Genomic DNA, 57,671 nt, shown 5'->3' with positions numbered 1-57,671 from the left:
TTCCATTCTCGTCCGCTATTCAGTTCGCCAACCATGGCGTACGACAGCACGTCTGATCGCCTCTATTATGCAAGCGCACCACAGCCGACGTCATACCATATTCAGGTCCCTAACGACGCTTACACGGCAGAAGAGCGTAAAAACTTAGATTTACACGCCAAAACCATCAGTGCATATCAGCTAGCTTATATGGATCCGACAACCGACAAGCATGTTGCCGGTCCGACTGTAAATAAGCAGATCCTGCGAATGGCTTTCGATCCAAGCACCGGTGATTTATACGCATCTGATACCCAAACCATTTTCAAAATCGATCGTGATACCGGCGCTACGACCCATATTGCTAATTTCGACAACAACCTCAAATACGGTGGATTTACTAGTTGGGGAGATTTCGTTTTCCAAGGCGGAGAACTCTTATTTGTCACCAATAATCGTACATTTGCCGTCAATACCACCTCTGGTGCGCTGACACTGAAAGCGTTCCACTTTATTGATTTTGTTGCTGCTGCCACTCTCGACCAAAATGGTCAGATGCTGGTCGCGGCCAAAAACCAGAACGTCTCAGGCAACATCAACAGTAACCACCTATATCGCCTTAAGCCTTCTACTGGCGAGAAAAAAGCGGTAGGCCTGTTCCCTAGTCGCATAAGCGCCATGGCCACCGTCACCTCTGAAGATCACACTTGTTATGATAAAACCGTGTTCCCGAGTGACCTGAAACCAACGGTCTCGGGCATCACGCTGGCTTCAAACTCAGTAGGAGAAGGCGCGACAGCCTATTTCACCGTTAACTTTGACAAAGCCACCAGCGATACAAACACCAAACTGCGCGTCGCCCTGAAAGACGGTACGGCGAAAGTGACCAGTGATTACACAAACACCGTTGCATTACTGTTCTCTGATAACTCAACCGGGTCGGCTACCCTTTCATCAACAGGTACTGACATCAGCCTGCCACAAGGCGTGACATCGGTGCGTATTGCGGTACCTACCGTCAATGATTCAGTGCACGAGACCAGTGAACAGTTCTCGATGGATGCATGGGTGAACACCAACAAGAGTGACCTGAGCTCAGCCAGTGTCACCATTACCGATAACGACCCTGCCGAGCTTAAGGCAAATACCCTATGCGCCAACGGCAGCTGGCTTTCTCGTCCATCCAATCTTGCATGGTGTAGCGATGGTGCAACTGAAACATGGGTTGGTGACTACAACAACTCTACACATTCTTCTGTTTGGCAAGGTAGCTTAGAAGGATTGGCAACCGGAGAAGCCAGCACGCTGCATTACACCATCTTGTCTACACAAAACATTGGTGGCCTTTCCAAGCTAAAAGTTGAGATGGATTATGGGGATGGCTGGGTTGTCGTGGGCAATTACCAATCAAGAGTTTATTCGCAACCGACCAAGGTTCAATATACCTTTGACTTCACACCGACATCTACCACAGCCAAGTTTAGGCTAAGTTGGAATATCACCATCGACTATCCGGATGGCGGTGACGATGTCTCTATGGGATTCAAGAAAATCACCTGGTAGAACGAAAAAGCCCCAACGCATAGCGTTGGGGCTTTTTGCTCATTAAAACGGCTGATTAATCATCACCCGAAATAAGCCTTCTTCACTTCCAAGAGCCATTTCTGAGCGTACCACGATGCCTTCCACCTGAAAGCGCATTGCAACCCCTGCACTCCATTTCATGTTTTCATGGAGGGTTTCTAGGTTGAAATCATCGGCCACACGGCCCACATCCGCAAACAACACCCACTGCCACCAAGGTACATCGTACCAATTGAACACGGGTACATCGCCAAGCGGCTGCCATTCCGGTATCACGCGATACTCCATGCTGTAGCTAAGTGCAGAGCGATCAGCGTAGCGTCCGGTTTGGAAACTGCGGAGGCGATATAAGCCACCTAGACGCACGCTAGCAAACTCAGGAGGTCTGTTATAGGCGGTTTGACCATTGATGTTAGAGGTTTCATTCCAGCTTGGCGTGTCAGCGGTATAGATGTTGAACGCAAACACCTGCTCTTTGGCCATCTCTTCCCAATCACCCAAACTCCAGTACCAGCTTTGGCTGGCTTCCCACTTCCACCAACTCGCGCGATTGTCTGAGCCCGGATCGACGGTCAGGATGAACTCACTCACACTGCCTTTAGTAGGATTGGTCGTGCTGTCGCGGTTGTCCCATTTGAATCGGGTTTCTAATCCCCAGACTTCAGAAGCATCAGAAAACTCGCTCACTTTGTCTGCCCCATCCCCCGTGAGATGTTGCGCTTTATAGAAAGGACGAAAATCGATAGACGACACGCCGCTGTTCCATGGCGCGTTGCCATCCACAGGGCGTTTTGGCGTTAACGCAGCGCGGATAGGTGATGACTCTGCAGCCCCCAAAGGCAAAATATAGCGAAAAGAGAGATGGTGCTGCGCTTCTCGACTGTCGAGCTTAATTCGGTCATCAAATGCAGAATCATTGGAGGCTGCGTTACCGAGGTAATAGTCAAATTGCTTATAGTCAGCTTCATAAAACTGTCCACCAAATAGCCAGCGACTGTCTGCAGCCAACGCATAGTTATTGGCAGCGATAAAGCTTAACCAGGTGCCAGTCGAGGAGCCTAGCCCTGCGGCAAACAATGATGCTTGAGGCTGCCCAGCACCTTTCCATAAACCGGCTAACCCCGCAGAAAAGCCCATCTGTTCGGTAGAGAAGGCAAACGGGACGACCTCAATATCAGGTACTGTAACCTCTTGTTTTTCCGCCATCGCGGCGGAAGACAAGCAAAAGAAAGCCGTAACCAGCGTTACGGCTTTTGATAATGATTTTTTCAAGACAACCTACAACATAATTCAGGTGTATACGAGTTCAACGCGAGAGGTCAGGTTGGTCACGAGTTCATAGCCAATCGTTCCAACGTGGCGCGCCACTTCTTCAACCGGGAGCTCTTTACCCCACAGCACGACTTCATCACCCACGCGATCCGTCGAGTCTGGTCCAAGATCCACAGTGAGCATATCCATAGACACACGGCCAACTAAAGGCACTCTACGTCCATTAACCAATAGCGGTGTACCATCTGGTGCAACGCGTGGATAACCGTCACCATAACCGATGGCAACCACGCCGAGTCGCGTATCACGATCGGCAAACCAGCGTGCGCCATATCCCACAGGCTCGCCTTCTTTCACGTCTCTTACTGCAATCAAACTCGATGTCATGGTCATGACAGGCTGCAGGCCAAAATCCGCCCCGCTGCGCTCTGACATCGGTGAGACACCATAAAGACTGATCCCAGGACGAACGCATTCGAAATGGCTGGCAGGCCAAAGCAAACTGCCAGACGAGGCAGCAATGGAGCGATCTCCCGCTTGGTCTCGCGTCAATTCAGAAAAAACATCAATTTGCTGTTGGGTGATAGGATTTTCTAGCTCATCCGCACAGCCAAAGTGACTCATGAAGTGCAGCGGCTCTGCGACATTAGGACAAGCGTCGAGGCGCGCAATATATTCTGCAACCTGCTCTGGCCTTACCCCTAGGCGCCCCATTCCGGTATCAATCTTCAACCAGACAGTCAACGGGCGTTCAAGGTTGGCACGCTCTAGAGCCTCTAATTGCTCAATGCTGTGCACTGCGGTTTGCAGGTTGCTGGCTACCAAAATCGGCAGATCAGCCGAGGAATAGAACCCTTCTAACAGAAGGATAGGTTTGACGATACCCGACGAGCGAAGCTGCAAAGCTTCGTCCAGTCGCGCAACCCCAAAGCCATCCGCTTGTGAGGACAGAGCTTTTGCCACAGGCAACAAGCCGTGACCATAGCCGTTGGCTTTGACCATGGCCCAAACTCGGCTGTTGGGTGCCATGGCTCGGATAATGTCGATATTGTGGTTTAACGCACCAGTATGGATAAGAGCGGTCGCCGCTTTCATAACACCTCAGGATTATTCTTCATCGAACGCAGGACCCGCGTAGTTATCGAAGCGAGAATACTGGCCTTGGAAGGTCAGACGAATAGAGCCGATTGGGCCGTTACGCTGCTTACCAAGGATAATTTCGGCGATGCCTTTCAATGGACTTTCTGGGTTATACACTTCATCGCGGTAGATGAACATGATCAAGTCAGCATCCTGCTCGATCGCACCTGATTCACGCAAGTCGGAGTTAACCGGGCGTTTATCGGCACGTTGTTCCAGCGAGCGGTTAAGCTGCGACAGGGCAACAACGGGCACGTTTAATTCTTTCGCCAATGCTTTTAGCGATCGGCTGATTTCGGCAATTTCAAGGGTACGGTTATCTTGCAGACCCGGCACGCGCATTAACTGAAGGTAGTCGACCATGATCATGGAAAGGCCACCGTGTTCACGCGCCACACGTCGCGCACGGGAGCGTACATCTGTCGGCGTCAGACCTGAGCTGTCATCGATGTACATATTGCGTTTTTGCATCAAGATGCCCATGGTCGACGAAATACGCGCCCAATCTTCGTCATCCAACTGACCGGTACGAATTTTTGTTTGGTCAACGCGAGAAAGCGACGCAAGCATACGCATCATCAGCTGTTCGGCTGGCATCTCTAGGGAGAAAATAAGAACCGGCTTCTCCTGATCCATCGCGGCGTTTTCACACAAGTTCATCGCGAACGTGGTTTTACCCATCGAAGGACGCGCTGCCACGATGATGAGATCTGAGCCTTGAAGACCCGCCGTTTTCTTATTCAAGTCGGTAAAGCCGGTCGACACACCTGTCACACCGTCTTGCGGCGATTTGAACAGGATTTCGATACGCTCTAGGGTTTTCGACAACACGTTGTCGATGTTTTGCGGCCCTTCCGTTTCAGATGTGCGGGATTCAGCAATGGCAAAAACTTTACTTTCCGCCATGTCCAGCAGGTCTTCAGACGTGCGACCATCCGGCTCGTAGCCTGCATCTGCAATTTCGTTCGCAACACCAATCAGGTTACGCACCATTGCACGTTCACGCACGATATCCGCATAAGCAACGATATTCGCCGCACTTGGCGTATTTTTAGCAAGCTCAGCAAGGTAAGCAAAGCCGCCAACATCTTCCAGCGAGCCATGTTTTTCCAAATGCTCGGAAAGCGTGATCAAATCCAGCGGATGACCATCGTCGAGCAATCGCTTGGTGCTTTCAAAAATCAAACGGTGCGGCCGACTGTAAAAGTCAGAAGCAATCACTTTTTCGGATACACTATCCCAACGCTCATTATCGAGCATCAGCCCACCTAGCACAGACTGCTCCGCTTCTAACGAATGCGGCGGCACCTTCAGCGCATCTACCTGACGGTCTTTGGGTTTATTGGAGTTAAATTGCTTGCTGCGTTGCTCTGCCATATTACTTATTACCTTGTCATTGCGCAGGCCATTATATACTCAAACAACCTCAAGATGCTCGACCCAGAGTACAGCCGATTTATTTTTCAGCCAATTTAACATCTTGCTGACGCACAAATGAAAGTTTCGGATAGAATGTTGCACCTCTTATAGTAATGGTAACCCATATGCCCTCCGCGCTGTCGAATGCATCTCTGATTTGTCTGGTTGCGCTACCTGCTTTTGCCAATGCCGATGTTCTCGATCCTTGGCAATCAGAAGTGGAACTTGGTTTTCAGGCCCTCACCGGAAACTCAGACTCGATGACGATCAATAGCCGACTGGCAACCGATTACATTTCAGGCCCCTACCGACATACGTCAGAAGCCCGATTTCTGCTGGTTGAAAAGGATGGAGAGGAAGATAAACGCAAAACAGAAGCGGAAAGCCAAGCCAACTACAAGTTTGACCCGAAACGCTATGTACTGGGCAATGTCAGTTACCTCGATGATAAATACGGTCCGTACTATACCGACTTAACGTTCGCGACGGGTGTGGGCTATCAAGCGATCTGGCGCGAAGATTTGTCACTGCTATTGGAGCTAGGTCCCGGTTACCGCTACCAACGCCCCAATGTTGATGAGATTGACGACGATGACGTCATCATGCCCTACAACGTCCAAGAATTTATCGTGCGTGCGCAGGCTGAGTTAGCTTGGGACATTAATGAAAATGCGGAATTTGAAGGGCGTATTACCATGATTTCTGGCTCAAGCAATACCAGCTTGGAAGCCCGTGCATCTATTGCCACCAGCCTAATAGCAGATCTTGGCATCAAGCTTTCCACGACGCAAAAGTACATCAACGACGTACCGCCTGGGCTGAAAAAACTCGACTCCATCTTTACCATCAATATGGTGTACGCGTTCTAAAAAAGGACGTCGACTGACGGATTCTGAAGGGAAACAGCAGACACAAAAAAACCGGCCCTTAGGCCGGTTTTTTCAAAGCGACGATGTGTCTGAATTACTCAGCAACAACGTTCAGCTTAACAGTAGCGAATACTTCAGAGTGCAGTTGCAGGCTGATTTCGTACTCACCAGTGTTACGCAGTGCACCTTCTGGCAGGCGAACTTCGCTCTTCGATACAGCAACGCCAGCTGCAGTTACAGCGTCAGCGATGTCACGAGTACCGATAGAACCGAACAGTTTACCTTCGTCACCAGCTTTAGAAGCGATAACTACCGCTTCCAGTGCAGCAACTTGCTCTGCGCGTGCTTCAGCAGCAGCCAGAGTTTCAGCAACTTTTGCTTCTAGGTCTGCACGACGAGCTTCGAAATGCTCAACGTTAGACTTAGTAGCCATTACTGCCTTACCTTGTGGGATAAGGAAGTTACGAGCGTAACCAGACTTAACAGTTACCTGATCACCCAGACCACCCAGGTTAGCGATTTTATCAAGCAGAATAACTTGCATTATCTATTCCTCTATTAACTTGGACAGTGCCGATTACTGATGTTTGTCAGTGTACGGCAGCAGAGCCAGGTAACGTGAACGCTTGATAGCGCGTGCCAGCTGACGCTGGTACTTAGCACGGGTACCAGTGATACGGCTAGGTACGATTTTACCAGCTTCGGTGATGTAGTTTTTCAGAGTCGCTACGTCTTTGTAATCGATCTCTTGTACGCCTTCTGCAGTGAAACGGCAGAATTTACGACGACGGAAGAAACGTGCCATGGGGCTATCTCCTGATCTAAATATCTATAATTTTTTCAGCATGTAACACTAATTTTCCCACACCATTTCGGCCGGTCTGATAAGCGAGAAACCCACTTACCTTAATGTTACTGCCTAAAGCTAAGTGCTGTGTGTTTAACTGAGACCCTTGCCCGCTCACTACAACCGGTAAACGGCAGTAGACTTGCCTTGGCAATCCAGCTTCCTGTTGATCCGAGCGATGCTCTAGCACAAAGTGACAGTGCGGTATCCCGGCAGGACTCTGTTTTCGAATCGGGCCTTGGGTGATAACACCGGCTAGCTCAATCCGATTGGTCATCAAATCAAATTACTCAGCTGCTGCTTCGTCTTCAGATTGTGCTTCTGCACGCTCTTCGCGACGTGGCGCGCGCTCTTCTTTAGCCTTCATCATGATAGATGGCTCAGTGATAGCGCCTTTGGTACGCATGACCATGTTACGGATCACAGCGTCGTTGAAGCGGAACGCAGTTTCCAGCTCATCAACAACAGCTTGGTCAGCTTCAACGTTCATCAGAACGTAGTGAGCTTTGTGCAGTTTGTTGATTGGGTAAGCCAGTTGACGACGACCCCAGTCTTCTAGACGGTGGATTTGACCACCTGACTCTTTGATAGAACCAGTGTAACGCTCGATCATGCCAGCAACTTGCTCGCTTTGATCAGGGTGCACCATGAATACGATTTCGTAATGACGCATTGGTTGCTCCTTACGGATTATTCAGCTTCCACGCTTGGCCCAGTCATCCAGCGGAAGCAAGGAACGAAAGTAAAAGACCGGGAATTTGGAGGCAGAATAGTACAGAGAATCGTCGATACTAGCAATCACTATTCGCATCTAAGAGGAAAACAACACCTAGCTGATTGTTCAAAGGCAACAATTTTCCAGCAAATGCGCTTTTTTGTGACCGCGCGCTGATTCCAGATCAGAAACTGGAAACGACTTCCAAGCCTTTTTCATCACGTTTTTCTGGGGGATTCCCCCTATTTTCTTTGCGCCCTTTCACATTTTCTTCCGGATTCCCCCTAATTTCCGCTTCGTTTCCAGTTTGAAGTGGAAAAAAAGCGTCTGCTCCAGCTCGCCCTTCCACTTTATCTTTCACTCAACGCAACAAAACGTCTGGAGAGACACCTTTGCAAACGGCAATAACCCTAACCCCAGATAGCACCGAAATCGTGGAACACGGTGCATCTGTTACTGAACGCGCGATTGTGCTGCTTGGCGAGAACGGCATCTACCCTGATGACCTGCAACAAAAAATGCTGGCAACACACATCAAAGCAATGGCGTGGCGCTCACACAGTGGCGAATCACTGCCAGAGCTAGAGCTGGAAATGTTCGAAGAAATCTCGTCGCTGTCACTGAAACTTGCTGAGCAAGTCTGCGGCCTGATGGACAACCTAGCTTACGAAGAAGCACACCTTTTATCTGTCCACTTTGAAGTGGCAAAAGAAAACGAATTAAGCACTGCCAAAGGAGAGTAACCATGTCTGTATTGAAACTTGTAATCGGCGACCGTATGGGTAAAGGCCAAAAAGTAGGTGCTGGCGCAGAAGCAGCTGGTGCAGAAGTGACTGTTATCCCAGGTATGGCTGCGGACATGAAACTGGGCGACATCATGAACCAGCAAGAAGCACAGATGGGTATCTCTTTCTGTGGTTCAGGTGGTGCAGGTGCGATCACTGCGCAAACCAAATACGGTTACAAGTGCCGCTACGGCATGCGCTCAATCGAAGAAGGTATTGCAGCAATCAACGATGGTTGTGTGGTACTGGGCTTCGGCTTCATGGACAAAGAAGAACTTGGCGAGAAACTGGTGAAAGCGTTTATCGCAAAACACGGTATCGGTGCATGAAACAACAGCTGACCACTGACGTCATCGTCAGTGGAAAAGGCGAAACAAGGCAGCAGGCATTTGCTGCTGCCTTTAGCCAGATTCAACCGACTTTGCTGAAAGAGAGTCAGAAAGTCTTACTCCGGATTGAGCCCCAAGACGTCAAGGTTCTGGAAGCCGAAGAGAAGATCACGATGGACAAGTTCCTGTTCTTCTTTTTACCCAAAGAACGACGCCAGTGCCGCGTCAAGCTGGAGGTTACCGTCAGCCTTACCTACATCGATGTGGAGCAAGTTGACTTCCAAATCTTACGTTAATCTCTAAGGAATCCATGACATGTTCACTGTCATTCTTTTTAAGTCTCTCATTATTGGTGGCTTAGTCGGCCTTGGTGTCGGCGTCGGTGCAGCGCGAATGTTCCACGCACCAACCGTACAGGGTATGGGCGCGTTCCGTACGTTGGGCGAACTGAACTCTTGTGAAGGTGACCCAGCATCACACTTCTCATTCGGCCTTGGCTTCTTCTTCAACGCATGGGCATCTACCGTTGCTGCCGGTGCGTTTACACAAGACATCGACCACCGCGTACTACCTCACTGGGGCGCAGCGGTACTGATGATGAAAAACCGCGATCTGGCGACCACGCTGCACGATCCAAAGCGTATGGGTATTACCTGTGCCATCTTGGGCGCGCTGGTTGTTGCGTTCCTTAACACCACTGCCGCTGCTGTTCCTGAAGCTCTTCAGGTAACCGCTGTGAAGGTACTGGTTCCTGCTGCAAACCTTTTGGTAAACACTGTGATGCCTGTCATTTTCTGGCTGGCAGCGATTGAAGCAGGCAAGAAATCTGGCTTCTGGGCAACCATCTTCGGTGGTCTGGCACAAATGATTATGGGTAACGCCGTACCGGGTCTGGTACTGGGTATCCTTATCGGTAAAGGCGTAGAAGACGGCGGCTGGAACAAAGTCACCAAGATCATGATGGCAGCTATCATCGCGCTGTTCGCAATGAGTGCCTTCTTCCGTGGCTTCGACATGCAACTGATCAAATCTTTCCACATGGAAGTTCCAATGTGGCTTGAAAACATCCACCTCATGATGAGCGGTAAATAAGGGGAACTACCATGGATGAGAAAATGAAGAATAACTTCTGGTACGCCGACTGGTCTTTCCCAATCATCGTGGGTCTGCTGTCTGCCGGTGTATTCGCGGGTACGCACATGTACTACCTGTACGGCGTAGGCGCATTCAACGAAGTGGCTTTCGTCTCTATGCTTCGTGCAGGTATGGACACGGGTGCCTACGGCGCAGTCGCAGCATTCGGTGCTAGCTTCTTGTTTGCACGCATCATCGAAGGTTCACTGGTCGGTATCTTGGATATCGGTGGTGCCATCATGACAGGTGTTGGTTTGGGTATCCCTGCTCTGCTTCTGGGTGCTGGTATCACTTACCCAGTTGAGAACTTCCCAATGGCATTGGCGACAGGCATGGTCGCGGGTCTGGCTATCGGTGCCATCATCATCGTGGCGCGTAAGTTCACTATCAACCAAAGCAACTCTACCTATGGCGCAGACGTCATGATGGGTGCAGGTAACAGCTCTGGCCGTTTCCTTGGTCCTCTGATCATCCTGTCTGCAATGGGTGCGTCAATTCCAATCGGTCTTGGCTCATTGGTTGGTGCGCTGATCTTCTATGTGTGGGGCAAACCAATCACCGGTGGCGCAATCCTAGGCGCAATGGCACTAGGCACCATGTTCCCAGTCGCTCTGTAATACTTCTACCCCGCCTTCGGGCGGGGTTATCGAGATACCCCTATGTACGATTTCCTGATTAAAAACGCCCGACTTGTCTCTGGCGAATGCGCAGACATTGCCATTCAAAACGGCAAGATTGCCGCCATCGGCGAACTGGCCGATGCACAAGCCACTAAGACGCTGACACTGAATAACGACGTGTACGTCAGCGCAGGCTGGATTGACGGACATACACACTGCTATCCAAATTCCCCTATTTACAATGATGAGCCAGACGCGATAGGCGTCACGGGCGGCGTCACAACGGTTATCGACGCAGGCAGCACAGGTGCTGATGACGTAGATGACTTCGCTGAGATTGCGAAAAACTGCAAAACCGAGGTACGCGCGCTACTGAACATTTCGCGCATCGGCCTGCTGCGTCAGAACGAATTAGCCGATAAGAACGATATCGACCTGACCCTGGCCAAAGACGCGGTAGAGCGTCACCCTGACTTCGTTGTCGGCCTGAAAGCACGCATGAGCGGCAGTGTTGTTGGCGAGAATGGCCTCACGCCACTCAAATCTGCAAAAGCACTGCAATGCGAATGTGGATGCCTGCCATTGATGGTGCACGTGGGTAACGCGCCACCAACGCTGGACGATATCGCGGAACTGCTGGGCGAAGGTGACATCCTGACCCATTGCTTCAATGGCAAACCAAACCGCATTTTGACGCCAGAAGGCACACTGCGTGATGCCGTGAAAGCAGCAATGGACCGTGGCATGTTGTTGGACATTGGTCATGGCAGCGCGAGCTTCAGCTTTGACGTGGCAGAAATGTCGATCAACCAAGGCATTTTGCCGGACACCATCAGCTCTGACATTTACTGCAAGAACCGTATCAACGGTCCGGTTTATGGTCTGGCGCATCTGATGTCGATGTTCTTCACCCTTGGCCTTAGCCATGAACAAATTATCGAACGTGTGACGGCGAAAGTTGCTCACGCGCTGCGCCTTGAATCCAAAGGCCAGCTTACAACAGGCTGTGATGCAGACCTGACCCTGTACGAAATCGAACATACGCAAGTGACCTTCACCGATACCGAGGGTGATACCCGCACTGGTGAACAACGCTTTGCACCGCTTGCTGCCATTGTAGGCGGCGAGATGACCCTGACAGAAAAAGGACAGACTCACCATGTCTTCAATTCTTGAAAAATATAACCTGAAACAGGTGATCAACGCCTCTGGCCGTATGACGGCACTGGGTGTTTCTACGCCATTGCCTGAAGTGGTAGAAACCGTCAAATTCGGCATCAACAGCTACTTCGAAATGAAAGATCTGGTGAACAAAACGGGTGAATACATCGCCCGTTTGCTGGACGTGGAAAACGCGGTTGTCGTGTCTTGTGCGTCCGCCGGTATTGCACAAAGTGTGGCGGCAATGATTGTACGTGGAGACGCATACCGTCTTGAAAACTTGCACGCTCATGCGCACGACGTCCCGACTGAAATCGTGATGCCAAAAGGCCACAACGTTAACTTTGGTGCGCCAGTCGGCACCATGGTGAACCTAGGTGGCGGCAAACTGGTGGAAGCAGGTTGGGCAAATGAATGTTCTGCCGCGCAACTGGCGGCAGCAATCAACCCTAACACCGCAGCCATCCTTTACATCAAGTCTCACCACTGTGTGCAAAAGAGCATGCTAACTGTCGCGGATGCAGCTGAAGTAGCGAAAGCCCATGACTTGCCATTGATTGTCGATGCAGCTGCAGAAGAAGACCTGCGCCTTTACTACCAACAAGGTGCGGATCTGGTCATCTACTCTGGCGCAAAAGCCATTGAAGGCCCAACCAGCGGTCTGGTGCTCGGTAAGCACGAATATGTCGAGTGGGTAAAACAACAGTCAATGGGCATTGGTCGCGCGATGAAAGTCGGCAAAGAAGGCATTCTTGGCCTGACTCACGCGATTGAGCTGTATCTAGAACGCGAGCAAGCGTCTGGTGCATCAATGGTCGACAAGATGACCGCGTTCATCGACGGCCTGAACGCGCTGCAAGGCATCACATCTCGTGTGGTGTGGGACAGCGCAGGCCGAGACATCGCCCGTGCAGAAGTGAATTTCGACGCTCACGCGTTCGGCATGACAGCGAAAGATGCTGTTGCCAAGCTGCAGAACGGAAATCCAGCCGTTTACTGCCGCCCATATAAAGCCAACGAAGGCACCATTGAATTTGACGTGCGCAGCGTTTCAAAAGAAGAACTTGAACAGATTCTTGCTGCCATGACCAAGCTGACTCAGGAGTAAAAAACATGTCTCTAAGCCCAAAATATATTGCTGACCGCGTATGTCTGAACGTACTGGCAGGCTCTCACCAAAATGCTGTTGATGTTTACGAAGCAGCAGAAGGCCATGTACTGGTTGGCATGCTGTCAAAAAGCTACCCAGACGTACCAAGTGCTGTTGAAGACATGAAAGCGTGTGCAGAGAAAATTAACAATGCGCTGTCTATCGGTCTGGGTGCGGGCGATCCTAAGCAATCCGACATGGTAACCGAGTTGGCGGGTATTCTTCAGCCTCAGCACGTGAACCAAGTATTCACGGGTGTTGGCAAAAGCCGCAACGCACTAGGTCAAAATGAGACCGTGGTTAACGGTCTCATTTCGCCAACAGGCACAGTAGGTATGGTGAAAATTTCTACCGGCCCTAAGAGTGCAGATATGGCAGATGCCATCGTCCCAGTAGATACCGCGATTGCCATGTTGCAAGACATGGGTTGCAGCTCTGTTAAATACTTCCCAATGGGCGGTCTGGACAGCGTTGACGAATATGAAGAAGTCGCGAAGGCCTGTGCGCGCAATGGTTTCTGGTTGGAACCAACAGGTGGGATAGACCTAGCAAATTTCGAAGAGATTTTGCGAATTGCTTTGGATGCAGGCGTTGAGAAAGTTATACCTCACGTGTACAGCTCAATCATAGATTCTTCCTCTGGCGAGACCCGCCCAGAAGATGTAAAAACACTGTTAGAAATCTCAAAACGTCTGCTTAATCGCTAAGCAAGCGTCGGTATGCAGCATAGCCTGCATACCCTAAAGATTTTAGTTTTGCCGGGATAGACCTCCTTCTCCCCCTTTACGACGGAACTCCCCGGCAAACTGGCAGTGTTGCAACAGGAACACGCAATGCCAAATTTATCGCAGCCGACATTACCTCATCCGCGTCTTATTCGATTACTCGATGCCGTATCCAACTCACCACTAACCCAAGAAGAATTGGCTCAACGCCTCAATGTATCCACCCGTACCGTCCGCACGGATGTCGCCACACTGAATAACGTGATGGTGAATCACGGTGCCCACTTGATCCACCAGCGTGGTTCCGGTTATCAGCTGAAGATTTACAACCAAGAAGCCTTCGAAACGTTTCAACTTGCCGCAAGAGACGCCGACCCTGCGCCGCGCACCAGCAAAGAACGTATCGTCCAAATTCAGGTGTTACTGCTCACCGCTGACGATTGGGTGAAATTGGATGATTTAGCTGACACGTGGAATTTAAGTCGCGCAGCTGTCCAAGGAGACATGGCCGATGTGAGAGCGCAGCTTTCCCCTTTCGGCATTAAAATCGACAGCAAGCCAAGACTGGGTATGCGCATTAAAGGCTGTGAAACGGCCATTCGTGCCCGTTTGTCACAAATTATCTATTCAGAAAACAAAGAATCTCAACGGGCAAGGGGTCTTATCGGCACGCTGTTTCCGAGCAACTCCCAACAAGTGTTTGCAGCGCGTTTTCGCGAGATCCTTGTTGCCAACAAGCTTTATATCAATGATGACGGTCTACACTGGCTCGCTATCTATGCCGCCGTCGCCCTGCAACGACTGGCGAGCGGACAAGCACTAGAAGCTTTTCCAAAAGAGGATGTGGTTAACGAAGTCCTTCCCGTGGCACAGATAGTATTTGATGCCTTGCCAACGCTTATACCCGCGAATGAACATGAAATTGCGGCACTGGCAATCAACATTCAAGCGCGGATTTCAGCCAGCCAGCATGCACAAACTATTCTCGGCCAAATTGAAGCTGAAAAGTTGGTTAACCATATCTTGGATTATGTCCATCGACATTACCCGTATGATATCCGCCAAGACATGCAACTAAGGCGCGACCTGCAAACTCACATCAGCAAAATGATCGTCCGAGTGAAGCACCATGTCGCGACCGTCAATCCACTTGCCGAACACATTAAGCAGCACTACCCGCTTGCCTACGACATCACCCTTGCTGCGATTGCTGACTGGATTCGAGAAACGGGCTACTGCATGACTCAGCATGAGATTGGGTATCTGGTTATCCATGTTGGCGTAGGTCTGGAGCGAAACCACTATCTTGGCCACCGCGCGCCAAAAGCCATGCTGTACTGCGATGCCGGAAATGCGATTTCACGTGGACTAGAAGCCATTATTCGCCGTCATTATCCGCAGCTAGAGCTGGAAACCGTGTATTCGGCTGAGTACCTGAGAATGGCGCAACAACCACAAGTCGACATGATCATCACGACCAATATGCCCGAAGGGGTTTCGGTACCAGTGTTTGTGCTCGACCCTTTCCCTACCCAACATCAGTTAGAAGAATTGGGTAAGCTGGTTCTGGTTGACCGTACTGGTCCTTACATGTTGGAGAAATACTTCTCGGCGGAACAATTTCTCTATATCGAAGAGTCTATTGATCAAGCCTCGCTATTCGACATGGTGTGTGAACAACTGGAAACTGAAGGGCTCGTTGAGGTGGGGTTCGGTGACTCACTCAAAGAACGCGAGGTGATTGTCTCGACCATGATGGGCGAGCATATAGCCCTGCCACACTCCATTGAGTTATTTGCCAAACATTCGTTGGTCTATACCGTTGCTGCCCCAAAAGGCATCGATTGGGGGAACGGAGAAAAAGCTTACCTAGTATTCTTTATGGCCTTAAGTAAAAACGACTATGAAGAAGCGATGGGGTTATATGATCTCTTCCTGACACTGGTAAACAACAAAGCGGGAAAAACGTTGTCGCAGTGCAGTGAGTTCCAATGCTTCAAAACACTGGCGCACCAAGAACTGGTGTAGCGGTTGTTCCAAAGTGCAGGCATAAAAAAAGGAGCCCTCAGGCTCCTTTTCATTCACCGTATCTGATTACGCGCGACGCTGACGCACCGCTTCAAACAGACAGATACCCGTTGCTACCGACACGTTCAGGCTGGATACGCTGCCCGCCATTGGGATACTGATCAAGTCGTCACAGGTTTCGCGGGTCAAACGACGCATGCCGTCACCTTCCGCACCCATTACGATAGCCAGCGGCCCCGTCAGTTTCGCATCGTACACATCGTGCGTCGCCTCACCTGCGGTGCCGACAAACCACACGCCTTTTTCCTGTAATGCACGCATGGTGCGAGCCAGGTTGGTCACACGAACCAAAGGCACGACTTCTGCTGCGCCAACGGCCACTTTACGTGCGGTTGCATTCAGCTGTGCCGACTTGTCTTTCGGTACAATAACCGCGCACACACCCGCTGCATCTGCGTTACGCAGGCATGCACCTAGGTTATGCGGATCGGTCACGCCGTCCAACACCAACAGTAGCGGGTTCTCTTTACCATCCAGAATAATATCCAGATCGTTTTCGTTGTACTGGCGACCCGGCTTCACACGAGCGATTAAGCCTTGGTGTGATGCGCCTTTCGCTTTGTCATCCAGCGCTTTACGACCCATTTCTTGAAGGGTAATACCAAGGCGAGTCAGTTCGTTAAGCACAGGCAAAACGCGATCGTCTTGACGGCCTTTCAGAACAAAGACTTCGATAAAGCGAGATGGATCAGATTCCAGTACAGCTTTAACGGCGTGAATGCCGTAAATCATTTCATTGCTCATGGGTTACTTCTTTTGATTGCCTGCTTTTTCCGGTTTGCTTCGTTGCGCTTTTTTCTTACGCACCTTCTGGCTCTTGCTCTTTTTCTTCGCTGGAGTGCCATCAGCTATTTTACCTTCGGAAGGCCCCTTGTTCGCAGACGATCCTTTGCGATGAGGCTTTCCTTTTCTCTTTCCTTTGCCTTTAGGTGCTTTATCGTCACCTGCAGCCTTAGGAATAGCACCACGTTTTAGTTGCTGGCGAACAGAACCGCGCTCTTTAGCAGATTCAGGGTTTTTGCCCGACTCTGCGCGACCTTTCTTCGCTTTGTCCCGTGCTGTTTTACCGTCACCACGTGGTTTTCGCGTCACGCCATCCAGTCCAAAGTCGATCATCCTTTCATCAAGGTTGACGGATAATACTTTGACCGTGACCTGATCGCCAAGTCGGAATATACGACCAGAGCTTTCACCGACTAACTTTTGACTCACCATGTCGTAGTTGTAGTAATCATTATCAAGGTTTGAGATATGCACCAAACCATCAATATGGATATCATTCAAACGGACAAAGAATCCAAAACCGGTAACATTGGCAATTGTGCCTTCCATGACGTCGCCGACATGGTCTTGCATGTATTCACATTTCAGCCAGTCAGACACATCACGGGTCGCGTCGTCCGCGCGACGTTCTGTCATTGAGCACTGCTCACCCATCACGTCCATGTCGTCGGTGGAGTAATGGTACCCACCCGTCGGCGTCCAACGGTCAGTGTTGCGGCCTTCCTCTTTCGCGATCAGGTACTTGATTGCGCGATGAAGCAACAAGTCTGGGTAACGACGAATTGGCGACGTAAAGTGCGCGTACTGTTTCAGTGCCAAACCAAAGTGACCTGAATTATCTGCCTGATACACCGCTTGTTTCATTGAGCGCAGCAGCATGGTTTGGATCAGTTCTTGATCAGGACGGCCTGCAATGGCGTGCGCCAGTTTAGCGTAATCCGTCGGTGACGGTTCAAGTCCACCTTCCAACGTCAAACCCACTTCCTTCAGGAAGTCTTTAAAGCCGGTCAGACGTTCTTCACCTGGTGCCTCATGGACACGATACAGTGCAGGCTCTTTCGCTTTTTCTACGTATCTTGCAGACGCAATGTTCGCCAAGATCATACATTCTTCGATGATTTTGTGGGCGTCGTTACGCTCTACCGGCACGATTCGCTCTATCTTACGCATGGCGTTAAAGATGAACTTGGTTTCCACGGTTTCAAACTCAATCGCACCACGTTGCTCACGCGCTGCCTTGAGTACTTTGTACATGTTGTTCAGCTCTTCAAGATGCGGAACCAAGGGAGCATAGCGCTCACGCAGGGCGTCATCACCTTCCAGCATCGCGGCAACCTTGGTGTAGGTCAGACGCGCATGGGAGTTCATTACGGCTTCATAATGTTTGAAACCTGATAGCTTACCCGCTTCAGAGATGGTCATTTCACATACCATACACAGGCGGTCTACCTGCGGGTTCAGCGAACATAACCCGTTCGACAGCACTTCCGGCAGCATAGGAATAACCTGTGATGGGAAGTACACCGAGTTACCACGATTGATGGCTTCTTTATCAAGGGCTGAATCTGGACGTACGTAATAACTTACGTCTGCAATCGCAACCCAAAGACGCCAACCACCGGATTTTTTCTTCTCACAAAAGACCGCATCATCAAAGTCACGGGCATCTTCGCCGTCGATGGTAACTAGCGGCAGTTCACGCAGATCAACGCGACCTTGTTTGGCGTCTTCCGGCACTTGCTCAGTGAAGTTCTTGGTTTGTTTCTCGACATCTTGCGGCCATTCATGCGGGATGTTGTGCGTACGAACTGCAATCTCGATTTCCATGCCAGGTGCCATGTTCTCACCCAACACTTCTACTACGCGCCCCACAGGGTTGTGCTGACGGGTTGGACGTTGGAAGATTTCCACCACCACAACGTTACCCATGCGTGCGCCTTTGCGATCTTCTTGTGGGATCACAATATCTTGGCTCAAGCGCGAATCATCTGGCACGACAAAGCCTTGGCCGTTTTCCACGAAATAGCGACCCACTATCTGGCCTTTGCGTTCTTCCAATACGCGCACAACACGCGCTTCTTTTCGGCCACGTTTGTCCGTACCTGCAGGCTGCGCCAGAATAAAATCACCATGCATCACGCCCTTCATTTGGTGATGTGGCAGCAACCAATCTTCGCGGTTGCCTTTGCCTTCTGGACGCAAGAAACCAAAGCCATCGCGGTGACCAATTACGGTTCCTTTCACCAAATCCAGACGCTCTGGCAGTGCATAGCATTGGCGACGGGTGAAAATCAGTTGTCCATCGCGCTCCATGGCACGCAAACGGCGGCGTAAGCCTTCATATTCTTCGTCGCTTTTCAGGCCCAACACTTCAAATAGTTGGTCTCTGCTCACCGGAGTGGTAAACCCCTTGATAACCTCAAGTAAGTGCTCACGACTTGGCACTGGGTTTTCATATTTTTCTGCTTCACGACCGCTAAACGGATCGTTGCTGTGTAGATGTTTGTCCTGAGACATATAAGATTCCCGTTAGCGATATGTGATACTCAGTATATCGCTTTGAATTAAAGAATTTGGGCACCCGCAAGAAATACCGATAAAAACTGGTAGATCGTCTCAATTTCTTGGTTTTATGACGGGCGAACAGGGATAAGAAGGTGGCGCAGGTCATCATTGCCCGACACCATGTCTTGAAGTGTGTGTTTGTCCAATTCTGCCAAAAATGCTTCCGCTGCAACGGCGATGGCATTCTTTAATCGACAGGCTGGTGTGATATGACAGTTATCCGCACCACAATTCACAATTTGCAGTGGCTCCAATGCACGGATCACCTCACCGACAATGATCTCGTCTGCTGGTCTGCCAAGTCGGATCCCCCCGTTTTTGCCACGAACAGCTTCGACATAGCCGGCCTGACTCATACGGTGAATAATTTTCACCATATGGTTTCGTGACACCCCATATTTCTCTGTGACCACAGTGATACTGGTCAGTTCATCGGGAGGAAGCATAGCCAGATACATGAGTGCCCTTAGGCCATAATCTGTAAAACTGGTTAATTGCACGTTTTCAAATCTCCTCGTCGCCATTGTACTCTTATCTGGAGCAAAAGGCGCGCGCGCTCACATTTCTTTTTCAGCGGCTTTTTTCTTCATGTTATTAAAACACAACGTTCAAGTTCTACATACGGCTTACCGTAACATTTCAATTTTTGCTCACGCCCAAATTCACACTGTTTCACCAATTGCTTTTTAATGTTGATCTAAACATACATTTCAGATACAACTTTAAAGGTGCATTTCAAATGCCCCTTTAAATACAAAATAAGACAAGAAGGTCAGCCATGCTCAATCCAAAAACCATTGAAATCGTAAAATCCACCGCCCCGCTACTTGCCGAAACAGGGCCAAGACTTACTGCACACTTTTATGACCGTATGTTTGCAAGGCACCCAGAACTGAAAGACATATTTAATATGAGTAATCAGTTCTCAGGCGCACAACGTGAGGCGTTGTTTAACGCTGTTTATGGCTACGCTGCCAATATCGACAACCTAGAAGCCTTGCTGCCTGTGGTCGAGAAAATTGCGCAAAAGCATGCAAGCTTTGCCATTACGCCGGAGATGTATGCCATCGTAGGAGAAAATCTACTCGCCACCATTGATGAGCTGTTCTCGCCGGGTCAGGAGGTCATTGATGCATGGGCAGAAGCTTACGGCGTGTTAGCAAGCGTCTTTATTAATCGCGAAGAACAAATCTACCAAGAAAAAGCCAGTGAACTTGGCGGGTGGCGCGGAACACGTCGTTTTCGCATCATCGAAAAAAGCAAAGAAAGTGATGTCATCACCAGCTTCGTTTTTTCGCCAGAAGATGGAAAGCCGGTCGCTTCCTACAAGCCAGGCCAGTACATCGGTATTTACTTACACCCAGAAGTATTCGAAAACCGAGAAATTCGACAATACAGCCTATCCGATGCTCCTAATGGCCACACTTACCGGATCTCCGTAAAGCGCGATCCATTAGGGGTCGTATCGAATTACCTTCATGACCATATCCAAGAAGGCGATATTGTCGACCTTGCGCCACCAACGGGCGACTTTTTCTTCCAATCGTCAACTGAGACGCCCGTGGCTCTCATTTCAGGTGGCGTAGGTCAGACCCCCATGATGGCGATGCTGGAAAGTTTAAAAGATACACACAGTGCTGATGTGCATTGGCTCCATGCGGCTGAAAATGGTCAGCACCATGCTTTTGCTTTACGTGTTGGCGAATTAATGAAGCAAGACACCAAGATACAGCGCTCAGTATGGTACCGAGAACCCGTCAGTGAAGACTTGCAAGGGAAACATTATGACCGTGTTGGTTTGATGAATATCTCTGAAGTGGAAGGGCTAACAACGTCTCCAGATCGTCATTTCTACCTGTGTGGTCCAGTTGCATTTATGCAATCTATTGCGAAGCAACTGACCGATGCAGGCATTGCTGCTGACCGCATTTTTTACGAATGCTTTGGCCCACATAAGGTGATTTAACTATCCAGAAAGCAAAATGCCCGCGTTATGCGGGCATCTTTGAAACTTCGATACATTACCAATATGTATCTCGTCGTTTGGCGCGGGCAATGACATTGCGGGGCATTTTGTTTTCCAATGCCTTTCTCAGTGATGATATTTGATTGTGCGTGGACTTATCAGCTGTGATGGTGTGGTAGAGCCAGCGATACGCATCTTCATAATCAAGTGGGCTGCCGTAATCGTTCACCAGCAGCTCCGCTAATTGTAGTCTCGCACGCGTGTCACCAAGCGATGCAGCTTCACGGAAATAAGGAATAGCACGCTCTCGATCTTGTTGGACTAACGTACCGCGAGCATAGTAACGGCCTAATTGCTCTAATGCTGCGGGTAAACCTTGCTGCGCTGCAAGCTGCATATAGTAAATGCCGTTTTCAACATCCCGGTCTAAGCACACGCCCCATGCCAACATATCGCCATACAAGAATTGGTACGCAGGCGATTCAACCCTCAGTGCGCGAGCTTCAATATCTTGTAAAAGCTGACAGTCGTCTGCTTTGATCTTTTTGAGGTGAGAGTTCGTTTCAAACAGTCGGATCAGCTGCGAATCATCATATACAGGTAAAGCAGGCCCGATTTCTGCGCGCGCCGTGCCACTGACTAATATGATTGATAAGAATAAGGTTCGCAGTTTCATGCCTATCCACTTTTGACGGTGATGTTATTTGAGACTGTATGTCTTGCCTAACCTGTATCGGCACCAGTCAGATCAACTTTACCTTTAATGCCAAATTTTTTCGCGCCGCCCAGACTTAAGAATCTAAATGCCGGTGCATTCTCTACAAGTATAGAATGTGACAGGTAAAAAAAAACCAGCCACAAAGGCTGGTTTTTATAATCTCGAACCGATTAAGACGCGAAAGGCTGAACCTTGATGATGGTCTCGTTACGGTCTGGGCCAGTAGAAATGATGTCTACAGGCACGCCAGTCAACTCTTCGATACGCTTGATGTAGTCCAGAGCCGCTTGTGGCAGTTCTTCGATAGACTTAGCACCGAACGTTTTCTCGCTCCAACCAGGAACAGTTTCGTAAATCGGAGTAATGTTCTCGTACTCGTCAGCCGCCATTGGAGATACTTTCAAAATAGTACCATCGGCTTTCTGGTAGCCCGTACAGATCTTGATTTCTTCCAAGCCGTCTAGAACGTCCATCTTGGTCAGACAGAAGCCAGTGATAGAGTTGATCTGAATAGCGCGACGCATCGCAACTGCATCAAACCAACCAGTACGGCGCAGACGACCGGTAGTCGCACCAAACTCGTGGCCAACAGTACCCAAATGCTTACCAACTGGATCTTGCTTATCTAGGCCGTCGTAAAGTTCAGTCGGGAAAGGACCTGAACCTACGCGGGTGCAGTATGCTTTCGCAATACCCAGGATGTAACCTAGGTGACGAGGACCGAAACCAGAACCTGAAGCAACGCCACCAGCAGTGGTGTTAGAAGAGGTAACGTAAGGGTAGGTACCATGGTCGATATCTAGCAGCGTACCTTGTGCGCCTTCGAACATGATCTTGTCGCCACGTTGACGTGCATCGTCCAGCTCTTGGGTTACGTCAATAACCATGCTAGTTAGGATGTCCGCTTGCTCCATGACTTTCGCAAGGGTCTCTTCGTAGCTTACTGGCTCAGCCTTGTAGAAATGCTCCAACTGGAAGTTGTGCAGTTCCATCACTTCCTTAAGCTTCTCGGCAAACGCTTCTTTATCGAACAGGTCGCCAACGCGCAGACCGCGACGTGCAACTTTGTCTTCGTACGCAGGACCGATACCGCGACCGGTTGTACCGATTGCTTTTGAACCACGTGCTTTCTCACGCGCCATATCCAAAGCTACGTGATAAGGAAGAATTAGCGGACAAGCTTCTGACAGGAACAGGCGCTCACGAACCGGGATACCGCGATCTTCAAGGCCACCCATTTCTTTCATCAGTGCGTCAGGAGAAAGCACAACACCGTTACCGATGATGCATTTCACGTTGTTGCGAAGAATGCCAGAAGGGATCAAGTGTAGAACGGTTTTCTCACCGTCAATGACAAGAGTGTGACCTGCGTTGTGGCCGCCTTGGTAGCGAACGACGTACTGAGCGTCTTCAGTCAACAGATCAACGATTTTACCCTTACCTTCGTCACCCCATTGGGTGCCGAGAACGACTACGTTATTACTCATCTTTTCCAGTCAGTTGATGATTAAAACGGGATTCTAGCACCTTAGATTAAACGATGCAGTCATTTTTTAACCGTCGTCCCGTTCTCAAGCATCGGACTGTCACATTTCTTTCCAGTATTCATTTACTTAGACGACAACATCATATATGCGATCACTGCTCCAGCAACGACTAAACAGCCTCCAATTCGACGCAAAGTCGCGTCTGAAAGTAAGCTCATTTCACTCACCATTGCACGCCACTTTTGCGGCACAAGCATAGGACCCAAACCCTCCACGACCAGCACCAATCCGATCGCTAACCAAAGCTCGTTACCCATGTAAACTCCTAACGTTTGGGCAAAAAAAAGACAAGGCACGATGCCTTGTCTTTCTGTTCTATCGCTGCATCTTAGTTAAGACTAGCGTTTGGCTCTTTCATGTACTGGAAGAACTCACTATTCGGGTCAACAACGAGGATATCGCCCTTGTTGCTGAAGCTCTTCTCATACGCTTGCAAAGAACGCAGGAAGTTATAGAACTCTGGTTCTTTATTGAAAGAGGTCGCATAAATCTTCGCAACTTGTGCATCTGCTTCACCGCGCGTTACGCGCGCTGTTTTTTCAGCTTCAGCCAGCACTGTTGCCACTTCCAGCTCAGCCTGAGCACGGATAACTTCCGCTTTTTCTCGGCCTTGTGAGCGGTGACGACGCGCTACCGTTTCACGCTCTGCGCGCATACGTGCGTAGATAGATTCGCTGATCTCTTCTGGCAAGTTGATTTTCTTGATACGAAGGTCAATGACTTCGATACCAATATCATTCGCACTTTGCTGAACTTCAGCCAGTACGTCAGACATTACTCGCTCACGTTCTTCAGAGACGATTTCTTTGATGGTCTTAGAACCGATTTCAGCACGCAGGCCATCTGCCACTTTACGTTGCAGAAGGGCTTCCGCCGTCAAACGATTACCACCACCTGTTGACAGGTAGTATTGACCGAAATCTTGGATCTTCCACTTCACGTAGGAGTCGATGATCACGTCTTTTTTCTCTGACGTTACAAAGCGGTCAGACTGGTCATCCATGGTTTGAATACGCGCATCCAACAATTGGACGCGGTCAAACAATGGCACCTTGAACTGCAGACCCGGCTGATAGATACGTGCCTGATCGTCATCCGTTTTCAGAACTCGTCCGAAACGAATCACGATACCACGCTCGCCTTCATCAACCACAAACACAGACATAAGACCGGCTACAAGCGCAACAATGACCAGAGGAATTATTAGTTTACGCATAATTAATATCTCCCCTGACGCGACGTCGATTGACGACTATTGCTATTGCTTGGTGCGACAGTTTGTGTGCTTTCGAGTTCGATACCGTAATCACTTGCTGTGGTATCTTCCGTCGAACGCGGTTGTGACGACTGAGACATCAACTTATCCAGCGGTAAATAAAGTAAATTGCCGCCGCCTTCTTGAGAATCAATCAGTACTTTACTGGTGTTACCATAGACTTGTTCCATGGTTTCCAGATACAAACGATTACGCGTAACTTCAGGTGCTGCTTCATACTCAGGTAGCAGTTTGTCAAACTGAGCAACATCACCCTCTGCTTCGTTAACGATTTTCTCTTTGTAACCCAGTGCTTCTTTCTTCAGACGCTCCGCACGACCCGTTGCCTTCGGCAAAATGTCATTACGGTAAGCTTCCGCTTCACGGATGAAACGCTCTTCATCCTCTCGCGCAGCAATTGCATCATCGAATGCATCTTTAACTTGCTCTGGTGGACGTGCAGCATCGAAGTTGACGTCAACAACCAACAGACCCATGTCGTAACGATCAATGATTCGGTTGATTTCCACCTGAGTACGTTCACGGATTTGTTGACGACCTGTCGTCAGAATTTCATCCATCTCCGCATCACCAATAACCGCACGAAGTGCAGAGTCAGTGGCTTGACGAAGACTGTCATCCGCGTTCGTTACCGAAAAGAGGTATTTTTCCGGATTTGCAACACGGTACTGAACGTCCATTTCGACGTTAACCATGTTTTCATCTTTGGTCAGCATCTGACCCGAACCACGCAGCGAACGAATCGCTTCAACGTTAACGGTACGAACTTCATCAATGAAATTCGGTTTCCAGTTCAGACCAGGTTGCACAATACGTTCGTATTCACCGAAACGGAGAACAACGCCACGCTCGGCTTCACCTATGGTGTAAAAGCCAGATACGCCCCAGATAACCAAACCCACTACGGCAATTGCGCCCAAACCAGCGGCACCACTGCCACCGAAAGACGGACCCTTGCCGCCAAACAAACCACTCAGCTTACGACTGAGCTTGCCAAACACCTCATCGAGGTCAGGCGGTCCTTGGTCACGACCACCGCGGTTATTGTTACCCCACGGATCTTTGTCCTGACCGCCATTATTTCCTGGCTCATTCCACGCCATTAGAGCACTCCATCAGTATGATATGACGATAGTTTTTATACTGTAACAGCCTACTAGCTGACGATAAAGTCGCCGAACTCGCTGCCTTCCCGTTTTTTTAACCTCATCCAATCAGTTTGAGGTAACCGCACATCGACCAGCAAATGTCCGTCTTGTTCGTATTCTTCATGCAAAATACAACGCAACTGACAGAATTTACTGTGCATTCTGCCAATAGCTGCAGGTGGGATACGTAAGCGATAGCTTACCATAGTCCCTGACAGCCTTTCGGTCAGTGCCTCAAAAAGAAGATCTATGCCCCGATCTGCCAGTGCAGAAACCCATACAACACGTGGAACGCCTTCGTCGTCACGCTCGATACGTGGCTGAGCATTTTCCATGTTGTCTATCTTGTTCATGACCAACAAAGTGGGCACGTCGTTCGCTTCGATCTCTTCGAGTACTATGTTTACTGCATCAATATTTTCGCGGAATCGATCGTCACTTGCATCAATCACATGAAGCAACAATTGTGCTTCTTGGGTCTCTTTCAGCGTCGCTTTGAACGCTGCGACCAAATCGTGCGGTAGGTGACGGATAAATCCCACGGTATCAGCCAATATAACATCGCCCACATCTTCAACATCGATTTTACGCAGTGTCGGATCCAGCGTTGCAAACAACTGGTCGGCAGCATAAACACCCGCTTGAGTGATTCGGTTGAAAAGTGTCGACTTACCGGCGTTGGTGTACCCAACTAATGATACTGTAGGCACTTCCGCGCGGTTTCTAGCGCGTCGGCCTTGTTCTCGCTGTTTGGCAACCTTATCCAATCTACGCAAAATCGCCTTAACGCGATCACGCAATAAACGACGGTCTGTTTCGAGCTGGGTTTCACCCGGGCCACGAAGACCGATACCGCCTTTTTGACGCTCAAGGTGCGTCCAACCACGAACTAGACGGGTGGAAAGGTGGCGCAACTGTGCAAGTTCAACCTGAAGCTTACCCTCGTGTGTGCGCGCACGCTGGGCGAAGATATCTAGGATCAATCCTGTGCGATCGAGCACACGGCATTTGACCAAGCGTTCCAGGTTTCGTTCCTGTGCAGGTGACAGTGAGTGGTTAAAAATAACAATCTCAGCACCGCTCATTCGAACTGCATCTGCGATTTCAAGGGCTTTACCTTCACCAACGAAGTACTTGGAATGCGGGGATTGTCGGCTGCCTGTAATAGTTTGCAGCTTTGTAACCCCCGCAGACGATACCAGCATTTCAAATTCGCTGAGATCTTCCCATTCGCCTTCTTGGGTGAAGTTGATATGAACTAAAACAGCCTGTTCACCGGCTTCGTAACGGTCAAACAAGCAATCAACTCCTTACCAAAGGATGTTTACTCCTCTGTCTTTTCTGGACGATCACCTTGTGGGCGATCAGGCGTGTTGTTGTGATGGTGATTCACTGGGCGAGCAGGGACCACTGTTGAAATGGCGTGCTTGTAAACCATTTGGTTAACAGTATTTTTCAGCAGGATCACGAATTGGTCAAAAGATTCAATCTGGCCTTGAAGTTTAATTCCGTTTACCAAGTAGATAGAAACAGGTACACGTTCACGACGCAGTGCGTTCAGGAATGGGTCTTGTAGAGATTGCCCCTTAGCCATTTTTAATTTTCCTTATTGGTTTGTAGTTGTATATAGCAACAAAAAAATTCAACAACGCTGCCTACAACCAGCCAAGTATACCCTGCTCAAACAACGATCAGGTTAAACACTTTGTGACTGTTTGTAACGATAGCTCGGCGTTGTCGCTATCAAGCCAAGTCAAGTTATCCCAGCTACGTAGCCAGGTAATCTGCCGCTTGGCTAACTGACGAGTGGCGCAAACTCCGCGATAAACTGCATCTTCAAGTGAGCAGCTACCCGCCAAATGGTCCCACATCTGTCGATATCCCACACATCGGATCGAAGGCAAGTCAGGATTAAGATCGCCCCGATCATAAAGTGCGCGAACCTCCTCTTCGAAACCGGCTTTGATCATCTTGTCAAAACGCAGCTCAATTCGGCGATGCAGCTCTCCCCTTTCCTTAGGGGCTATTGCAAATTGGTGAACTTCGTATGGCAACGGTTCACCCTTGGTTTCAGTCAACTCTGTGAGAGTTTTACCCGAAATACGAAAAACTTCCAGCGCTCTGGACAGTCGCTGCGGATCATTTGGATGGATCCTCGCGCCTGCGACAGGGTCGATACGACACAACTCGTCGTGCAAAGCATGCCACCCCTGCTCACTAGCCTCTTGCTCAATTTTAGCTCGAATCGCTGGATCCGCTGGCGGTAAAGGAGACAATCCTTCCAACAATGCTTTGAAATAAAGCATGGTACCACCAACCAAAAGGGGAATTCTCCCTTTTGCGACAATCTGCTCCATCTCACGCAAGGCATCGGCACGGAAATCAGCGGCAGAATAAGCCTCTGAGGGATCTTTAATGTTGATCAATCGATGAGGAGCTAATGCCAACTCTTCTGCGGTAGGCTTCGCCGTACCAATATCCATATCTTTATAGATCAATGCGCTATCAACACTGATGATCTCCACTGGAAACTGTTTTCTCAGTGCGATAGCTAGATCTGTTTTTCCTGATGCCGTAGGGCCCATCAGGAAGATTGCCTTTGGCAATGGGTTACTCATGTTTAAAAGCTTCTATTGCTGTCATCACGTCAACCGGACGCAATAACAGTGAAAAATAGTCTGCTAGCTCACCCTGCCAACAGTTTTCTAATTCCGTGATCAGTGTAACGGCTTGGGAAAGCCCATATGCGTCTGTTTTTTGCGTCGCTTCCCAAGCTAACCATTTGGCTAAGTTCTCACTCGACAGCTTTTGCTGCGCGTCCAAATGAGTAAGTTGTTCTAACAATGCAGGTACAAACCGCTGCAAATTATGCTGGCGGATTGGCTGACATACTGCCATCACCATGATTTGACTGGCTGATTTTTGGCGAATTATGATACCAAACCGTGTCAGTAAGCCATCACATTTCGTCAATAACGCGATCTCTTCAGAAGATGCAGACATTGCTTGCGGGATTAAAAGCGGCTGCGCTTTCAAGCCTTCCTGTTCCGCGGCGCGAAACTGTCCCAGCAAATTCAGGTGCGCTGCAGCATCAAGATCAAGCAATGCGAGTCCTTCTTGTCGCTGAAGCAGCAAGTATTTGGCAGAAATAACCGTCAATGCCTTGCCCAATCCCTTGTCAGCATGACCAACTGAAACAGGCTGGCTTGCGAATGCAGAAGCGACAGGCTCGGTGACAGTAGCCTCATTTGCTGCCGGAACGACGGGAGTGGTCATTAACTCACGATAAACTCGCTGCTCATGCTTGGATGGCGAGCTTTCCCCGTAGCGTTCTTGACTGCGAGATGCCCCCGCACCCGAAAAATTCCCATCACTTGAAGAGCGACTCGCAGCCCCTCTGCTTGCTGGGCCTTTCATTGTATTACCGCCCAATGTTTGGCTTTGGGGACGCCAAGCGGCCGTGTCAGTATGACTTGAATTCGCTGAAGCAGAATAGGGGGTTTCCGCCACTTCAGACACGTGTTGGTTCGGCGCATCTGTCGTCGCTGACATATAATCCGCAAGCGGTGCCTGCGATGCTATCTCAATCGCTTCCTCAACGGGAGGCTCCGTGGTAGCCAGGTCCGCCTGATGCTCTGCCATCACTTGCATCAAGGCATCAGCAACTGCCTGATAAATGAAGTCATGAACCAACCTCGCCTGATGAAAACGCACTTCGTGTTTCGCGGGGTGTACATTGACATCGACTTGATGCGGATCGATATCAATATAGAGTACGTAGGCAGCAAACTGATCAGGGCGTAGGGAGGCTTCATAGCCTTGTCGAATCGCGTGATTGATGAGTTTATCTTTCATCATTCGTTGATTAACAAAGCAGTGTTGTATGTCGTTTTGTGCTCGTGCGCCTTCCGGCGTACAGATCCAACCGTGGAGTGTCAGTCCTTGATGCTCAAGGCTCACTTCAACGGCCGTTTTTACAAACTGGCTGCCACAAATAGCAGCAAGCCGTCGCTCTTTTTGCGTACCATTCTCCGCGGCGCGGTACTGACGGACAATCGTGCCGTTGTGGCGAAGTGTTATCGCCACATCAAAACGGCTCAGTGCGATGCGCTTGAGAAGCTCATCGATATGACCGAATTCCGTTTTATCCGTACGCAGAAACTTACGACGTGCAGGTGTATTAAAGAACAAATCCACCACTTCAACCGTGGTGCCAACCGGATGCGCAGCGGGCTTTACCTGAACAGCCATGTCACGCCCTTCCGCGTAGGCTGACCATGCTTCCGCCTGAGTAACTGTGCGAGAAGTCATCGTCAAACGGGAAACAGAACTGATACTGGCTAGTGCCTCACCGCGAAACCCTAAACTCACGATCGCTTCCAGATCGTCAAGACAAGATATTTTCGACGTCGCATGCCTGCTTAACGCCAATTCAAGCTCTTCTTTAGGAATGCCTGAGCCGTTATCTCGGATTCGAATGAGCTTACTACCACCCTTTTCGATATCCACATCAATGCGGGTAGCTCCCGCATCAATGCTGTTTTCCACCAGCTCTTTGACCACAGAAGCAGGCCGTTCAACCACTTCGCCTGCGGCAATCTGGTTGGCCAGACGCGCAGGTAATATCTGAATTGCCATGACTAACTCCCGGGGATGATCAATGTCTGACCTATCGCCAGTTCATCTGAACGCAATTTATTGACGCGTCGGATGCTGTCGATTGAAACGCCATAATTTGATGCAATCTTACCCAGATATTCTCCACGTTTCACTTTGTGCTTTTTGTCTTTCGGCTTGATACCGACAATCTTCAACTTCTGCCCAATCGCAAGCTCGTCCGAACGCAGTTTGTTGGCACTGCGAATACTCGCAACAGAGACATCGTATTTTGCAGCGATTTTTCCAAGAAACTCACCACGCTTAACGGTATGCACGGCCGATGTAGTCGCCGATGACTTAATCGTTGATTTACCACTGCTCGTTGAGGTTGAACGAGAAGCCGTTGATTGCAATGCATCAAGGTTAACATTAGGTACAGTGAGTACTTGTCCGATACGTAGCGAATTGGATTTAAGGCTGTTAGCCGCCTTAATTGCCGATACGGAACTGCCATACTTTTTCGCAATCGTTGACAGCGACTGACCAGATGTCACCTTGTGCTTAATGCCGTTCTTCTTCGCCGCCATTAATGTGCCGTCTGGTGGAAAGTCTTCGAAGTAGGTCAATACACCTTTGAAAACCGCATTAGCAATTTTTTGTTGATGGCTGGTGCTAAGAAGCAATTTTTCTTCTTGCGGATTAGTAATAAACCCAGCCTCAACCAACAGTGATGGAATATCCGGTGATTTGAGTACCGCCAGACTCGCATGCTCAGGATTAGGCTTGTGCAGTTTGGTGACTTTGCCCATTTCTTTTAAAACGCGCACAGCCACATCGTAGCCTTCCTTTTGCGAATTACTGAACTGCAAGTCCAGAACCGCACGGCTCAGATATTCATCTTGATTGTCATCAAGTAACGCACCACCGCCAAGCAAATTAGACTGCTCTTCATGTTTCTCAATCCAGCGACCGATCTCATTGTTCGCGCGCTTTCGTGACAACACCCAAACCGACGCGCCATTAGGCTGAGGCTTATGGAATCCATCCGCGTGAATAGAAACAAGCAAGTGAGCCCCTTGTTTTCGTGCAATTTCAGATCGCTTATTCAGGTCAACAAAATAGTCACCATTTCGCGTCAAAACCGCTTTCATTCCGGGTACAGAATTAATTTTGTCCGCTACGCGACGCGCAATGGAAAGGGTTACATGCTTCTCGTATTTTCTGCGAGGACCGATTGCACCTGGATCGTTTCCACCATGACCAGGATCGATCGCGACAATGATGTCATCGGTACCAAATGGCAGTGCCGCTTGTGTTTCAGACGGTATCGGCTTTTTCGCAACAGGTTGCGGCATTGCCGCTTTGCCATGCGGCAAGTCAATCACCAAGCGATGACCGTATTCACCGCCAGGAGCCAAGGTAAAAATACGCGGTAAGCTTTTGTCTTTCAGCTCAAACACTAAGCGATATGAGCCTTTGTCTGGCGGACTACTCTTACGAATCTTTGTCAGGATCTTGCTGCCACTGACCGCATGTGGCAGTGTCATACCCAAAGAGGTATCTTTGAGATCAACGACCAATCGATTAGGCTTGGTTAACGTAAAATACGAGAAGGATGGCACCTCCGCCATATCCATCACCACGCGCGTTTCATCCGGTGCAGGCCATACACGAACATTTTCTAGTTCGTTCGCCCATACGGCGGACATCGCTCCCATCCAACACAGTATTCCTGCCAGCGCACCCCGCCATAGCATATCGTCAGTTCCACTCCAGTTTATCAAGTAACACTTCGCCTGCAGGTGTGTTTGCATTCACCTTAACGGTACGTGTTTCACCGTTATATTTCAGTGTGATATCAAGATCCGGCTCCGGCAACAAACCTTGCCCTTTTTCGGGCCATTCCACCAAACATAATGCGTCAGGTGTGAAGTAGTCACGGATCCCCATAAACTCGAGCTCTTCTGGATCGGCCAAACGGTAAAGATCAAAATGATAAACCTGCCAATCTGCCAGTTGATAAGGCTCTACCAGTGTATACGTTGGGCTTTTTACATTGCCTGAATGGCCCAGAGACTGAATAAAGCCGCGCGAAAACGTGGTTTTACCCGCCCCCAAGTCACCGTGAAGGTAAATGGTTGTCTGTTGGTTACATGCAGCGGCAATAGCCGCGCCAAAAGCGACAGTCGCCTGCTCATCAGCAAGCGCAGCATTTAAAATCTTGGTCATGTTTCTCACTGCTTTTCCCCTGATGGGACCTTCCATCAGGTTGGACTTTGATTTATCTTTTTTCCCAACAAAGGTAATAAATCGCTGGCGAGTAAGCCTCGCTCCCCTTGTTGTGCGACGACATCAGCGGCATGGCTGTGTAAAAACGCCCCATAAACCGCAGAACTGCTTAACTCTTTTGTTTGAGCGATGAGTGCGGCAATACAACCCGTCAACACATCCCCCATTCCACCTGATGCCATGGCTGGGTTTCCAGCATGGATAACAGATAAAGTGGTGCCATCATAAACGATTGTGCCTGCACCTTTAAGTACGACAATGCCGCCATATACGTTATGTAACTCTTTGACGGCAGAAAACCGATCACGTTCAATTTCTCTTACGCTTTTACTCAATAGCCGAGCGGCCTCCCCTGGGTGTGGTGTGAGTACCCAGTTTCCATAACGACACGGGTACTGCGCGAGCAGGTTTAACGCATCGGCATCTAACACCATAGGTACGTTCATCGCCAATGCGCCGTCGAACAGATGACGAGACCAGTTCGATACCCCAAGACCCGGACCAATAGCAATAACGTCACCCCAAGACAGTGTATGCTCAAGTATTTCTCCACCCTGATGTTCTTGCCAGAACATGGTCATCAATTCAGGCTGGCGAGCAATTATCGCAGGCGTGTTCACTTCCGCAGTCAGCAATGACACTAAGCCTGCGCCAGTGCGAAGCGCAGCCTGACCACAAAGGATAATGGCACCGCCCATTCCTTTCTGACCGCCTATACAAATCAAACGACCCAGATGACCTTTGTGTGCGCTTCGTTTACGCACAGGTTCGAGATGCTGAACGTTCTCTGCAAGAAGAAGATGGGCTGACGGTGATATGTTTGCTTCGAATGCGTCGAAAATTCCTAGCCCGTCAAAAACGATATCACCGCAATAATCTCTGGCGACACCGGTGAACTGTCCTTGCTTGAGAGCAACAAAGGTGATGGTGCACGTTGCACATACCGCTTTGCCCATTACAACGCCTGAATTGGCGTTCAAGCCACTTGGAACATCAATCGACAATACTGGAATCTGTTGCTGATTAATCGTCGCAATTGCATCCGCATAATGGGGGGAAACTGGTCGGTTTAATCCCGTACCAAGTAATGCATCGACAATAAGATCGCACGACGTATCAGGGAAAGATCTCTGTTCAGCTTTTCCACCCACCATTTCAAAAGCGTTGAATGCCTGTTTGGCATCGCCTTGAAGCGCAGAAGGATCAGCAGCCGACCAAACCCGCACGTTAAGCTCAGCTTCAATGGCAAGCTTTGCAACCACGTAACCGTCTCCGCCATTGTTTCCGCCACCACATGCGATAAGGATCGTTTTCGCCTCCGGCCAGCGATCACGTAAGATCTGGAAGGCAGCATTTCCGGCGCGATCCATCAGGGTGTACATTTCCAAACCAAGATCTGCTGCGATCTTGCGCTCTCCGTCTCGAACCTGATCCGTTCGGTAGAGTGAGTATGGTAAACTTGCCGTCATCTTCAGCTTTCCATTCTGATCTTATGTCCGACTCTCGATCCACATCGTCGATCAATCTAAACCACCTTGTTGAAAATATCAGGCAATGGGGGCATGAACTAGGTTTTCAGCATATTGGTATTGCTGATGTTGATCTCCGTCAGCATGAAGCCCTTTTACAGCATTGGCTTGATGCGGGATATCATGGCGATATGGATTGGATGGCGCGGCACGGCATGATGCGCGCAAGACCACAAGAGTTGGTCGAAGGCACCGTTCGTGTCATCAGTGCGCGTATGGATTATTTGCCTCCCTATGCAGGGTTCGCGAAAACGCTCGATAACCCTGACATTGCCTATATCAGCCGCTATGCACTCGGACGCGATTACCACAAACTGGTGCGAAATCGCCTGAAAAAACTGGGGGAGCGGATTGAAGAAGAAGTTGGAAAATATGGCTACCGCCCTTTCGTTGATTCCGCACCGGTATTGGAGCGTCCATTGGCAGAAAAAGCGGGACTTGGCTGGACAGGTAAACATTCTCTGCTGTTGGATAAAAACGCAGGTTCGTGGTTTTTCCTTGGTGAACTGCTGATTGATTTGCCGCTTCCAGTCGACCAGCCTGTTGAAAACCAATGCGGCAAATGCGTAGCCTGTATGACAACATGCCCGACAGGCGCAATCGTTGGCGAAACCGTTGTGGATGCCAGACGCTGCATTTCCTATCTCACCATTGAACTCGACGGCCCCATTCCTGAAGAATTCCGCAAACCCATGGGCAACCGAATTTATGGCTGCGATGACTGCCAGTTGGTATGCCCGTTCAACCGTGAATCAGAGCTGACACAAGAATCTGACTTCTACGCGCGACCGAGCCTTGCGCAGCAATCTCTCAAAACACTTTTCGCTTGGGATGAAGTCACATTTTTAAAAGAAACCGAAGGGTCAGCGATCCGCCGAATAGGCCATGAAAAATGGCGTAGGAACCTTTCTGTCGCAATGGGAAACGCGCCCTATGACCCAGAGATTGTTGAGCTTCTACAAGCAGCTAAAGGATTCTCTGCTATGCTTGATCAGCATATTGATTGGGCAATTACCCAACAAACAGCCAACAAGGCGACAGTAGCCATTGATGTACTGCCTGCCTCAACAAAACGATTGGTCCGCATAGTAAAAAAAGGATTGCCGCGTGATGCCTAATCCACTCAAACCTTGATTGCGAACTCAGTTTTCCAGAGACATTTTTCCAAAAATAAGACACAGATTCAGTTCTGCTGCGTAATGTGGAAAACCTTTTCAGTACACCGTCATTAGATGCATATTGATAAAGTTAAACACACGCTGTGGGTAGTTAATGACGCATATCACGGAACATGAACAAGCTGGGGATATCAGTTTGAAAAACACAAGCATGAATAATTTAATTTAAATTAAAACAAGCACATACACTAATAGTTACACACATGCATAACGAATCCACTGATCAACTTCCATCCAAAAAGCACTGAGTAACATCACACCATTAAATATTAATCAACGACTTTACCCACAGGTAGCACTGTGTGGATAACTCTGTTGAGAAACACGAAATATTAGTGCTTTGACGCTAAGTTAGAAGACTACGACAAAGAAGATTAACTGATTGTAGTGGGCTAGACCTTGCCCAGAGATAATGCTTCACAGCATTAAAGACAACGATTCGCCGTACCCTATATTCAACTGATACGTTATTTGCGAAGTGTTGGTGCTTACAGGTGACTATCTGTAAGGAAATTGGAGCGACACACGAGGTTCCCGATCTTCAAGGCTTAGGCGTGACCTCAACCTTGGCAAGGATCCTTGCATTTCTCTCTTCCCCTTCTGGGGACATAAATTGGAGCGACACACGAGGTTCGAACTCGTGACCTCAACCTTGGCAAGGTTGCGCTCTACCAGCTGAGCTAGTGTCGCATTCAAAGAGCGTCCGAAATAGTTCGGCAAAATTAGAAACAAACAGCAATGCAATTGCTGTTTGAGCTTTCTTATCGAAAGAAAATTTGGAGCGACACACGAGGTTCCCGATCTTCAAGGCTTAGGCGTGACCTCAACCTTGGCAAGGTTCCTTGCATTTCGCACTTCCACAATGGAAGTTTAAATTGGAGCGACACACGAGGTTCGAACTCGTGACCTCAACCTTGGCAAGGTTGCGCTCTACCAGCTGAGCTAGTGTCGCTTTGTATTCCAACAGTGTTGGATTATTTATTGTTTTTAGCAGCTTAGGCGTTGCCTACTCTGCGCTTCCCAAAGGGAAGACAAAATTTGGAGCGACACACGAGGTTCGAACTCGTGACCTCAACCTTGGCAAGGTTGCGCTCTACCAGCTGAGCTAGTGTCGCATAGTTAATCCGACAATCTATCGGAATCATTTCAAATTTTGGAGCGACACACGAGGTTCGAACTCGTGACCTCAACCTTGGCAAGGTTGCGCTCTACCAGCTGAGCTAGTGTCGCATAGATCATCCGACGATCAATCGGATCATTCAAATTTTTGGAGCGACACACGAGGTTCGAACTCGTGACCTCAACCTTGGCAAGGTTGCGCTCTACCAGCTGAGCTAGTGTCGCCCTATCAAAGACAATTGTCTCTGTCAGGGCTGCGAATTATACGAAGAAAAATTCGGGATGCAAGCCCTTAAAATCATAAATTTTTAATTTTTCTTCGTATTGATTACTTTAGCGTCAGATCGTAAAGATCTTCGTCCGGTAGTAGCGCAATTCTTCGATCGATTCTCGAATGTCATCCAAAGCCAAATGCGTGCCCTGCTTTGTGAAGCCATTCAATACTTCAGGTTGCCAGCGTCGAACCAGTTCTTTGATTGTGCTGACATCAACGGTGCGGTAATGGAAAAAACGTTCCAAATCAGACATATGTTTGTATAAAAAACGACGATCCTGACCCACGCTATTACCACAGATAGGAGAAACACCTGCTGGAACCCATTTTTGCAGGAACAAAATGGTTTCTTTAATCGCTTGCTCTTCAGTGATAGAGCTTGCTTTAACACGATCCACCAGCCCGCTGCCAGTGTGCGTGTTCGTGCACCATTCATCCATTTTTGCCAACTCTTCGTCTGGTTGATGAATGGCAATGACAGGCCCTTCAGCTAACACATTAAGTTCAGCATCTGTTACTACTGTGGCAATCTCTATGATTTTATGGACTTCTGGGTCGAGTCCAGTCATTTCAAGATCAATCCAGATTAAATTCTTATCGCTGAAAGACATCCAATTTGCCTATTTTACAAGTAAACCATGTATCATACTTAGCCTGACTTGAAAGCCAACTAAACTAGCGACATTCTCGTGGCAAAAAAGAAAAAGCTCACAAAAGGCCAATTGCGCCGAGTACGGACAAACCAAAGAAAACGTATCGATCGTCAGCAAGATGACGTCCAATGGGACGAATCTTTACTGGAATCAGCCCGTGAAGGGGTCGTTATTACCCGCTTCGGACAGCACGCCGATATTGAAGATGCTCAAACCGGCGATATCCATCGCTGCAACCTGCGTCGTTCAATCGAAAGCTTGGTGACCGGTGATACCGTCGTTTGGCGCCCTGGTGTAGAAACGCTGCAAGGTATCGCTGGCGTTGTCGAAGCTGTGCATGAACGCCGCACTGTCCTCACCCGCCCAGACTACTATGACGGCGTGAAACCGGTCGCGGCTAACGTTGATCAAGTCGTGATCGTTTCCGCGATATTACCCGAATTGTCTACGAACATTATAGACCGTTACCTGATCGCCACAGAACAGGTCGATTTCAAGCCGCTTATCGTCATCAACAAAATTGACTTGTTAGACGCAGAAGGCCTTGAAATGGTTAAGAATGCTCTATCAATTTACCAAGAAATTGGTTACGACGTTTTGATGGTGAGCCGCAAAACGGGCGAAGGCATGGACGAACTGAAAGCACGCCTTGCTGATGTCACCAGTATTTTTGTTGGGCAATCTGGTGTAGGTAAGTCCAGTTTAGTCAATGCGTTACTGCCTGAAGTGAACGCAGATACAGGTGAAGTTTCTGAAAACTCAGGACTTGGCCAGCATACGACGACGACTGCACGCCTGTATCACTTCCCTGATGGCGGCGATCTCATCGACAGCCCAGGGGTGCGTGAATTCGGCCTTTGGCATTTAGAACCAGAGCAAGTCACTAAAGGATTCAAAGAATTCGGTGATTACTTAGGCGGCTGTAAATTCCGGGATTGTAAGCATAAAGACGATCCAGGTTGTGTTATCCGCGAAGCCATGGAAAACCGAAAGATCAGCGAGATGCGTTTCGATAGCTATCACAAGATCATCGATAGCATGTCTGAAATGAAAGCAAACCGTCAGTTTTCACGCAACAAAGAAAACTGATCACGTTCAGTAATTGACCTTATTCTGGTTAGCGGCCTGTTAATTTTGTAAACTAGGCCGCTTTTTACTTTCCGGTCTTAGGGTTTTCCTAAGACAAAACGACAAGTTAGGAAATATTACCGTGTCTAACGATTTGAAAATTGGCCTGCAATATTGCATGCCAAAACATCTGCTTACTCGCCTTGTTGGCAAACTGGCAGCCGCGAAAGCCGGCTTCCTGACCACTGCTGTGATCAAGTGGTTTATCCGCCAATACAAAGTGGAAATGAGCGAAGCTAAGAATCCGGATCCGGCGAGCTACCCAACCTTTAACGACTTCTTCGTTCGTGAACTTCAAGACGGCGCACGTCCTTTAAACGAAGACGCGAACGTGATCAGCCACCCTGCAGATGCATGTGTGAGCCAAGCAGGTCCCATCAAAGAAGGTCGTTTGATTCAGGCGAAAGGCCACACCTTTGATGCATGTGAATTGTTGGGCGGTGACGCGAAACTGGCAGAAGAATTTGCTGACGGTGATTTTGCGACACTATATCTGTCACCACGCGACTACCACCGCGTTCACATGCCATGTGACGGCACATTGCGCCAAATGATTTACGTACCGGGCGATCTGTTCTCTGTTAATCCATTGACCGCAGAAAACGTACCGAACCTATTTGCACGTAACGAGCGTGTGGTGTGTATCTTCGATACCGATTTTGGCCCAATGGCCCAAGTGCTAGTTGGTGCAACCATCGTTGGCAGCATTGAAACGGTATGGGTCGGCACTGTGACGCCACCGACTGGTCAAAGTGTCCGCCGTTGGGATTACCCCGCAGAAGGCGAACAAGCGATCACGCTGAAAAAAGGTGAAGAGATGGGCCGCTTCAAGCTTGGCTCAACCGTGATCAACCTATTTGCGAAAGACGCGATCACTTTTGATGACAGCATCATCCCAGGCAAGCCTACTCGCATGGGTGAAGCGTACGCTCACCAGAACAGCGCGACAGCTCAAGCGGAAACTCAAACCGCCTAATAGGGAATTTGAGATCTGTGACGAAAAGGGCAGCATTGCCCTTTTTTTATGCACAAATATTATCCAAACGCAGTTTTTTTCACCTATGCACTTTGTAATCTGTAAGTCTTTTCGCCTTACAACCTTATGAATTAAAGGAAGATTAAGGTCAACGGCTTTATAAGCATCACCGATGGAATCAGTGTATATGCCAAGACTTTCTCGTGCTGAAGTATTCAAGTTTGTCGTTGCGTTTGGTATTCCTCTGGGCGTTCTCCTTATGCCCTCAGACTGGATCCCCTTAGACAATCTCACCATTGTTCAACATCGCTTGTTAGCAATATTCCTGCTCGCCGCTTTGCTCTGGGTGCTGGAACCTGTTCCTGTGTTTGCTACCTCAATTCTGATCATTGCTCTCGAACTCATTATGATTTCGAACAAGGGGTTAAATTGGTTTAGGGAGGGTTCTCCCGGCCATGACTTTGGCGAGCTCATCAATTACACCGATATTTTCAGTGCCTTCTCCTCGCCCATCATCATCTTGTTTATGGGGGGATTTGCTTTGGCTATTGCCGCCTCCAAGTACGAACTCGATAACAACTTGGCACGCGTGTTATTGAAACCATTCGGCACAAAACCCAAAGCCATCATGCTAGGCCTGATGCTGATCACAGCTGTGTTTTCTATGTTTATGTCAAACACAGCAACCACGGTAATGATGCTGGCACTGCTTGCTCCAATTGTGGCCTCCGTGCCGAAAGGCGACACAGGCGTAAAAGCCTTAGTTCTCTGTATTCCAATTGCCGCGAACACGGGCGGCATCGCCACGCCAATTGGTACACCACCAAACGCCATTGCTCTTCAATACCTGACGGGCGAACATGCAATCAGCTTTATTGAATGGATGGCCATGGGTCTGCCGTTTGTCATTGTGCAACTCGCGTTCTCTTGGTGGCTGCTGCAAAAACTCTTCCCTGCAAAGCAGCAAGAAATGATCTTAAAGCTCGGTGGAACCTTCCAAAAAAGTTGGCGCGCCTACACGGTGTACGCCACTTTTGCTGCCACCATCCTTCTATGGATGACCACCAGCTTGCATGGAATGAACAGCTACGTCGTCGCCATCATTCCACTGGCGGTTTTCACTTTGACAGGCATCATGGGCAAGGAAGAGTTAAAGCTCATCAACTGGGACGTACTTTGGCTGGTCGCCGGTGGTATCGCGATTGGCTTGGCGTTAGATAAAACAGGTCTTGCCGAAGCGGTCGCGCATGCCGTTGACTATGACACCCTGTCTCCTGTCGCTGTCGTGCTGACGCTTTCTCTTATTTGTTGGGTCATGGCGAACTTCATGTCGAATACGGCAACCGCTAACCTCATCATGCCCATCGCTGCCGCGGTTGCTACCTCCATGGAGAGTTTGGTTGCGGTAGGTGGAATGCAAGGTCTCTTAGTCGTGGTCGCCTTCTCGGCATCACTCGGTATGATCTTACCTGTATCAACACCACCAAACAGTCTGGCCTACTCGACAGGACTGATTGAGAGTAAGGATATGGCCAAAGCAGGCATCATCGTTGGTGTGGTAGGGCTTTCTATTGTTTATGCGGCCATGCTAATTCTCACCTAACTATCCACACATTTTTTGAGGGAAAGTGCATTGCGCACTTTTCCCTCACCCTTTCAACAGATACACTCGCGCTCCTTTTCTTATTTAATTTTGCAGTGACCGTTCGCTGCTTATGGTTCTGTTGAGGTGTTATCGTGGGTTACGAGTGGCTTGCGCTTGCCGCCGCCTTTATCTGGGGTTTTTCGAGCTTAATTTCCGTCACGCCAGCCCGCCATTTAGGTAGTTTTGCCTACAACCGGTGGCGAATGGCATGCGTGTCCGTCATGTTGACTGTTGCCGCCCTATTCACTGGCGGTTGGGCCTCCATCACCTCCGATATTTGGTGGCCGCTCGCGCTATCTGGCCTTATCGGGATCTTTATCGGTGATACGGCACTTTTTGGCTGCATGAACCGAGTTGGCCCACGTCGATCCGGTCTGCTGTATTCTTGCCATGCTGTCTTCTCGGCTATCTTCGGTCTTTGGTTGTTTGGAGAAACACTGGAAGGCTGGAAACTCGTTGGTGCGATTTTGGTCTTCTCTGGCGTAATGGTCGCGGTGTTCTTCCGCTCTAGCGGTCAAGCGCACCAGTGGGAAGAAACCAAAGGCAGTTTGGGTGTGGCTATTGCTCTTGGCTTAACAGCTGCACTTTGTCAGTCACTTGGTGGCGTTATCGCAAAACCAGTAATGACAGAAAATGTCGACCCGATTGCGGCATCTGCGATTCGTATGATTGCGGCCTTCCTTGCCCACGGGACATTAAGAGTTTTGCAGGTTCGCCTAGCCCAGCCTGTGAATCCAATAAACTGGCGAATTTTTGGCATGGTAATGATCAATGGATTCCTATCGATGGCTGTCGGTATGACGCTGATTCTATATGCCCTGAAATGGGGTGAAGTCGGTATGGTCGCTTTGCTGTCATCCACCACACCTGTCATGGTGTTACCGCTGATTTGGATTTTCACCAAGGTTCGCCCAGCACCAAGTGCTTGGCTAGGTGCCGCACTCGCCGTAGCGGGTGCAGGTTTAATTGTCTCAAGCTAAAACGTAAAAACGCCGCATCTTATGCGGCGTTTTTGTATCTTGCGGCTACCTGTCAGGCAATGCCAACCGGGAATGCAATCACTTCATCTATGTGTGTTTTACCCAATGCCAGCATGATCAGGCGATCAATACCCAGTGCTACACCGGCACAATCAGGCAAGCCATGTCTGATTGCCTCAATCAAATGATGATCGATAGGTTGGGCTTTCAAACCCATTTTCTCACGCTTGCGGTTATCTTCTTCAAAACGGGCTAGCTGCTCGTCGGCATTATCCAGCTCGTAAAAACCGTTCGCCAACTCAATGCCTTTGAAGTAAACCTCAAAACGGGCAGCGACACGTTTATCATCTTCACAAACACGCGCCAGTGCTGCTTGAGAGGCAGGGAAGTTATACACAAACGCAGGAACATCACGTCCAATTTCAGCTTCAACACCAACACTAAACAGCAATTGGAGTAAAGTGTCTCGGTCTTCTTCAGGGTCAGCAATGTCTGACAACCCTAACGGTGCTGCTGCGACCTTGAGTTCATCCATCGACCCTTCAAGCGGACAGACGCCCAACACCTTGATGAACGCTTCTTGATATGTCATTCGCTCAGACGAATTCACACCCAATACCATTTGCAGCAGCGCATCCATTTCATCCATCAAAGCATGATGATCAAATCCCGGACGGTACCACTCCAACATGGTGAATTCAGGATTATGATTACGACCTGCTTCCTCGTTACGAAACGCTTTATTGATTTGGTAGATCGCGCCACTCCCCGCCGCCAAAAGACGTTTCATGTGAAACTCAGGGCTAGTCATCATGTATAGCGGGATACCGTCTGCAAAACCTGGTCCAACGAAAGCGGTATTAAACGTATGAAGGTGGATGTCCGTGACAGTTGCTTGACTCATTGATGGAGTATCCACTTCCAGCACGTCGCGTTCTGCAAAAAACTGTCGAATCGCCCCGGTGAGGCGAGCGCGTTGTTTTAACGTCTCAATGTCTGCGGTAGGACGCCAAGCCTGTGTCATCAATTTGGTCTCATCTGGTTTAGTCGGCGGCATTGTAGCCCTCTGCGAATAAGATAGAAACAACACGCCGAATTCTGTATTACTTTCTAACGCCATTTATCCATAAGTCATTCTTTTACTTAGTGGTTACCCGATAAAGGGCATGACACTCAAAAAGTAGTCGATTCCACACGGCAATCATTCTCATTCACACGAAAAATTCTTTTCAAAATAAATAGTTAAATAAGAAATATGAGCGACGTTTTTTACGTGTTAGAAACAAGTAAAAACACCGCGCAACCCCGATTTAACAAGCTGTTATCTTACTGTCTAACGACCTGGATCACAGTTTTCATGCACAGGGCTTTAGGCACACATAAAGTGGGGAAAAATACCCGTTCAGGTCAAATTTTAGGGGTATTAAGTCCACTAATATGGAGGCAGTTTTTTAAGTTCGATGCAGACCTTGCATCTCAAATTTTAACTTTCCTCCGGAGGATAGCTGTGAAGACAATTACCACAGATATCGCTGTCATCGGTGCTGGTGGCGCAGGCCTACGTGCTGCTATCGCTGCTGCTGAAGCAAATCCAGAACTAGAAATTGCTCTGATTTCCAAAGTATACCCAATGCGCTCCCACACGGTAGCTGCTGAAGGCGGTTCCGCTGCAGTCATCAAGGACGAGGATAGTCTCGACAACCACTTCAACGATACCGTTGGCGGTGGTGACTGGCTATGTGAACAGGATGTTGTTGAATATTTCGTCGAGAACGCTACGCGTGAAATGACGCAATTGGAACAATGGGGTTGCCCATGGAGCCGTAAGGAAAACGGCGACGTGAACGTCCGTCGATTTGGCGGCATGAAGGTAGAGCGCACATGGTTTGCCGCAGATAAAACTGGCTTCCATATGCTTCATACCCTGTTCCAGACTTCTATCAAGTACGAACAAATCAAACGCTTTGACGAGTACTTTGTTGTTGATCTGCTGGTTGTTGATAACGAGGTTCAAGGTCTGATTGCCATTCATATGGCAGAAGGCGAACTGGTTTGCATCAAAGCAAAATCAGTCGTACTGGCAACGGGTGGTGCGGGTCGTGTTTACAACTGTAACACCAACGGCGGCATCGTAACCGGCGACGGCATGGCAATGGCTTACCGTCACGGCGTTGCACTGCGCGACATGGAGTTCGTTCAGTACCACCCTACCGGTCTACCTGGCACGGGCATCCTGATGACCGAAGGTTGTCGTGGTGAAGGCGGTATCATCGTGAACAAACACGGTTACCGTTACCTGCAAGATTACGGCATGGGACCGGAAACGCCGGTTGGTCAGCCTAAGAACAAATACATGGAGCTGGGCCCGCGCGACAAAGTATCTCAAGCGTTCTGGCACGAGCAGCAAAAAGGCAACACCATTAAGCACCCACTGGGTGATGTGGTTCACTTGGATCTGCGCCATTTGGGTGAAGAATACCTCAACGAACGTCTGCCATTCATTTGTGAACTGGCAAAAGCATACGTGAACGTTGACCCAGCGAAAGAACCAATTCCAATTCGTCCTACCGCACACTACACCATGGGTGGTATTGAGACTAACGGTAAGAACGAAACGGCGATCAAAGGCTTGTTTGCTGTGGGCGAGTGTTCTTCAGTTGGCCTTCACGGTGCAAACCGTCTGGGTTCAAACTCACTGGCTGAACTGGTTGTATTTGGTCGTCTGGCGGGTGAAGGTGCCGTTGAGCGTGCAAGCGCATTCCAAGGCTGGAATGAAGACGAAATCGCACGTCAAATGGCTGCGGTTGAAGATCGTATTAATGCACTGCTAAGCCAAGAAGGCGACGAGAACTGGGCAGACATCCGCACTGAAATGGGTCACACCATGGAAGCAGGTTGTGGTATCTACCGCCGCGAAGATCTGATGCAAGAAACCATCGACAAGCTGACTGAACTGAAAGCACGCTACAAGAAAATCAGCATCAAAGACAAAGGCAAGGTGTTCAACACTGACCTGCTGTATGCCATCGAAGTTGGCTACGGTCTGGAAGTAGCAGAAGCCATGGCACACTCAGCCATGATGCGTCGTGAGTCTCGCGGTGCCCACCAGCGTCTGGATGAAGGTTGCACAGAGCGTGATGACGTGAACTTCCTGAAGCACTCTTTGGCGTTCTACAACCCAGAAGGTGCACCAACCATTCAATACGGTGATGTGAAAATCACCAAGTCTCAGCCTAAAGCTCGTCTATACGGTGCTGCTGCGGAAGAAGCCGAAGCTGCCGCGAAGAAAGCTGAGAAAGATGCAGAGAAGGAGCAGGCATAATGTCAGTAAATCGCATTCAGAAAGTCAGCATTCTTCGCTACGACCCATCTAAAGATAACGAGCCACGTCTACAAACGTTCGACGTGCCGTTTGATGAAACCATGTCAGTGCTGGACGCGCTGGGTTACATCAAAGACAACCTGGACAAAGATCTGTCTTACCGCTGGTCTTGCCGCATGGCAATCTGTGGTTCGTGCGGCATCATGGTAAACAAGGTACCAAAACTGGCGTGTAAAGCGTTCCTGCGCGATTACCCAGACGGCCTGACCATTGAGCCATTAGCGAATTTCCCGATCGAGAAAGATCTGATCGTTGATATGACGCCGTTCATTGAGCGTTTGGAAGCGATTAAGCCTTACATCATCGGTAACGATCGTAAGCCTGAAGATGGTCCGAACAACCAAACCCCTGAGCAACTGGCGCGCTACAAGCAGTTCGCTGGCTGTATCAACTGTGGTCTTTGCTACGCAGCATGTCCTCAGTTTGGTCTTAACCCAGAGTTCATTGGCCCAGCAGCATTGACGCTGGCACACCGTTATAACCTAGACAGCCGCGACAACGGCTCTGATGAGCGTATGAAGCTGATCAACGGTGAAAACGGTGCGTGGGGCTGTACCTTCGTGGGTTACTGCTCGGAAGTGTGTCCGAAGAACGTAGATCCAGCGGCTGCTGTTAACCAGGGCAAGATCGCTTCTTCTCAGGACTTCGTGATTGCGATGATCAAACCGCAGGAGGCATAAGGATGTCTAACCGTAAACCTTACGTTCGTGAAATGAAGCGTACATGGTGGAAAGATCATCCTTTCTACCGCATGTACATGGTGCGTGAAGCAACTGTACTGCCACTGATTTTCTTCACCTTGTGTCTGACTTTCGGTCTGGGCTCTCTGGTAGTCGGCGAAGCAGCTTGGGAAGGCTGGCTGAGCTTTATGGCGAACCCTGTGGTTGTTGCGATCAACATCGTTGCACTGGCGGGTAGCCTATACCATGCACAAACCTTCTTCAGCATGATGCCGCAAGTAATGCCAATTCGCATTGGCGGCAAGAAAGTTGATAAGAAAATCATTGTATTGGCACAGTGGGCAGCGGTGGCCGTGATTTCTGCCGTTATCCTGTTTTTGGTTTAACCCCAGCATTAAAGGAGAGTTAACGTGGTCGATTTAAATCCAAAACGTTCTGATGAACCAGTATGGTGGGGTCTGTTTGGTGCGGGTGGTTCTTGGTTTGCCATGATCACGCCTGTGACCATTCTGGTGCTGGGCATTCTGGTGCCAATGGGCATTATCGATGCAGATGCAATGAGCTACGATCGTGTGACGGGTTTCGTCACCAGCTTCATCGGTGCCCTGTTCACTATCGGTACACTGTCTCTGCCAATGTGGCATGCAATGCACCGTCTGCACCATGGCATGCATGACCTGAAGTTCCACACCGGCGTCGCAGGAAAAATTGCGTGCTATGCAGCTGCATTCTTAGTATCTGCACTGTCTGTGATTTTCATTTTCATGATTTAATCCATACAGACGAAAAAAGGGAGCATTGGCTCCCTTTTTTATTTTAAGCATTACTGTTACTGGCTCGAGTTACTGCTTTTTAGTGCGTTCGCTTTTTCCATCATTCCCAGTGCACCAAGACCCGTAATGACATCGAGATTGGTGGTCATCTTTCCGCTATCACTGCCACCAAAGTAATGGGTCGGCACCTCGACCTTAAAGTCTTTCAAGTTACTGTAGAGCGACGCTGAAATATCGCGGTTAAGCTCTGCCAAATACACATCTCGGTTCGCGCCGTAGGCATCGTACTTGGCTTTCAACACTGCCGCTTCTGCTTCACCTTTGGCCAAAATTGCCATGGCTTCAAACTCCGCCGCTTTTGCGTTGGCTTGCTGGATTGCCAGATTCGCCTCTGCCATCGCCAGCTCTTTGGATTTCTCAACTTCCGCTAGTTGTTTGGTTTTCTCAACCTCAACAATCTCACGCTTGGCAATCTGCTGCGCAACGGCCACTTCTTTTTGCTGGGCGATAACCGCGAGCTCTTTGGTTCGCTGCGCATCCTGTACTTCTCGGGTACGCTGTATTTCTTTTCGAAGCTGTTCAGTTTCCGCCTGTGCTTTCGACGTTTCCTGCTCCTGAATTGCACGGATGCGGTCTGCTACCAGTCGCTTCTTATCTGCCAGTAGCTGGTCAAGTTGCTTCTCAGGTTGAGGGTCTCCAATGGTAACTTGGGTGACCTGAATACCATATTGTTGCAGCGGGTTATCCTGTCGGATTGGCTGTCCTGTCGCATCACGTACTGGTACAGTTTTCCAAACAAGCTGCTGAGTACGCTGTAATTTATTGGCATCCGCCTGATTCAGACCTACGGGGGCCAGATCCAGTTCTTCCACTTCAACCTGACGTCGTTCTGTCAGATAGATCCCCTCGCGAAGTTGGTCACCCAGTTTGGATTTGAATTGGTTCAATCCTCCCTGAAAGAACTCTTCTCCCGTGTACTGGGTTGCGGTGATCACCGTGACATTCCGTGCGTTTTTCACTAACAAAGCATCAATCAGGTTACTGTTGTTACGAAACTCGCGATGCATTTTCTTCACGGCTTCAGGGTCATTGCTCAACTTGAAGCGGAAGGTCACCGGGATTTGTCCGATATACGTATCTGCAAATCGCACCTGCACCGGATCCAAACGCTGATAGAAATCCTCACCAGTATTGTTACCGAATGACACAGTAATAACCTGACTGTACTGAGTGATTTTCGACAGAAATGGCATTCGGAAGTGGATGCCGGGCTCGGTAAATACATCAAGCTCCCCTGTCATGTTGTTTTGATGGACATAGGTATACCCTGCGTCCGTCATGAGTACTGAGTTGTTAACGGTAAATCCCACCACCAACAGCGGTAAACCATAAATAGCGGCTTTTAGCCCTGTTCTTACCATCTGACGTCTTTGTTCCATTTTTAGACTCTGTCCTACGTTTTTAATATCCATATCTTTCTCCTTTGCCGACTGATGAATAAAACAATGCCGTATTAGCACCAAGCTGCGTAACTACTCATCTACAGCGGATATAAATGTAACAAATCATTTAACGTAGGAATATTCGAAACATTATGGCCAATAACTCGTTAATGCCGAAACATAAGCAAAACAAATGAACTGACGATAATTTGTAAAATTCAAATTATGAAAACAGTGACAGGGAGAGTAACTATAAAAAACATAAGTTACCCAATGGATATACAGAAATACCTCTCATTCTCGGAATTTCCATCTGGTCGATTTTTTTGCCATGTTGAAACAAAAAAGGGAGCCCAGCTCCCTTTCTCTTCAATAAAATTTTTCGCAACGTTAAGCTAATAACGATTTATGCACCTTCACCACCGCTTTCTTTATCGATGTTGATGTAGTTACATTACAACCTGGCTTATGCGGCTGCTCTGTCAGGAAAATGGCAAACATGTCCGGAGACATAATGATTTCAGACTCGCCTTCCATCGATTCGACAAGATAGAAGTCAGACTCCGCATCGTACTCTTTCGCGATGGGGTTTCTATCATTGGCCAACGCAAAACCAATGCGCTCTGCGCCGCTGATCAAAAACTGGATATCAATATATTCCTTATGCACCTCAGCGAGCTTCTCATTAGCAGGTTGCGTATCAAACGCCATCACATTGACATAGATATTATCGCCATCAATGTCATGACGGCCTGTCGGTAACGCCACCATGTCGGTTTCCGCTAAAAATGCCAGACTGCGGCGAAACGCCTCAGGTAAATGAGCATAAGTTTCAGGTTGAGTAATGTGGCCTAGGATCATGTTTTTCTCTCTGACAACAAAGCCCGGACATCGCCGGGCTAATTTATGAATAAAGATTAAAGAGACAGGGCTTCGACATCTTGAGGTTGCTTACTGCTCTTAAACAGCGGTGCAGTCAAGTAACCCACGATAACCACTGTCAGGGTGCCAACCACACCGTAGAAGAAGAAGTTCAGATCGGTGTTTGCGCGAACCCATAGCGTTGCAGCTACAGCGGCAATAACACCCATCATTGCACTGTTTGCATTCGCTCGGCGGACAAAGATACCCAGCATGAACAAACCGGTCATTGGGCCACCCATCAAGCCAAGCAGGCTGTTAAACGCATCCCACAGTTCGCTTTCGTTGGACATAATGAGGTAGGTTGAAGCAACCACACCTAACGTACCGGCAATCACAGTGATAATTCGGCCAATTTTCAGATTTTGCTCTGCCGATTTTTCGATACCAAAGCGGCTGTAAATATCTGACGCGTAACATGCAGAGATACTGTTTAGGCTGCTCGAGATACTTGATTGAGAGGCTGCAAAAATCGATGCGATGATAAGGCCCGCCACGCCCGCTGGCATTTCAGAGATCACGAAGAACGGCAGGATGCCACCCGTATTGAAGTTCTCAGGCAATAACTGTGGATTCTGTGTGTAGTAAGCGTAAAGTGCCGCACCCACTGCAAAGAAGAAAATCGGAATACACGCGACCAGCTTGGCATTGGTTACCAGTGCTTTTTTAGTTTCTTCTACTGAGTCAGTCACGATGTAGCGCTGGACCACGTCCTGGCTCGCAGTGAACTGCTGTAAGCTTGAGAAGAAGAAGCCAATCGCCAATACCGGAATGGTACTTTCAGTCCAGCTCCAGCTCATTTTGTCACTTGGGAAGTATTTGTTTTCTTCTGCTGACAACGAGAAGATCTCGACCACGCCACCGTCAACATTGAAGCAAATCATCACGAAGATCAGAACCGCAGCACCGGACAGCATGATACCTTGGATAACGTCCGTCCAGATCACGCCCTCAATACCACCCATGAAGGTGTATACGATACACAGTACACCAATCAGGAATACAATCATCAGTGGATCGATATCGACAAAAGGCATCAAAGCCAAAGCGGTCAGATACGTGATGATCGCGATACGCCCGATATGGAAAAGCATGAACGATATACTGGCAAACAAGCGCATACGTACATCAAAACGTTTTTCCAGATATTCATAGGCGGAGGTCAGATTAAGTTTTCTGAAAAACGGAATGTAATAGATGAAAACAAAAGGCAGGATTGCAATCGCAATGTACTGGCCAATCAAGAACGTCCAGTCATCGGTATAGGCCTTCGCAGGAATCGACATAAACGTGATGGAGCTCAAAGTAGTCGCGAATACGCTAATACCTGCAGCCCAACCCGGAATACGACCACCGGCTTTGAAATAGTCATCTGCTGATTTCTGACGTTTTGCAAAGTACACGCCGACCATCATGATAACGGCAAGATAGGCGACGAGAACGACGTAGTTCAGCGTCCCGAATGCTTGGATCTCCATGAGTTTTTCCTCAATTTGTGTAGGGTGAGATAATCGATGTTTCTATTTTTATTATTTCGTTTTCGTGTCCGCCCAAAGCGATACACCGATGAGTCCAGCATCGGCACCGCTCAAAGCAGGCAGTAATGTCGGTTGATAAACCTTTGGCAACAAGGAAAGTGCGTCTTTAACGGTAGAGAGATAGTTTTCAGCCAACCCGACACTGCCACCAATAACGACGGCATCGAGGTCGAGAGAGATAGTGAGGTCAGCAACCAACTGTGCGATGGTGGAGGCCGAACGCTCGACGATGGCGATTGCCTTTTTATCTCCTGCTAAGAAGTGCGAATACACATCTTTGCCAGTGGTGGATTCACCAAAAAAAGGCACGCCCGCACGACCAATCGCAGAGCCAGATGCAATTGCTTCAACACAACCATTGCGCCCGCAACCGCAGCGAGGACCGGAGGGATCAGCTAAAACATGCCCTGCATGACCCGCGATCCCTCGAGAGCCTGTCACTAATTTGCCATCGAGCACTAAGCCTGCGCCGACGCCGGTGGAAACAGTGATAAAAGCAAGATTGGCGTATTGTGCTTCGTATGCATGAAATTCGGCCCAGGCCGCCGCTTGCGCATCGTTGATGACTTGCGTCGGTAACCCTGTAATGTCGGCGATGGCAGATTGGATCGGAAACTGATCCAGGCCGCCCAGGTTATCGGGGTTCAGCGCAGTTAAAATGCCATTATTGATAATGCCCGTAGAGGCCACTGCGACAACATCAGCGCCTGAAGACAAAGGCAACAGCAGATCATGCAGTGCGATTTTCAACACATCAGGGTTATTCGACGATAAGGTCTCTACCTGATGTTTTTCTATAATTTCGCCACCACGTACCAGCGCAGCTGCGAGTTTAGTGCCACCAAGATCAACAGCTAGACACGTATTCATGCGACCGCCTCATGACACTCACCTCGAGCCTCTAAAACCGCATCGGCAAACCACGTACAAATATGCTCAATACGTGTAATCGCTGAGCCCACAGTGACACAATCGGCTCCCGCCAAAATTGCTTTTTTTGCCAGCTCGGGACTGTTGTAGCGTCCTTCCGCCATCACAAAGCAGCCCGCCTTTTTCAGCGCACTTACAAAAGCAAAATCAGGGTCTGTAGGCACGGTTTCGCCAACATAGCCAGACATAGTGGTACCTATGATTTCCACACCAAGTTCGCGGCTCGCCATGCCCTCTTCAAAGTTGGAGCAATCCGCCATCGCGATACAACCAGCTTCATGTATGGCTTTCACTAAGATAGCGACCTCCACTGGGCGAGTGCGCTGAGTCGCATCAATCGCAATAATGTCAGCACCTGCTTTTGCTAGGGCCAGAACATCTTCAATAAACGGCGTAATTCTAATCTGGCTGTCAGTGAGATCTCTTTTCACAATGCCAATGATTGGGGCTGTTACTTTAAGGCGAGTGGCTTTCACGTTGTCCACGCCTTCTATACGTAATGCAACCGCACCACCTGCAATAGAAGCCTGCGCCATGGCTGCCACTATTTCCGGTGCATCCATTGGGCCATCGTCCACCGGTTGGCAAGAAGATACAAATCCCGTTTTTAAAATGGCTAACAAGTTATCGCCAGAAACAGACATAAAGTTTAACTCCAGTAACACTTTAAAATGTGAAGCTTTATTTCAAATTAGTGAAAATGGAGTTTAACTTCAAACGGGAATTATCAAAATGGAGATAAACACCTCATTTTTTATAAGGGAAACTCCAAAAAATGTGGTGTGAATGTGTGTGTAGGGGAACAAACAGAGGAAGATAAACAGACAAGACGGCTGAACGTTAAGGCATAAAAAAGCCGGACTGATGAGTCCGGCATGGCAATATATTAAATATCGAGCGCACGTGTAGTGCGGAGTTTTTTGTCCATCGTGCCTGTGACATCCTCTTTAACCAACAGTGTATAGAGCAAATCGAGCACAAACAGCTGCGTGATCTTGGTACCGATGGAGTCACCTTGCATCTGGCTTTGGCGATTTCCATTTAGCAGCACCCAGTCTGCGTACTGACAAATTGAAGATTTCGGGTTGTGTGTAAGTGCGACAGTCTTTGCCCCCGCCTCTTTCGCCAATTTCAACGCTTTTGTCGTTTCGACAGAATTCCCGTAGTGACTGATCCCAATGGCCAAATCATTTTTATCCAGCAACGATGCCTTCATGTACATAAAGTGGTTATTGGTTAACGCATCCGCATTGAAGCCGATACGCATGAATTTGTTTTTCGCTTCTTCAGCAGTTATCCCTGACGAACCTACACCGAAAAAGTACACCCCGTTTGACGCTTTGATTTGCTGTGCAACCTGCTCCAAGGTTTCAAAGTTCAATAGGTTCAGGGTTTCCGTCAAGACATTATTGATCCCCTGCTGAAGCTTTTGTCCAATCAGCTCGGCACTGTCTTGTGGCGCAATATCGGTATCGAGTATGGATTTATCACTTTGATTGATTGACGATAACTCGATCGCCAAATCCATTTTAAAGTCCTGGAAACCTTTAAATCCCAACATACGACAAAAACGAATGATGGTTGCTTCACCCACGCTCACCTGCTGAGAAAGTTCAGCGATGGATAACTTGGTCACGTCATCCGCATGACGGTTTACATAGTCCGCAATGCGGCGGGCTGACGGCGTCATGCTTTCTTGCATGCTGCCCATCATGTCGAGAACTTTTCCTGTCTTTACCGGCAAGTGTTTGGATGGCATGTTGCGATTCCGATTGATGAAAGCGATTTACCTCCGATTCTCACATTTCCTCAGGCTTTTGTGAAGTAAAGCTCCACGAATTCAGCCCACGTTCACGAACTTAACAATCTCGATATTGGGTTAGATTTGAGGTTGTTATGCATATCACAGTTTGAATTCAATCCTGGCTAAATCGATCAAATTGCATTGCACAGTGAAACTTTACTCCATAACATAAACCCAAACTCCACTTTATCATTCATTAATGAAGTTTAACTTCACGGTATATTACGATGAAAAAACTATCTGGACTTATTGCTGCTCCTCATACACCGTTCGACGCAAACGGTGAAGTTAACTTTAACGTGATCGATCAGATCGCCAAGCACCTGATCGCTGATGGCGTCACAGGTGCTTACATTTGTGGCACCACAGGTGAAGGTATTCACTGTTCAGTAGAAGAACGCAAAGCCATTGCTGAACGATGGGTTTCAGCATCGGAAGGTAAGCTAGATCTGATTATTCACACTGGCGCATTGAGCATTGTCGATACACTTGAGTTAACTCGTCACGCAGAAACTCTGGATATCGAGGCGACCTCTGTCATTGGTCCATGTTTCTTCAAACCTGGTAGCTTGGATGATCTGGTGACGTACTGTGAAACCGTTGCCGCTGCCGCACCTTCGAAAGGTTTCTATTACTACCACTCAGGCATGTCAGGTGTGAACTTCGACATGGAGCAATTCTTGATCAAAGCAGACAAGCGTATTCCAAATCTGTCTGGACTGAAATTTAACAGTGGTGACCTATACGAATACCAACGCTGCCTTCGTGCTTGCGACGGTAAATTTGATATTCCATTCGGCGTTGATGAACACCTACCAGGTGCGTTGGCTGTCGGCGCGACAAGTGCTGTTGGCAGCACTTACAACTACGCAGCAAAGCACAACCTGCAGATGATTGAGGACTTTAAGAACGGTAACCACGATGCAGTGATCAAAGCGATGGATACTGTGATTGATCTAATCCGCGTATTGGTTGAGTTTGGTGGTGTTGCAGCAGGTAAAGCAGCCATGTCATTGCATGACATTGATGCGGGTAATCCACGTCTACCATTACGTGCACTTACCACTGAACAAAAAGAAATCGTTGCTGAGAAAATGCGTGCCGCAGGTTTTCTTCGCTAAGAACTGATTCTAATACCTCTCCCTACTAAGCAAAAAGGCCGCTATCAGCGGCCTTTTTTATCTTCCAGTGTGATGATTACTTCACACGGCTAACATATTCACCAGAGCGAGTGTCAACTTTGATAGTCTCACCGATCTGAATGAACAAAGGTACACGTACAACTGCACCTGTAACCAGAGTCGCAGGCTTACCACCAGTACCCGCAGTATCACCTTTCAGGCCAGGATCGGTTTCAGTCACTTCCAGCTCAACAAAGTTTGGTGGTGTTACTGCAATTGGGTTACCGTTCCACAGAGTCAGAGTACAGCGATCGTTCTCTTTCATCCATTTGATGTTTTCGCTTACTGCTTTTGCATCTGCAGCGATTTGCTCAAACGTTTCTGCGTTCATGAAGTGCCAGAATTCACCGTCGGTGTACAGGTAATCCAGTTCGACATCAATAACGTCAGCAGCTTCAACAGAGTCGCCCGACTTGAAAGTCTTCTCTAGCACTTTGCCAGAAAGCAGTTTACGGATTTTCACGCGGTTGAACGCTTGGCCCTTACCAGGCTTAACGAACTCATTTTCGATAATGACACAAGGCTCGTTATCGAGCATAATTTTCATTCCGCCGCGGAATTCATTGGTGCTAAAAGACGCCATGTCTATCCTCTTAACATCTTCGAAGTTGTCATAAATGCCGGACATAATAACCCGAAACGTGCCGCCTGTTGAGCAAAACTGGCTCAAAGAAATGGCAAATGCTGTCTCAGATCCTCAAAATCTGTTGCAACAGCTTGAATTAGAGCCTACGGCATGGAAGTCCGGCTTCAGTGCTCGCGATCTTTTCGCGCAGCGTGTACCACAAAGCTTTATCGATCGTATGGAAAAGGGGAATCCCAATGATCCGCTTTTGCGTCAGGTATTACCCGTCATTGACGAGTTTAAAGATGTCGCAGGTTACACCACCGATCCGCTTGAAGAGCAGGGTAATGAACAGCCTGGTCTTTTGCATAAATACAAAAACCGCGTGCTGATGATCCTCAAGGGTGGCTGTGCTATTAACTGTCGTTATTGTTTCCGCCGTCACTTCCCCTATGAAGATAACAAAGGCGGAAAATCAGTATGGCGAGAAGCAATCACTTACTTACAAGCACATCCTGAAGTTGACGAAGTGATTTTATCTGGCGGTGATCCGCTAATGGCCAAAGACCACGAGCTAGAGTGGTTGATTGAGGCCATAGAGTCAGTGTCTCATGTGAAAACACTACGTATTCATACACGCCTACCCGTGGTGATACCAAATCGAGTCACGTTAGCACTTACTCACATGCTGACATCAACACGCCTCAACGTGGTTCTGGTCACCCACATTAACCACGCCAATGAGATAAACGATGAATTTCGTGTCGCGATGGCACAGCTAAAGCGTGCGGGTGTCACCTTGCTTAACCAAGGCGTGTTGTTGAAAGGGGTGAATGACTCTGTTGATGCACTGAAAAACCTCAGCAACGCGTTGTTTGATGCCGGTATCTTGCCTTACTACCTCCATGTATTGGACAAGGTAAAAGGTGCCGCGCATTTCTTGGTTGATGATGAAGAAGCGAAGAGATTGATGGCAGGGCTTATCAAAGAAGTCTCCGGCTACTTAGTCCCTCGCCTGACTCGTGAGATCGGTGGTCGCGACAGTAAAACTCCACTCGATCTGCACCTCGAATAAAAACAAATGTGAGTCATCACTTATAGAGTAAGTGGTTACTCATTCTATGTTTTCTCTTGCTTCTCTGATGGTTACAGGCAACTATCAAAACTCCCTTGGCATTGCATGAAGGAGTAACCATGCCTGTAACTGTTCGTCCTGTAGAACCTCGCGATATCCCCGCCATTCACAAACTGTATTCTTGTACCCATGCACATACGGGTACGCTACAACTACCTATGCCGTCATTGGCTATGTGGGAAAAGCGACTTAGTCACCTGCCGGATGATCATTACTGTCTGGTCGCTGAAGAAGAAGGTCAAATCATTGGCCAGCTTGGGTTTGAGGTATGTAAGAACATGCGCCGGCGTCATGTCGGTGAATTTGGCATGGCTGTACATGATAACCACACAGGTAAAAGCGTAGGAAGCAAGCTCGTCGCTGCAATGATAGAACTGGCAGATAATTGGATAAACCTACGGCGCATTGAGCTCATGGTATATTGCGATAATGTCGCCGCTATCGCCCTCTACAAAAAGTTTGGTTTTGTAGAAGAAGGCCGGGCAATAGGATATGCGTTTAGAAATGGGGATTATGTCGATGCCTTCTATATGGCGAGGACTCACCCAGCCCTCAGATAAGCAAGCATATAAAGCCCAGCACTGCTGGGCTTTTTGCTAGTCTGCGAATTCTATCTGATGGAGGTCAAGTAAAGGCCCCATTTCTACAAGCTCAGCCTCATCGCGCTCTTCTATCCACACTTTGATTGATTCTCTGTCTTGTTCAGTTGCAGATCCATAGCATAAGGCAGAACCAATCACGAGTTCGATGTTCTTCATCCCACCGCCACCAACCAACAGATGACGAGCCTCGGCGTAGTCAGCCAGCGATTCTATAAAGTTATCCAGTGCTTCATCATCTTCCGTATTGAGCTTTAAAGTGACTACAAAGCCAAATACTGCAAACTCATCCAGATATAACTTCTTTCTTAAACGTCGAGATCGTTGTGATGGCATAGCAATGCTCCTGTCGGATCACAAAGTGCATTCAGTGTAGATGGAGAGACAGAGCTTGTCGGTAACAGCACTTCCAAAACGAGAGTAATGATGGAGTTTTATGGACTACTAATAAGAAAGAGGAAGGAATACAGACTAATTTTACATTGGTTCTAAACGTGAAAAAGCCCTGACCGATTGGTCAGGGCTTTCTCT

The 57,671-nt window shown here is 48.7% G+C and carries 56 protein-coding genes and 5 tRNA genes (1 of these 61 running past the window's edge); 24 read left to right on the top strand and 37 right to left on the bottom strand.

The annotated features are described in order from the left end of the window. On the top strand, positions 1-1,542 hold the 3' portion of the coding sequence (locus tag LRP49_RS10130) for a hypothetical protein (RefSeq protein ID WP_274141997.1). The gene continues 192 nt to the left of window position 1, outside the view; the window shows 1,542 of its 1,734 coding nt (coding positions 193-1,734); its start codon lies beyond the left edge, outside the window; the stop codon is at positions 1,540-1,542. Positions 1,543-1,584: 42 nt separating this feature from the next. Here the strand turns inward: LRP49_RS10130 and LRP49_RS10125 are convergent, their stop codons facing one another. Genes LRP49_RS10125 through LRP49_RS10115 form a run of 3 tightly spaced genes read right to left on the bottom strand, consistent with a single transcriptional unit; the run spans position 1,585 to position 5,352 of the window. After that, positions 1,585-2,835: a BamA/TamA family outer membrane protein gene (locus LRP49_RS10125; protein WP_274141996.1), complete on the bottom strand. Its 1,251-nt coding sequence runs from the start codon at positions 2,833-2,835 to the stop codon at positions 1,585-1,587. Between the two features lie 18 nt (positions 2,836-2,853). Then, complete coding sequence (alr, locus tag LRP49_RS10120) at positions 2,854-3,930, bottom strand: alanine racemase (protein ID WP_274141995.1); 1,077 nt, start codon at positions 3,928-3,930, stop codon at positions 2,854-2,856. A gap of 12 nt (positions 3,931-3,942) precedes the next feature. Then, positions 3,943-5,352, bottom strand: coding sequence for a replicative DNA helicase (locus tag LRP49_RS10115; RefSeq protein ID WP_274141994.1), 1,410 nt, complete (start codon positions 5,350-5,352; stop codon positions 3,943-3,945). A gap of 167 nt (positions 5,353-5,519) precedes the next feature. Here LRP49_RS10115 and LRP49_RS10110 point away from each other — a divergent pair, with 167 nt between their 5' ends. After that, a complete protein-coding gene (locus tag LRP49_RS10110; RefSeq protein ID WP_274141993.1) occupies positions 5,520-6,263 on the top strand; it encodes a DUF481 domain-containing protein in 744 nt (247 codons plus the stop codon). Positions 6,264-6,357: 94 nt separating this feature from the next. On the opposite strand, the gene rplI is transcribed toward LRP49_RS10110, so the two are convergent. Genes rplI through rpsF form a run of 4 tightly spaced genes read right to left on the bottom strand, consistent with a single transcriptional unit; the run spans position 6,358 to position 7,783 of the window. Further along, entirely contained in the window at positions 6,358-6,807 is a 450-nt protein-coding gene (gene rplI, locus LRP49_RS10105) for a 50S ribosomal protein L9 (RefSeq protein WP_274141992.1), read from the bottom strand. A 33-nt stretch (positions 6,808-6,840) separates the two neighbouring features. Continuing rightward, positions 6,841-7,068: a 30S ribosomal protein S18 gene (gene rpsR, locus LRP49_RS10100; protein WP_002539422.1), complete on the bottom strand. Its 228-nt coding sequence runs from the start codon at positions 7,066-7,068 to the stop codon at positions 6,841-6,843. 16 nt (positions 7,069-7,084) lie between these two features. After that, positions 7,085-7,387: a primosomal replication protein N gene (priB, locus tag LRP49_RS10095; RefSeq protein ID WP_274141991.1), complete on the bottom strand. Its 303-nt coding sequence runs from the start codon at positions 7,385-7,387 to the stop codon at positions 7,085-7,087. 9 nt (positions 7,388-7,396) lie between these two features. Beyond that, positions 7,397-7,783 (bottom strand): 30S ribosomal protein S6, encoded by a 387-nt coding sequence (rpsF, locus tag LRP49_RS10090; RefSeq protein ID WP_274141990.1) that lies wholly within the window; start codon positions 7,781-7,783, stop codon positions 7,397-7,399. Positions 7,784-8,217: 434 nt separating this feature from the next. On the opposite strand from rpsF, the gene LRP49_RS10085 reads away from it, so the two are divergent. The 9 genes from LRP49_RS10085 (at position 8,218) to LRP49_RS10045 (ending at position 15,757) form a co-directional block, all read left to right on the top strand. Further along, a complete protein-coding gene (locus LRP49_RS10085; protein ID WP_274141989.1) occupies positions 8,218-8,568 on the top strand; it encodes a transcriptional regulator in 351 nt (116 codons plus the stop codon). Between the two features lie 2 nt (positions 8,569-8,570). Beyond that, complete coding sequence (locus LRP49_RS10080) at positions 8,571-8,939, top strand: SFCGS family glycine-rich protein (protein ID WP_274141988.1); 369 nt, start codon at positions 8,571-8,573, stop codon at positions 8,937-8,939. Next, the gene (locus LRP49_RS10075; protein ID WP_274141987.1) at positions 8,936-9,235 is read left to right on the top strand and encodes a DUF4312 family protein; all 300 of its coding nucleotides are present in this window, start codon (positions 8,936-8,938) and stop codon (positions 9,233-9,235) included. The genes LRP49_RS10080 and LRP49_RS10075 overlap by 4 nt, the downstream gene beginning before the upstream one ends. A 19-nt stretch (positions 9,236-9,254) precedes the next feature. Next, entirely contained in the window at positions 9,255-10,031 is a 777-nt protein-coding gene (locus LRP49_RS10070) for a DUF4311 domain-containing protein (protein ID WP_274141986.1), read from the top strand. Positions 10,032-10,042: 11 nt separating this feature from the next. After that, the gene (locus LRP49_RS10065; RefSeq protein ID WP_337992946.1) at positions 10,043-10,690 is read left to right on the top strand and encodes a DUF4310 family protein; all 648 of its coding nucleotides are present in this window, start codon (positions 10,043-10,045) and stop codon (positions 10,688-10,690) included. A gap of 42 nt (positions 10,691-10,732) precedes the next feature. After that, positions 10,733-11,869, top strand: a complete 1,137-nt coding sequence (locus LRP49_RS10060; RefSeq protein WP_274141985.1) for an amidohydrolase/deacetylase family metallohydrolase — start codon at positions 10,733-10,735, stop codon at positions 11,867-11,869. After that, the gene (locus LRP49_RS10055; protein WP_274141984.1) at positions 11,853-12,962 is read left to right on the top strand and encodes a DgaE family pyridoxal phosphate-dependent ammonia lyase; all 1,110 of its coding nucleotides are present in this window, start codon (positions 11,853-11,855) and stop codon (positions 12,960-12,962) included. Before LRP49_RS10060 ends, LRP49_RS10055 begins: the two co-directional genes overlap by 17 nt. A gap of 5 nt (positions 12,963-12,967) precedes the next feature. Further along, positions 12,968-13,711 (top strand): 2-dehydro-3-deoxy-phosphogluconate aldolase, encoded by a 744-nt coding sequence (dagF, locus tag LRP49_RS10050; RefSeq protein WP_274141983.1) that lies wholly within the window; start codon positions 12,968-12,970, stop codon positions 13,709-13,711. 126 nt (positions 13,712-13,837) lie between these two features. Further along, positions 13,838-15,757 (top strand): BglG family transcription antiterminator, encoded by a 1,920-nt coding sequence (locus tag LRP49_RS10045; RefSeq protein WP_274141982.1) that lies wholly within the window; start codon positions 13,838-13,840, stop codon positions 15,755-15,757. 66 nt (positions 15,758-15,823) lie between these two features. Here LRP49_RS10045 and rlmB read toward each other — a convergent pair whose 3' ends face one another. The 3 genes from rlmB to nsrR form a co-directional block, all read right to left on the bottom strand. Next, a complete protein-coding gene (gene rlmB / locus LRP49_RS10040) occupies positions 15,824-16,561 on the bottom strand; it encodes a 23S rRNA (guanosine(2251)-2'-O)-methyltransferase RlmB (RefSeq protein WP_274141981.1) in 738 nt (245 codons plus the stop codon). 3 nt (positions 16,562-16,564) lie between these two features. Further along, on the bottom strand, positions 16,565-19,117 hold the full coding sequence (gene rnr / locus LRP49_RS10035) for a ribonuclease R (protein ID WP_274141980.1): 2,553 nt from the start codon (positions 19,115-19,117) through the stop codon (positions 16,565-16,567). Positions 19,118-19,230: 113 nt separating this feature from the next. After that, positions 19,231-19,665: a nitric oxide-sensing transcriptional repressor NsrR gene (gene nsrR, locus LRP49_RS10030; protein WP_274141979.1), complete on the bottom strand. Its 435-nt coding sequence runs from the start codon at positions 19,663-19,665 to the stop codon at positions 19,231-19,233. A 278-nt stretch (positions 19,666-19,943) separates the two neighbouring features. Here nsrR and hmpA point away from each other — a divergent pair, with 278 nt between their 5' ends. Next, positions 19,944-21,131: an NO-inducible flavohemoprotein gene (gene hmpA / locus LRP49_RS10025; protein ID WP_274141978.1), complete on the top strand. Its 1,188-nt coding sequence runs from the start codon at positions 19,944-19,946 to the stop codon at positions 21,129-21,131. Positions 21,132-21,186: 55 nt separating this feature from the next. Here hmpA and motX read toward each other — a convergent pair whose 3' ends face one another. The 12 genes from motX to LRP49_RS09965 form a co-directional block, all read right to left on the bottom strand. Beyond that, positions 21,187-21,807, bottom strand: coding sequence for a flagellar protein MotX (motX, locus tag LRP49_RS10020; RefSeq protein ID WP_274141977.1), 621 nt, complete (start codon positions 21,805-21,807; stop codon positions 21,187-21,189). A 212-nt stretch (positions 21,808-22,019) separates the two neighbouring features. Further along, complete coding sequence (locus tag LRP49_RS10015; protein WP_274141976.1) at positions 22,020-23,336, bottom strand: adenylosuccinate synthase; 1,317 nt, start codon at positions 23,334-23,336, stop codon at positions 22,020-22,022. A gap of 122 nt (positions 23,337-23,458) precedes the next feature. Further along, positions 23,459-23,653 (bottom strand): DUF2065 domain-containing protein, encoded by a 195-nt coding sequence (locus tag LRP49_RS10010; RefSeq protein ID WP_274141975.1) that lies wholly within the window; start codon positions 23,651-23,653, stop codon positions 23,459-23,461. 71 nt (positions 23,654-23,724) lie between these two features. Beyond that, positions 23,725-24,612: a protease modulator HflC gene (gene hflC / locus LRP49_RS10005; RefSeq protein WP_274141974.1), complete on the bottom strand. Its 888-nt coding sequence runs from the start codon at positions 24,610-24,612 to the stop codon at positions 23,725-23,727. A 2-nt stretch (positions 24,613-24,614) separates the two neighbouring features. Further along, on the bottom strand, positions 24,615-25,775 hold the full coding sequence (hflK, locus tag LRP49_RS10000) for an FtsH protease activity modulator HflK (RefSeq protein ID WP_274141973.1): 1,161 nt from the start codon (positions 25,773-25,775) through the stop codon (positions 24,615-24,617). A gap of 53 nt (positions 25,776-25,828) precedes the next feature. Next, positions 25,829-27,118, bottom strand: coding sequence for a ribosome rescue GTPase HflX (gene hflX, locus LRP49_RS09995; RefSeq protein WP_274141972.1), 1,290 nt, complete (start codon positions 27,116-27,118; stop codon positions 25,829-25,831). Positions 27,119-27,144: 26 nt separating this feature from the next. Then, positions 27,145-27,414: an RNA chaperone Hfq gene (gene hfq, locus LRP49_RS09990; protein WP_274141971.1), complete on the bottom strand. Its 270-nt coding sequence runs from the start codon at positions 27,412-27,414 to the stop codon at positions 27,145-27,147. A gap of 97 nt (positions 27,415-27,511) precedes the next feature. After that, a complete protein-coding gene (gene miaA, locus LRP49_RS09985; RefSeq protein WP_274141970.1) occupies positions 27,512-28,438 on the bottom strand; it encodes a tRNA (adenosine(37)-N6)-dimethylallyltransferase MiaA in 927 nt (308 codons plus the stop codon). Then, on the bottom strand, positions 28,431-30,458 hold the full coding sequence (mutL, locus tag LRP49_RS09980; RefSeq protein WP_274141969.1) for a DNA mismatch repair endonuclease MutL: 2,028 nt from the start codon (positions 30,456-30,458) through the stop codon (positions 28,431-28,433). Before mutL ends, miaA begins: the two co-directional genes overlap by 8 nt. Positions 30,459-30,460: 2 nt before the next feature. Beyond that, positions 30,461-32,176 carry an N-acetylmuramoyl-L-alanine amidase gene (locus LRP49_RS09975; protein ID WP_274141968.1) on the bottom strand — a complete coding sequence of 572 codons (1,716 nt, stop codon included), beginning with the start codon at positions 32,174-32,176 and terminating at the stop codon, positions 30,461-30,463. Between the two features lie 4 nt (positions 32,177-32,180). Beyond that, positions 32,181-32,648, bottom strand: a complete 468-nt coding sequence (gene tsaE, locus LRP49_RS09970) for a tRNA (adenosine(37)-N6)-threonylcarbamoyltransferase complex ATPase subunit type 1 TsaE (RefSeq protein ID WP_274141967.1) — start codon at positions 32,646-32,648, stop codon at positions 32,181-32,183. A gap of 35 nt (positions 32,649-32,683) precedes the next feature. Further along, positions 32,684-34,177 (bottom strand): NAD(P)H-hydrate dehydratase, encoded by a 1,494-nt coding sequence (locus tag LRP49_RS09965; RefSeq protein WP_274141966.1) that lies wholly within the window; start codon positions 34,175-34,177, stop codon positions 32,684-32,686. Between the two features lie 50 nt (positions 34,178-34,227). On the opposite strand from LRP49_RS09965, the gene queG reads away from it, so the two are divergent. Then, a complete protein-coding gene (gene queG / locus LRP49_RS09960; RefSeq protein WP_274142216.1) occupies positions 34,228-35,355 on the top strand; it encodes a tRNA epoxyqueuosine(34) reductase QueG in 1,128 nt (375 codons plus the stop codon). Between the two features lie 674 nt (positions 35,356-36,029). Here queG and LRP49_RS09955 read toward each other — a convergent pair. The 6 genes from LRP49_RS09955 to orn form a co-directional block, all read right to left on the bottom strand. Further along, a tRNA-Gly gene (locus LRP49_RS09955) sits at positions 36,030-36,105 on the bottom strand. Between the two features lie 186 nt (positions 36,106-36,291). Beyond that, positions 36,292-36,367, bottom strand: a tRNA-Gly gene (locus LRP49_RS09950). Positions 36,368-36,454: 87 nt separating this feature from the next. Next, positions 36,455-36,530: transfer RNA gene (locus tag LRP49_RS09945), tRNA-Gly, on the bottom strand. 39 nt (positions 36,531-36,569) lie between these two features. Next, positions 36,570-36,645: transfer RNA gene (locus tag LRP49_RS09940), tRNA-Gly, on the bottom strand. Positions 36,646-36,683: 38 nt separating this feature from the next. Next, a tRNA-Gly gene (locus LRP49_RS09935) sits at positions 36,684-36,759 on the bottom strand. 114 nt (positions 36,760-36,873) lie between these two features. Next, positions 36,874-37,419: an oligoribonuclease gene (gene orn / locus LRP49_RS09930; RefSeq protein ID WP_274141965.1), complete on the bottom strand. Its 546-nt coding sequence runs from the start codon at positions 37,417-37,419 to the stop codon at positions 36,874-36,876. Between the two features lie 78 nt (positions 37,420-37,497). Between orn and rsgA the strand changes: the two genes are divergently transcribed. The 4 genes from rsgA to LRP49_RS09910 all read left to right on the top strand — a co-directional run bounded on the left by rsgA (position 37,498) and on the right by LRP49_RS09910 (position 42,190). Next, entirely contained in the window at positions 37,498-38,550 is a 1,053-nt protein-coding gene (rsgA, locus tag LRP49_RS09925; RefSeq protein WP_274141964.1) for a small ribosomal subunit biogenesis GTPase RsgA, read from the top strand. Positions 38,551-38,671: 121 nt separating this feature from the next. Next, on the top strand, positions 38,672-39,565 hold the full coding sequence (gene asd, locus LRP49_RS09920) for an archaetidylserine decarboxylase (RefSeq protein ID WP_274141963.1): 894 nt from the start codon (positions 38,672-38,674) through the stop codon (positions 39,563-39,565). Between the two features lie 187 nt (positions 39,566-39,752). Then, positions 39,753-41,168 (top strand): SLC13 family permease, encoded by a 1,416-nt coding sequence (locus tag LRP49_RS09915; RefSeq protein ID WP_274141962.1) that lies wholly within the window; start codon positions 39,753-39,755, stop codon positions 41,166-41,168. 134 nt (positions 41,169-41,302) lie between these two features. Continuing rightward, positions 41,303-42,190 (top strand): DMT family transporter, encoded by an 888-nt coding sequence (locus LRP49_RS09910; protein WP_274141961.1) that lies wholly within the window; start codon positions 41,303-41,305, stop codon positions 42,188-42,190. Positions 42,191-42,242: 52 nt separating this feature from the next. Here LRP49_RS09910 and epmA read toward each other — a convergent pair whose 3' ends face one another. Next, the gene (epmA, locus tag LRP49_RS09905) at positions 42,243-43,214 is read right to left on the bottom strand and encodes an elongation factor P--(R)-beta-lysine ligase (RefSeq protein WP_274142214.1); all 972 of its coding nucleotides are present in this window, start codon (positions 43,212-43,214) and stop codon (positions 42,243-42,245) included. 483 nt (positions 43,215-43,697) lie between these two features. On the opposite strand from epmA, the gene frdA reads away from it, so the two are divergent. Genes frdA through frdD form a run of 4 tightly spaced genes read left to right on the top strand, consistent with a single transcriptional unit; the run spans position 43,698 to position 47,025 of the window. Continuing rightward, a complete protein-coding gene (gene frdA, locus LRP49_RS09900; RefSeq protein WP_274141960.1) occupies positions 43,698-45,512 on the top strand; it encodes a fumarate reductase (quinol) flavoprotein subunit in 1,815 nt (604 codons plus the stop codon). After that, complete coding sequence (locus tag LRP49_RS09895; RefSeq protein WP_274141959.1) at positions 45,512-46,252, top strand: succinate dehydrogenase/fumarate reductase iron-sulfur subunit; 741 nt, start codon at positions 45,512-45,514, stop codon at positions 46,250-46,252. Before frdA ends, LRP49_RS09895 begins: the two co-directional genes overlap by 1 nt. A gap of 2 nt (positions 46,253-46,254) precedes the next feature. After that, a complete protein-coding gene (frdC, locus tag LRP49_RS09890) occupies positions 46,255-46,638 on the top strand; it encodes a fumarate reductase subunit FrdC (RefSeq protein ID WP_274141958.1) in 384 nt (127 codons plus the stop codon). A 24-nt stretch (positions 46,639-46,662) separates the two neighbouring features. Continuing rightward, complete coding sequence (gene frdD, locus LRP49_RS09885) at positions 46,663-47,025, top strand: fumarate reductase subunit FrdD (RefSeq protein WP_274141957.1); 363 nt, start codon at positions 46,663-46,665, stop codon at positions 47,023-47,025. A gap of 56 nt (positions 47,026-47,081) precedes the next feature. On the opposite strand, the gene LRP49_RS09880 is transcribed toward frdD, so the two are convergent. The 6 genes from LRP49_RS09880 to LRP49_RS09855 form a co-directional block, all read right to left on the bottom strand. Next, entirely contained in the window at positions 47,082-48,497 is a 1,416-nt protein-coding gene (locus LRP49_RS09880; protein ID WP_274141956.1) for an SPFH domain-containing protein, read from the bottom strand. A gap of 360 nt (positions 48,498-48,857) precedes the next feature. Next, positions 48,858-49,328: an N-acetylneuraminate anomerase gene (gene nanQ, locus LRP49_RS09875; protein ID WP_274141955.1), complete on the bottom strand. Its 471-nt coding sequence runs from the start codon at positions 49,326-49,328 to the stop codon at positions 48,858-48,860. A gap of 56 nt (positions 49,329-49,384) precedes the next feature. Then, entirely contained in the window at positions 49,385-50,866 is a 1,482-nt protein-coding gene (locus LRP49_RS09870) for a sodium:solute symporter family protein (protein ID WP_274141954.1), read from the bottom strand. A gap of 51 nt (positions 50,867-50,917) precedes the next feature. Further along, positions 50,918-51,796 carry an N-acetylmannosamine kinase gene (locus tag LRP49_RS09865; RefSeq protein ID WP_274141953.1) on the bottom strand — a complete coding sequence of 293 codons (879 nt, stop codon included), beginning with the start codon at positions 51,794-51,796 and terminating at the stop codon, positions 50,918-50,920. Beyond that, on the bottom strand, positions 51,793-52,500 hold the full coding sequence (locus LRP49_RS09860; protein WP_274141952.1) for an N-acetylmannosamine-6-phosphate 2-epimerase: 708 nt from the start codon (positions 52,498-52,500) through the stop codon (positions 51,793-51,795). The genes LRP49_RS09865 and LRP49_RS09860 overlap by 4 nt, the downstream gene beginning before the upstream one ends. Positions 52,501-52,742: 242 nt before the next feature. Beyond that, on the bottom strand, positions 52,743-53,615 hold the full coding sequence (locus LRP49_RS09855) for a MurR/RpiR family transcriptional regulator (RefSeq protein ID WP_274141951.1): 873 nt from the start codon (positions 53,613-53,615) through the stop codon (positions 52,743-52,745). A 272-nt stretch (positions 53,616-53,887) separates the two neighbouring features. Between LRP49_RS09855 and LRP49_RS09850 the strand changes: the two genes are divergently transcribed. Beyond that, positions 53,888-54,781 carry a dihydrodipicolinate synthase family protein gene (locus LRP49_RS09850; protein ID WP_274141950.1) on the top strand — a complete coding sequence of 298 codons (894 nt, stop codon included), beginning with the start codon at positions 53,888-53,890 and terminating at the stop codon, positions 54,779-54,781. A gap of 76 nt (positions 54,782-54,857) precedes the next feature. On the opposite strand, the gene efp is transcribed toward LRP49_RS09850, so the two are convergent. Then, positions 54,858-55,424: an elongation factor P gene (efp, locus tag LRP49_RS09845; protein WP_274141949.1), complete on the bottom strand. Its 567-nt coding sequence runs from the start codon at positions 55,422-55,424 to the stop codon at positions 54,858-54,860. 34 nt (positions 55,425-55,458) lie between these two features. Here efp and epmB point away from each other — a divergent pair, with 34 nt between their 5' ends. Further along, a complete protein-coding gene (gene epmB / locus LRP49_RS09840) occupies positions 55,459-56,481 on the top strand; it encodes an EF-P beta-lysylation protein EpmB (RefSeq protein WP_274141948.1) in 1,023 nt (340 codons plus the stop codon). A gap of 119 nt (positions 56,482-56,600) precedes the next feature. Then, entirely contained in the window at positions 56,601-57,101 is a 501-nt protein-coding gene (locus LRP49_RS09835; RefSeq protein ID WP_274141947.1) for a GNAT family N-acetyltransferase, read from the top strand. Between the two features lie 36 nt (positions 57,102-57,137). Here the strand turns inward: LRP49_RS09835 and LRP49_RS09830 are convergent, their stop codons facing one another. Further along, positions 57,138-57,476, bottom strand: a complete 339-nt coding sequence (locus tag LRP49_RS09830) for a 50S ribosome-binding protein YggL (protein WP_274141946.1) — start codon at positions 57,474-57,476, stop codon at positions 57,138-57,140. Positions 57,477-57,671: the final 195 nt, after the last annotated feature.

Origin of the sequence: Enterovibrio qingdaonensis, from assembly GCF_028683135.1 — a bacterium.
Lineage (GTDB): Bacteria > Pseudomonadota > Gammaproteobacteria > Enterobacterales > Vibrionaceae > Enterovibrio > Enterovibrio qingdaonensis.
This window is presented reverse-complemented; position numbering and strand designations above follow the sequence as displayed.

Coding starts and splice junctions, on each gene's coding strand:
- LRP49_RS10015 (WP_274141976.1), bottom strand. CDS start 23,336: ATGAGTAATAACGTAGTCGTTCTCGGCACCCAATGGGGTGACGAAGGT.
- LRP49_RS09895 (WP_274141959.1), top strand. CDS start 45,512: ATGTCAGTAAATCGCATTCAGAAAGTCAGCATTCTTCGCTACGACCCA.
- LRP49_RS10115 (WP_274141994.1), bottom strand. CDS start 5,352: ATGGCAGAGCAACGCAGCAAGCAATTTAACTCCAATAAACCCAAAGAC.
- LRP49_RS10080 (WP_274141988.1), top strand. CDS start 8,571: ATGTCTGTATTGAAACTTGTAATCGGCGACCGTATGGGTAAAGGCCAA.
- LRP49_RS09870 (WP_274141954.1), bottom strand. CDS start 50,866: ATGGAGATCCAAGCATTCGGGACGCTGAACTACGTCGTTCTCGTCGCC.
- LRP49_RS09860 (WP_274141952.1), bottom strand. CDS start 52,500: ATGTCTGTTTCTGGCGATAACTTGTTAGCCATTTTAAAAACGGGATTT.
- LRP49_RS09835 (WP_274141947.1), top strand. CDS start 56,601: ATGCCTGTAACTGTTCGTCCTGTAGAACCTCGCGATATCCCCGCCATT.
- dagF (WP_274141983.1), top strand. CDS start 12,968: ATGTCTCTAAGCCCAAAATATATTGCTGACCGCGTATGTCTGAACGTA.
- LRP49_RS10055 (WP_274141984.1), top strand. CDS start 11,853: ATGTCTTCAATTCTTGAAAAATATAACCTGAAACAGGTGATCAACGCC.
- LRP49_RS09850 (WP_274141950.1), top strand. CDS start 53,888: ATGAAAAAACTATCTGGACTTATTGCTGCTCCTCATACACCGTTCGAC.
- LRP49_RS10075 (WP_274141987.1), top strand. CDS start 8,936: ATGAAACAACAGCTGACCACTGACGTCATCGTCAGTGGAAAAGGCGAA.
- orn (WP_274141965.1), bottom strand. CDS start 37,419: ATGTCTTTCAGCGATAAGAATTTAATCTGGATTGATCTTGAAATGACT.
- LRP49_RS09865 (WP_274141953.1), bottom strand. CDS start 51,796: ATGAATACGTGTCTAGCTGTTGATCTTGGTGGCACTAAACTCGCAGCT.
- epmA (WP_274142214.1), bottom strand. CDS start 43,214: ATGACACAGGCTTGGCGTCCTACCGCAGACATTGAGACGTTAAAACAA.
- epmB (WP_274141948.1), top strand. CDS start 55,459: ATGCCGGACATAATAACCCGAAACGTGCCGCCTGTTGAGCAAAACTGG.
- LRP49_RS10045 (WP_274141982.1), top strand. CDS start 13,838: ATGCCAAATTTATCGCAGCCGACATTACCTCATCCGCGTCTTATTCGA.
- rlmB (WP_274141981.1), bottom strand. CDS start 16,561: ATGAGCAATGAAATGATTTACGGCATTCACGCCGTTAAAGCTGTACTG.
- hmpA (WP_274141978.1), top strand. CDS start 19,944: ATGCTCAATCCAAAAACCATTGAAATCGTAAAATCCACCGCCCCGCTA.
- hflK (WP_274141973.1), bottom strand. CDS start 25,775: ATGGCGTGGAATGAGCCAGGAAATAATGGCGGTCAGGACAAAGATCCG.
- LRP49_RS09855 (WP_274141951.1), bottom strand. CDS start 53,615: ATGCCATCCAAACACTTGCCGGTAAAGACAGGAAAAGTTCTCGACATG.
- miaA (WP_274141970.1), bottom strand. CDS start 28,438: ATGAGTAACCCATTGCCAAAGGCAATCTTCCTGATGGGCCCTACGGCA.
- LRP49_RS10065 (WP_337992946.1), top strand. CDS start 10,043: ATGGATGAGAAAATGAAGAATAACTTCTGGTACGCCGACTGGTCTTTC.
- LRP49_RS10010 (WP_274141975.1), bottom strand. CDS start 23,653: ATGGGTAACGAGCTTTGGTTAGCGATCGGATTGGTGCTGGTCGTGGAG.
- LRP49_RS09830 (WP_274141946.1), bottom strand. CDS start 57,476: ATGCCATCACAACGATCTCGACGTTTAAGAAAGAAGTTATATCTGGAT.
- tsaE (WP_274141967.1), bottom strand. CDS start 32,648: ATGACCAAGATTTTAAATGCTGCGCTTGCTGATGAGCAGGCGACTGTC.
- LRP49_RS10060 (WP_274141985.1), top strand. CDS start 10,733: ATGTACGATTTCCTGATTAAAAACGCCCGACTTGTCTCTGGCGAATGC.
- mutL (WP_274141969.1), bottom strand. CDS start 30,458: ATGGCAATTCAGATATTACCTGCGCGTCTGGCCAACCAGATTGCCGCA.
- frdC (WP_274141958.1), top strand. CDS start 46,255: ATGTCTAACCGTAAACCTTACGTTCGTGAAATGAAGCGTACATGGTGG.
- motX (WP_274141977.1), bottom strand. CDS start 21,807: ATGAAACTGCGAACCTTATTCTTATCAATCATATTAGTCAGTGGCACG.
- rplI (WP_274141992.1), bottom strand. CDS start 6,807: ATGCAAGTTATTCTGCTTGATAAAATCGCTAACCTGGGTGGTCTGGGT.
- hfq (WP_274141971.1), bottom strand. CDS start 27,414: ATGGCTAAGGGGCAATCTCTACAAGACCCATTCCTGAACGCACTGCGT.
- alr (WP_274141995.1), bottom strand. CDS start 3,930: ATGAAAGCGGCGACCGCTCTTATCCATACTGGTGCGTTAAACCACAAT.
- nanQ (WP_274141955.1), bottom strand. CDS start 49,328: ATGATCCTAGGCCACATTACTCAACCTGAAACTTATGCTCATTTACCT.
- LRP49_RS09880 (WP_274141956.1), bottom strand. CDS start 48,497: ATGGATATTAAAAACGTAGGACAGAGTCTAAAAATGGAACAAAGACGT.
- priB (WP_274141991.1), bottom strand. CDS start 7,387: ATGACCAATCGGATTGAGCTAGCCGGTGTTATCACCCAAGGCCCGATT.
- LRP49_RS09915 (WP_274141962.1), top strand. CDS start 39,753: ATGCCAAGACTTTCTCGTGCTGAAGTATTCAAGTTTGTCGTTGCGTTT.
- LRP49_RS09975 (WP_274141968.1), bottom strand. CDS start 32,176: ATGCTATGGCGGGGTGCGCTGGCAGGAATACTGTGTTGGATGGGAGCG.
- rpsF (WP_274141990.1), bottom strand. CDS start 7,783: ATGCGTCATTACGAAATCGTATTCATGGTGCACCCTGATCAAAGCGAG.
- rnr (WP_274141980.1), bottom strand. CDS start 19,117: ATGTCTCAGGACAAACATCTACACAGCAACGATCCGTTTAGCGGTCGT.
- LRP49_RS09965 (WP_274141966.1), bottom strand. CDS start 34,177: ATGACGGCAAGTTTACCATACTCACTCTACCGAACGGATCAGGTTCGA.
- efp (WP_274141949.1), bottom strand. CDS start 55,424: ATGGCGTCTTTTAGCACCAATGAATTCCGCGGCGGAATGAAAATTATG.
- rpsR (WP_002539422.1), bottom strand. CDS start 7,068: ATGGCACGTTTCTTCCGTCGTCGTAAATTCTGCCGTTTCACTGCAGAA.
- LRP49_RS10070 (WP_274141986.1), top strand. CDS start 9,255: ATGTTCACTGTCATTCTTTTTAAGTCTCTCATTATTGGTGGCTTAGTC.
- hflC (WP_274141974.1), bottom strand. CDS start 24,612: ATGCGTAAACTAATAATTCCTCTGGTCATTGTTGCGCTTGTAGCCGGT.
- LRP49_RS10110 (WP_274141993.1), top strand. CDS start 5,520: ATGCCCTCCGCGCTGTCGAATGCATCTCTGATTTGTCTGGTTGCGCTA.